The organism is uncultured Amaricoccus sp. (assembly GCF_937891315.1).
GTDB lineage: Bacteria > Pseudomonadota > Alphaproteobacteria > Rhodobacterales > Rhodobacteraceae > Amaricoccus.
In genome coordinates this window covers 1-57445 of sequence record NZ_CALAGI010000067.1, presented here as the reverse complement: position 1 = coordinate 57445, position 57445 = coordinate 1, and the positions used below count along the sequence as shown (strand labels likewise).

The window sequence follows — 57445 nt, the reverse complement described above, 5'->3', positions numbered from 1 at the left end:
CGTTGATCTGGCCCGCGAGGTAGAGCCCGGGAAGCGCCTTGACCGCGAGGCTGGAATCGAGCGCCCGCGGATCGACGTAATCGTACTCGATCGCATAGCCTGGACGCGAAATTGCCGCGTTCTCAAGGCCTTGCATGGACCGAACCAGCGCCAGCTGGACCTCCGCCGGAAGCGACGTCGAAATTCCGTTCGGATAGACGGTGTCGGAATCCAGCCCCTCCGGTTCGAGAAAGATCTGGTGCGACGACTTCTCCGCGAACCGGACAATCTTGTCCTCGATCGAAGGGCAGTATCGGGGCCCACTGCCGGCGATCCGCCCGCCATAGACCGGCGAGCGGTGGAGATTCGCCCGAATGATCTCGTGCACACGCTCGTTGGTGTGGGTGATGCCGCAAGTCACCTGTCGAACCTCGGGCCCGACCGAGAGAAACGACAGCATGGTCGCATCCTCGTCCCCGTGTTGAGCCTCGAGAACCGACCAATCGATTGAATCCCGCGCGAGCCGCGGCGGGGTCCCCGTCTTGAGGCGCCCGAGCGGAAGACCGAAATCCGCGATGCGACGCGCAAGGCGCTCCGCCGCCGGATCGCCCGCCCGACCAGCCGACCAGGACTCCTCACCCAGATGGATCTGGCCGCGCAGGAATGTTCCGGTCGTGATCACCACCGTGCGTGATCGCACTTCCAGGTCGCCGGAAGCACGAACCCCGCGAACCTGTCCGCATTCTTCAATCAGGTCCGTGACTTCGCATTCCATCACCTCCAGATTGATCGTCGCCCGCACGTACTCCTGGACCGCCCGACGATACAGCGCCCGGTCGGCCTGCGTTCTTGGTCCCTGAGCGGCCGGGCCCTTCTTTCTGTTCAGAAGGCGGAACTGGATCCCGGCCGCGTCCGCTGATCGACCCATTACTCCGTCAAGCGCGTCAATTTCCCGAACGATATGACCCTTCCCCAGCCCGCCAATGGCCGGATTGCACGACATTTCCCCAATCCGATCAAACCGATGCGTGACGAGCAGCGCGCGCGCCCCCATCCGGGCCGCGACGAGCGCCGCTTCGGTACCGGCGTGGCCACCACCAACGACGATCACGTCATAGTCGCCATGTTTCACGTGAAACAGCCCCTCACTTGCCCAGGCAGAAGTCGCGGAAGATCACATCAAGAATCGCTTCTACATCCACGCGGCCGACAAGAAAATCAAGGCTGCGCAGCGCCGACCGCAAATCCTCGGCGAGGAAATCGACCTCCGATCCCGCGAGTCTCGCCATCGCCGCTTCGATCGCGGTGGCGGCGGCCCCGATCGCCCCTTCCTGTCGAATATGCGATGTGGAACTCGCTCCCTCCGCGCGACGCCCAAGCTCCTCCGCCACGCGATCCAACAGATCGCTCACACCGGCGCCGGTCAGACCCGACACACCGTCCCCGCGCACGTCATCGAGATCCGCCTTGGCGCGGAGGACGATGTCCCCCGGAAGCCTCTCCACGCCGGGTGGAATGCTTCCGCCCTTCTCGACCAGAAAGATCCGCATGTCCGCCATCGTGGCGCGCCCAACTGCCCGATCGACGCCGATGCGCTCGATCTCATCATCGGCGGCGCGCATCCCCGCCATGTCCAGCATCGTCACCGGAAGGCCGCCAAGATCGAGGCGAACCTCAAGCACATCCCGTGTCGTCCCCGCGCGTTCCGAGGTGATCGCCACGTCTCTTCCGGCAATGGCGTTCAGAAGCGTGGACTTTCCCACATTCGGCGCGCCGACCAACGCGACCTCGAACCCTTCGCGGAGCCGCTTCGCCGCGGCCGTACCATTCAGTTCCGCCCGCAGATCCCGAAGCACGTCGCGGAGCATCGCCTCGGCCGGCTCCAACAGATCATCCGGGAGGTCTTCATCGGAGAAGTCGATCGACGCCTCGACCAGTGCCATGGCGCCGACCAAGGCATCCCGCCATCCCCCGGCGCGTCTGGAAAAGACACCGCTCATCAGCGTCGTCGCCTGGCGCATCTGGGCGGCGGTCTCCGCCGCCAGCAAGTCGCCGAGTCCCTCGACCTGCGCGAGATCGAGACGCGCGTTCATCAGCGCCCGCCGCGTGAATTCCCCCGGCTCCGCCGCCCGCACGTTGGGCAATCGCGCGAGCGCCCCCAACAGCGCGCGAACCACCGCCGGACTACCGTGGGTCTGCAGTTCGACCACGTCCTCGCCGGTGAAACTGCCCGGGCCGGGAAAGCAGAGGATCAACGCTTGATCGATCCGCGATCCATCCCGCGGATCGCGGATCCACCGGACGCTTGCCAGCCGATCCGGCGGCCGCGCGCCGGCGAGCAGCTCCAGCGCCGCGAAGGCGGAAACCCCGGAAATCCGGATGATCGCAACGGCCGACCGACCCGGCGCGCTGGCCTGAGCAAAGATCGTGTCAAGCATTCCGACAGTAATTCGAAATCTGGATCAGCTAGCTATTCATCGAGTCGAAGAACTCGGAGTTTGACTTGGTCTGCTTCAGCTTTCCGATCAAGAATTCGATGGCATCCGTTGTGCCCATCGGGTTCAGGATACGCCGCAAGATGAACATCTTGGTAAGATCGTTCTTCTCAACCAGAAGCTCTTCTTTCCGGGTTCCGGATTTCAGGATATCGATCGCCGGGAATACACGCTTGTCCGCGATCTTGCGGTCGAGCACGATCTCCGAATTGCCGGTGCCCTTGAACTCCTCGAAGATCACCTCGTCCATCCGGCTGCCGGTATCGATCAGCGCGGTGGCGATGATGGTCAGCGACCCGCCCTCCTCGATGTTGCGCGCGGCGCCGAAGAACCTTTTCGGCCGCTGCAGCGCGTTGGCATCGACGCCACCGGTCAGCACCTTGCCGGAAGACGGCACCACCGTATTGTATGCCCGCCCCAGACGGGTGATGGAATCGAGCAGGATCACAACGTCCCGCTTGTGCTCGACCAGGCGCTTTGCCTTCTCGATGACCATCTCGGCCACCGCCACGTGACGCGTCGCCGGTTCGTCGAAGGTCGAGGCGATCACCTCACCCTTCACCGAGCGCTGCATGTCGGTGACTTCTTCCGGCCGCTCGTCGACGAGCAGCACGATCAGGAAGCATTCGGGATGGTTCTTCTCGATCGACGCCGCGATGTTCTGCAGGATGACCGTCTTGCCCGACCGCGGTGGCGCCACGATCAGGCCGCGCTGACCCTTGCCGATCGGGGCGACCAGATCGATGATCCGCGCCGTGCGGTCCTTGATCGTCGGATCCTCGATCTCGAGCTTCAGACGCTCATCCGGATAGAGCGGGGTCAGATTGTCGAAATGGACCTTGTGCCTGGCCTTTTCCGGATCCTCGAAATTGATGCGGGAGACCTTCACCAGCCCGAAATAGCGCTCACCTTCCTTGGGTGCGCGGATCACGCCTTCGACAGTGTCGCCGGTGCGCAGGCTGAAGCGCCGGATCTGGTTCGGACTGACATAGATGTCGTCCGGGCCGGCGAGATAGTTGGCTTCCGGCGAGCGCAGGAAGCCGAAGCCGTCCTGCAGCACCTCGAGCACGCCGTCGCCGGAAATCTCGACGCCTTCCTCGGCCATGTCCTTCAGGATGGCGAACATCATGTCGCCCTTGCGCATGTTCGACGCATTCTCGATCTCGAGCTCCTCGGCGAGGGTCAGGAGATCGGCGGGGCTCTTGGCTTTCAGGTCGGCGAGCGAAAGCTGTTGGAAATCAGAAGATAAATCCATCGGAGTAATCAGACATTCCTCGGGGATGGGAAAAGATGGGGGGAGGGCGAGCACGCGAAAACGCGTCGCTTTCGGAATCCCTTGTCACAAGATTCGGGGGGAGTCAAATCTTCTTTACCTCTCAGAACGGCCTGACCACGACCATGGTGACGATCAGCAGGAGCGACAGGGTCGGAATTTCGTTCATCATGCGATAGTGCCGTCCCGACACCAGATTGCGATCCGCCTTGAAGTCCTTGCGTCGTCGCCCCAGCCAATGGTGGAACCAGGTGAGCAGGCCAACCGCCGACAGCTTCGGGTAAATCCAGAAATCGTGCCGCCAGTCTATGATGCCCGGAGTCAGGAGCAGCATGCCGCCGAAGATCCAGGTCCCGAACATCGCCGGATTCATGATCGCCCGCAGCAACCTGCGTTCCATGACCTTGAACAGCTCCGAAGTCTCGGTTCCCGGTGGCGCCTTCTCCGCGTGATAGACGAAGAGCCGCGGCAGATAGAAGAGCCCGGCCATCCAGGCGACCATCGAGACGATATGCAAGACCTTGGTCCAGGGATAAACGGCCGACAGAATCTCGCGCACCAGCCATCTCCATCAACTCGGGCTTGGAAGTTCGTAGCACGCGGGTCCTGTCGCGCAACCCCGGGCCCGGACCACTCTCAGACGGATCTGAATCTTTATAATTGGTGAAGAAGGATGGCCGGGGAATTACGGGGATTAACGAATGGAAGAATCTTCCCACATAGTTTTCCACAGGTTTTGAAAAATTCTACCCGCGCCCGCAACACAACCATTGGTTGAGAACATGAGAAATTTATATAGCAAAAACAATTGGCTATCTTGCGACTCGACGATGATTCACATGCGCGTCCTGCGCAGCGGCAAGCCTGAATCGGGGGTCTGTTTCGAGTTATCCCAAGCATCCGAATTCCTAACAACGCGGAGGCCCGGCCTGTGGATTGAAGAAGGGTAAAGGTCGCGGTTCAGGCGACGTTCCCGGTTCACGAAAGTCTCAAGCGTGATTTACCCGACTTATCCACCGATCCGTCCCGAGAAATCTGGCACGAACGCAGCGTCCGGAACCCTTGCGCCGCGGGTGAATGCGCGCGAAAACGGCGGCCCGTCTGGTTCGCGAGGCTTCTGGGTCTGAAATGACATCGCCGCTGATTCTCGCGTCGCGCTCCAGAAGCCGGGCGGACCTGTTGCGCCAGGCCGGTGTCGAGATCGAAATCGCGCCGGCCCTTGTCGACGAGACGGCGGTCAAGGCAGGGATGGCGGCGGAAGGCGCCGCGGCGCGCGACGTCGCCGACACATTGGCCGAATTCAAGGCGCGGCGCGTCTCGGCGCGGGAACCCGGTCGTGTCGTTCTGGGCGCGGATCAGGTGCTGGTCTGCGAAGGACGCATGCTCGACAAGCCGCAGGATCTCGCCGAGGCGCGTGAGCATCTGGCGTTTCTGCGGGGAAAGACCCACGAGCTCCTGTCGGCCGCCGTGATCTACGAACTGGGGGCACCGGTCTGGCGGCATGTCGGCAGGGCCCAGATGATGGCGCGACCGTTCAGCGACGGATTTCTCGACGACTATATCGCCGGGCAGGGCGACGCGCTGCTCGACACCGTCGGCGCCTATCGGCTCGAAGCGGGCGGCGCGCAGCTCTTCACGCGGGTTCAGGGGGATTATTTCTCGGTCCTCGGCCTGCCGCTGCTCGAGGTGCTTGGCTTCCTGCGCACCCGGGGCCTGTGCCGGGAATGAGCGTGGAGGGGAAACACGCGGGGCCGCCCCTGGCCGGGGTCATCGGCTGGCCGATCAGCCATTCGCGCTCGCCGATCCTGCATGGTCATTGGCTGCGGCGCTACGGGATCGGCGGGTTCTATGTCCCCGTCGCGTTGGCGCCGGAGACTTTCGCCGAAGGGCTGCGGGCGCTGCGCACGGTCGGTTTCGTCGGCGCGAACGTGACGGTCCCGCACAAGGAGGCGGCGCTGGCGCTGGCGAGCGAGATCACGCCGCGCGCCGCGCGGGTGGGGGCGGCGAATACGCTGACATTCCTGCCCGACGGGGGACTCCACGCCGACAATACCGACGTTCACGGGTTTCTGGCGAACCTGCGTCAGGGCGCCCCGGGCTGGTCCGCGACCGCGGGGCCGGCTCTGGTGCTTGGCGCCGGTGGCGCCGCGCGGGCGATCGTCGCCGGATTGATCGAGGAAGGCTGTCCCGAGGTCAGGATTGCCAACCGAACACGCGACCGCGCGGACCGGCTGGCCGATCATTTCGCCGGGCGGCTGACGGTGGTTGACTGGGGCTTCGCGAGCGCGGCGATGGATGGGGCGCGAACCATCGTGAACACGACGGTTCTCGGCATGGCGGGACAGGCGGATCTCGATGTCCAGCTCGACGCCGCGCCGGCCGACGCCGTGGTCAACGATATCGTCTATGTTCCGCTGGAAACGCCGCTGCTGCGCGCCGCCCGGCGGCGCGGGCTGACGGCGGTCGATGGGCTCGGGATGCTGCTGCATCAGGCGGCACCGGGCTTCGAGCGCTGGTTCGGGACGAAGCCGGCGGTGGACGAGGATCTGCGCCGCGCGGTGCTCGGCGCATGAGCGAACGGCCGTTCATTCTTGGCCTGACCGGTTCGATTGGCATGGGGAAATCGACCACGGCGAACCTGTTTCGCGAGGCCGGAATTCCTGTGTGGGACGCGGACCGGGCGGTTCACCAACTCTATGCCGAGGGCGGCGGCGCCGCCGACGCCCTGCGGGAGCTGGCACCCGGCGCCGTGATCGGCGGCCGCGTCGATCGCGATCGCCTGCGCGCGGCGATCCTGCGCGACGAGACCCTGCTGCCCCGGATCGAGGCGCGGGTCCATCCGCTGGTCACCGAGGACCGGGCGGCGTTTCTGGCCGAGCATGCCGGCGCGGCGCTGGTTCTCTGCGATATTCCCCTGCTGTATGAAACCGGGGCAGAAATCGGCGTCGACGCGGTTCTCGTGGTGACCGCCTCACCCGAGGTTCAGCGCGCCCGCGTCCTCGCCCGGCCGGGAATGACGACGGAAGCCTTCGAGCATATCCTTGCCCGGCAGGTACCGGACGCCGAGAAGCGGCGCCGTGCCGACCATATCCTCGACACCGGCGCCGGTATCGAGGCGGCGCGGACCAGGGTGACGGCCCTGATCGCGGAGCTGACGGAGATGCGCCATGCGTGAGATCGTGCTCGATACCGAGACGACGGGGTTCGATCCGCTGACCGGCGATCGCGTCGTCGAGATCGGCGCGGTCGAGCTTCTGAACCACCTGCCCACGGGGCGGGTGTTCCATGCCTATGTCAACCCGGAGCGGGCCATGCCGGCCGAAGCTTTCGCCATCCACGGCCTCGGCACGGAATTCCTTGCCGACAAGCCGGTGTTCGCGGCAATCGTCGATGAGTTCCTGGCGTTCGTCGGCGATGCGAAGCTCGTCATCCACAATGCCAGGTTCGACATGAAGTTCCTGAACGCCGAACTTGGCTGGGTCGGGCGAACACGGCTGGCGGAAACCCGGGCGGTCGATACGCTCGATCTGGCGAAACGGCGCTTCCCCGGAGCGCCGAGCACGCTCGACGCACTCTGCCGGCGGTTTGGCATCGACAATTCGTCGCGCGAGAAACACGGCGCGCTGCTCGATTCCGAGTTGCTGGCGGAAGTCTATCTGGAGCTGATCGGCGGGCGCCAGCCCGACCTGTCGCTCACCATGACGGCGACCGCGGACGCCGCGATCAGCCTCGATTGGGTGGCGCCGGCGCGCCCGCGCCCACTGCCGCCGCGGCTGACCGAAGCGGAGGCCGCGGCACACGCCGATCTCGTCGCCGACCTCGGCCCCGCGGCCCTGTGGGCGCGCGACTGACGCGCTCAGGCCTGCAGCGGGGGGCTCGCCGTTTCGGCCTGACGGCGGGCGATTTCGCTGCGATAGAGCCCGAGAAAGTCGATCACTTCGAGATTGATCGGCGGATAGCCACCATCTCGGGTCACGTCGCTGACGACGCGCCGCAGGAACGGGAAGATGAGCCGCGGGCATTCGATCATCAGCAGCGGATGGATCTGGTCCTGCGGCACGTTCTGGATCAGAAACAGGCCAGCGTAGTCGATCTCGAGAATGAAGACCGGCGCCACATCGATCTTGTTGTCGACCTTCAGCTTCAGGATGACCTCGTAGCGGTCCTCGCCGCGCAGCTGCGCGTCGATATTGACCTGGATGGTCAGCTCGGGCTTGCCCTCGGCGGCGACGCCCTTCTGGGCGGCGATGTTCTCGAACGACAGGTCGCGGATATATTGCGTCAGAATCTGCAACTTGGGCGCGGGAGCCGCGCCGTTCGCTTCGTCAACCATGGTTCGGCTCCTCGTCAGCGCCCCGGATGGATCGGGTCGCCGTCTAGCATGGCCGGCCGCGGGCCACAACGCGGCCGCGCGCTGCGGGATCGGCTCAGCCGTCCGGCCGGGTCCAGCCCGAGTTGCCGGGGCGGCGGGGCGCCGTGTCCTCGATCACCTCATACTCGGCGTCGATGGTTCCCGGCGGCTGGCGCGGTGGCGCCGTGCGTCCGAAGCGGGTGGCCTTGACCGTCATTCGCGCCGCGCCGCGGCCGATGACCCAGGCCCGTATCGGCGGGATCAGGAGCAGGATCGCGATCGCGTCGGTCAGAAAGCCGGGGATGAGCAGCAGGATCCCGGCGACCAGGATCAAGGCGCCATGCGCGAGCTGATCGCGCGGATCGCCGCCGGCTTCCATGTTCCGCCGCAGGCCCATCAGGGCCTGTGTGCCCTGGACGCGGATCACGCTCATCCCGCCGACGGCGGAGGCGATGACGAGGGCGAGCGTCGGCCACAATCCGATCCAGCCGCCAACGACGATGAAAAGCGCGATCTCGATCATCGGCAGAAGGATCAGTGTCGGAAGAATCCACATTTGTCGGGCCCCACGCAGCAGCGCGCCGCGCCTCCTTGCATGGACTTGGCGCGTCGCAGTCCTTACATAAGTGCATCACCCCCGCCGCGCCATCGCTCCGGGGCGCGAAAGTGAAAGGTTGGCCGATGGGCTCGCAGATGATCCAGATCATTGTCTTGGCGGGCATCGCGCTGTTCCTGATCCTGCGCCTGCGGAATGTGCTCGGGACCCGCGAAGGCTATGAGAAACCGACGGAAGTTCCCGGCACAGTCGCGCCGCGCCGCGGCGACCGGTCCTTCGAGGTGATCGACGGCGGCGGTCCCGATCTCGACATCGCCGATTTCGCCGATCCCGAGAGCGAAACGGGCAAGGCGCTGTCGGCGATGAAGCGGGCGGACCGGCGGTTCGGCGTCGCGGAATTCAGCCATGGCGCGCGGCAGGCCTATGAAATGATCGTGATGGCCTACGAGACCGGCGATCTCGATACCCTGCGCCAGTTCCTGTCGCCGGACGTTTTCGAGTCCTTCGCCGCCGCGATCACCGCGCGCGACCAGAAGGGCTACAAGGTCGAGGCGAGCTTCGCCGGCGTCCGCGAGGTGAAGCTGATCGAGGCGCGGTTCGATCCGGCGACGAGCGAGGCCGATGTCACCATGCGCTTCCTCGGCGAGCTTACTTCGGTGGTGCGCGACGCCGAGGGCCGGATCGTCGAAGGCTCACCGACCGAGCTGAAGCAGCAACGTGATGTCTGGACCTTTACCCGGACGATGACCTCGGACAATCCGAACTGGCAACTGACCGGGACCGGCGGCTGATCCGGCCGGTTCCGGCCCATGGCCGGACGAAGGCGGCGCGGTCTCTCCCCCGAGGAACGCGCGCTCTGGAATCAGGTCGCAGCCCGTACAACGCCGCTTCGTCCCCCCGACGCGCCGGTGGCGGCCGAGCTGGACGAAGTGCCCGCGGCGGGTCCGCCGGTGCCGGCGATCGCCAGACCCACCGCCGCGAACCGTCCCGTCGCCCCCCGGCTCCCCGAGCCGCCGCGCGTCACCTGTGATCTCGTTCCGGACCCGCGGGTTCTGCTCGAAAGGGCGCATCCGCATATGGACCGGCGGCGGTTCGACAGCCTGCGCCGCGGGCGCATGGAGCCGGAGGCGAGGCTCGATCTGCACGGCATGACCTCGGAACACGCACATGCGCGGCTGATCGGCTTCATCCAGTCGGCGCATGCCAGCGGGCTGCGGCTGGTGCTGGTCATTACCGGCAAGGGCCGCGCGGACGAAGACGCGATCCAGCCGCGCCGCCACGGCATCCTCCGCCACAGCCTGCCGCACTGGCTGGCGGCGCCGCCGCTGGCCGGTGCCGTGCTGCAGGTCGCGAGCGCGCATCAGAAGCATGGCGGCGGCGGCGCTTACTATGTCTATCTGCGGCGCCGGCGCGGGGGTTGACGTCGCGAGCGTGATGGCGAAGCTGCGGCGGAACCCCGAGGAGGCGCCATGCTCGATCCCGAAATCCTGGAGCGCTACGCTCAGGCGCAGGACATCGCCGGACGCGCGGGCGCGCTGGCTCTGGTCTATTGGCGCAGCCGCGAGACCCTGGCGATCGAATCGAAGGTCAGCGCCCAGGACATCGTCTCGGAAGCCGATCGCGCGGTGGAGCGCCAGATCCGGGCCGAGATCGCGGCGAACTTTCCCGGCGACGGTTTCATCGGCGAGGAATACGGCCGGACCGAGGGCACGACCGGCTTTACCTGGGTGATCGATCCGATCGACGGCACCTCGCCCTATCTGCACGGCATGCCGAACTGGTGCGTGGCGATCGCCGTGCTGCGCCGGTCCGAGACGGTGGCCGGCGTGATCTCGGTGCCAACCCATGGCGAGGAATTCGCCGCGATGCGCGGCGACGGCGCGATGCTGAACCGCGCGCCGCTGAGCCTTCCGCCCGGTGTCGGTGTCCGGAACGCGGTGACGGCGCTCGGCTGCAGCCAGCACACCAATCCGGTCCGCGCGGCGCGCATGGCCCGCGAGATCGTGGCCGGAGGCGGCGTGTTCTTCAACAACGGCTCGGGCGCGCTGATGCTCGCCTATGTCGCGGCGGGTCGGATGGCGGGCTGCCTGTCGGACCACATGATGGCCTGGGACTGCCTCGCCGGGCTGCTCATCGTGCGCGAGGCGGGCGGACGAACCGCGCCCTTCCGCCCCGATGGGGACTTCCGCCAGCCCGACAAGGTCCTCGCCACCGCGCCCGACGCCTGGCTGGACCTGCTGCGCATCATGCGGGACGACGAGGGCTAGAGCAATCTCCAACCAGACGGACTCGTCTGGTGGCCAAGATATTGCGTTAAATCAAGACTCTGGAACGAACGAGCCGGCTCTGCCGGGTCGGACTCCGCTCTGGATCGCGACCCGCGCCTCGGCGGCGGCGAAGCGGGTGGCAATCATCGCGTAGTCGCTCCGGGTCAGCGGCGCGAAGCCCCGAAGGCCCGCGGTTCCGTGGGCGAGTGTCGGAAGCACGGCGGCGGCCACCGCGCGATGCCGCGCGACGTCGGTCCCGGCGGCGGCGATCAGTGGCAAGCCGGGTGTCGGCTCGGTCAGCCCCGACACGCGCAGCGCGCCGGCCGTTGGTTCGAACCGCTCGGCGAGGCGCCAGGAGACGCAGTCGATCGCGGCGATATCGGCCTCGCCGGCCGCGACCGCGATCACCGAGGCGCGGTGCGATCCAGTCACCCGCGCCGCGCCGAAAAAGCCGGCCGCTTCGGCGTAGGGCGCGACCGCTGCCAGCAGCGCGCCATAGCCCGACTGGGAGTCCCGGCCGTTCACCGCCGCGCGGGCACCGCGAAACGCGGACAAGGTCTCGCGCGGATCATCGGCGCGAGTGACCAGGGCGCTGCGATAGAAGCCGGGCGGGCAGCCGGGAAGACCATAGTCGATCGCGCCGATCACCTCGACCTCGGTCAAGCCGCGCACCAGGGGCAACCCGCAGGTCTGGCCGAAGACCAGCGCCGGATCCCGCCACGCCGCCCAGAGATCGGCGTCGCGGGTCAGCGTCTCCGGCGCGGCGACGCCCTCGGCCCGCAATCCGTCGCGGATCGCCACCCATGCCGCGTCGGTCTCCGCGGCGACCTCGGGCCAGTCGTACATCGAAAGAAGGGCGATCATCACCGCCCCGCCGGCCCATGCCCCTCCGACTTGTGCCCCTCCGGCGGGGTCCAGATCGGATGCGCCACCGGGTCCTTGCGATGGAAGAGATAGCGCCCCAGCACCTCGATGTAGGAGCGATAGACATAGTGATCGTTGCGCCGCAGGAATTCCTCCCGCCGCCGGGCATATTCCGCTGGCAGCTGATACCAGGCGAGCCTTGGATGCGCGTGGTGCACGGCGTGGAAATTGTTGTTGAGAAACAGGAGGGCGAGCGGCCCCCGATCCTCGATGATGACGCTCCGCGCCCCGTGCCGCTCATGCGCGCGATGCTCGAGGAAGGTGCGGATCCTGAGCAGCGACAATGCGAGCCAGCAGCAGATGAGATAGGCCCAGAACGGGATCGTCCCGAGGAGCGCCAGCCAGGCCAGCACCGGAACCGCGCCGAGTGCGTGCAGCAGATAGGCCCGCGCCACTTCGCGGTCGCCCTTGCGCATCGCGACGATGTCCTTGCCCCAGAACCAGACGGTGCCGAGCACGGCGCCGATGGTGACGCGGCCGATCAGCGTGTTGTTCAGCGCGAGAATCGCCCGCGTCGGCCGTCGCAGCCGGTTCCAGACCGCCGGATCGAGATAGTTCGATTCCGGATCGTCATAGGGATCGGTCAGCAGCGGATCGAAATGATGCGCGAGATGGGTCGTCCGGAAGCGTTCGTAGGGGATGAGCAGCCCGATCGCCGGAAACACCAGCGCGTCGTTCAGGCGCTGGTCCCGGAATGGATGCCCGTGAATGATCTCATGCTGGAGCGAAGAATGGAATGCCAGGACCACGGCGAGGATTGGCAGCGCCAGCCAGGGATCGATCGCCGCGTAGAAGATTGTTACCGTCGCCCAGACACTATAGGTGAAAAACAGCAAGAGAAACGTGGGCCATTCGAAGCGGGTGCGTTCGCGGCGGCGGGGCGGGTTACCCGAACTCATTTCCACTGTTCCAATACGAGACTGTCACAACAGTATCGCGTCATTCGTCGCGCCGCAATCGGGCGTTCGCGCCGGCCGGGGCCATCGCACGTATTGTGATGGCGCGGCGCTTGCGGCGGTCGCGTGGCCCGGCTACGGCCGGGGGGCCCAACCTACGGTACTCATTTCATGCTTCGGTTCCTTCGGCGCGCCGTCACGGTCCTTCTGATCGCAGCGTTGGTCCTCATCCCGGTCGCCGGCGGGCTCGCCGTGCAGACGCGGCCCTCGGTCGTGCTCTCGGCGCCGCCCGACGCCACCGCCGCCGCGCGCGCCCGCGATGTGGCGCGAACGTTCCGCGGCGTCGTCGGGCGCGGCGCGACGCGGGGCGACGTCACGGTCAGCCTCGCGGAGATCAACGCCGTCCTCGCCTCGCTCAGTCGGGTCAGCCCCGGTCTCGGCGGCGCGGGGTCGATCGCCGGCGATCAACTGACGCTGGAACTTTCGGCGGCGCTCTGGCCGGAAACGCTGTGGGCGAACCTCGATCTCCGCCTCGCCAGCTCGGACGACGGCCCGCGGGTTGTATCGGCCCGGATCGGCCATCTGCCGATCCCGCCGGCGGTCGTGGTGCCGGCCCTGCGACTGGCGCTCGACGCCTATCTCGGCGCGGGCCTTGGCGGGCAGCTGATCGACGCGGTCAAGCGGGTGCGGATCGGCGACGGCGAGATCTCGGTCGCCTTCGCCCTGGACGAGGCGGACCGCGCGGCGGTCTATCGCCAGGTGAAGAACCAGGTGCGCGCCTTCGCCGGCGGCACCGACGCCGACCGGATCCACGCCCATCTGCGCGCCATCGACCGCGCCGGGGACGAGCGGCGCCTGCCGCGCGGCGGATCGGTGCTGCCCTATCTGCGCCACGTCGCCGGCGCGGCGAAGGGAGATGATCCCGAGGAGCTGAAGGCGGCGCTGCTCGCCCTGACACTCTATTGCGGCGAGGATGCCTTCGGTCCGGCGGTCGGTGCCAGCCTCGGCCCGGGGATGCGCGGCAAGCGCAACAATTGCGATGGCACGACGCTCGGCGGGCGGGATGATCTGAAGCGGCATTTCATCGTCTCAGCCGGGATCTACGCCGCCCGTACCGGCACCATCGCCTTCGGCATGGGCGAACTGAAGGAGCTGCTGGACAGCAACGCGGGCGGCAGCGGCTTCAGCTTCGACGACATGGCGGCCGATCTCGCCGGCGCGCGTTTCGCACAAGCCCTGATCGAAACGCCGGCCGGGGACTGGCCCGCGCTTCTGGCCGGGATCGGCACCGAGGCGGACCTCATGCCATCCCTCGACGACCTGCCGAGCGGGCTGACGGAGGCGGAGTTCATCGAGCGTTTCGGCGACGTGGACAGCCCCGCCTACGCCGCCGAAATCGCCGAGATCAACCGCCGCCTCGACGCGATGCCGCTCTACGCGCCGCGCTAGAGCAATATCCAACCAGACGGAATCGTCTGGTGGCTAAGATATTGCGCTAAATCAAGACTCTAGAGCGGACGAGCCGGCGCGGCGCTCCTCAATGCTCTTGCTGGGCCAGCCAGGTTTCCATCTTCGCGATCTCGGCGGTCTGGGCGGCGATGATCCCTTCCGCGAGGGCGCGGATCTCGGGGTCGGTGCCGTACTGGAGCTCGGCCTTGGCCATTTCGATGGCTCCCTTGTGATGGCCGATCATCCCGCGCACGAAATCGACATCCGGCTCGCCGGTGAAGTCGATGGCCATCGCTTCGTGCATCGTTGCGTTGGCCGCCTCGAAGGCCGCGGTCGAGGGCGCGTTGCCGGCTGTCGAATCGGCGGAATGATCCATGGTCATGCCGTCGGCCGAGGCCGCGCCGGCGACAAACGACAGGAGCAGGACAAGACAGGCGATTCTGCGCATTCTTCCTCTCCTCACGCGATCTTGGCGGCTGGATAGCCGGCGGCTTCGACGGCGGCGAGAAGGCGCGCGGCTTCCGTCGCGCTTTCGACGGTGACCCGACCGGCGCGGAGATCGACCGCGACCGTCGCGGCGGGATCGACGCCGGTCAACGCCTTGCGCACCGCCGCCTCGCAATGCGCGCAGGTCATGCCTTCGACCTTCAGGGTTAGCATTCGTCTTCTCCTTCCAGGCGCGCCGGGGGAAAGCCGCGCGCGCGGCTACATGGTGGACGCATGACATCGCGCCCGCTGACCGGTCCTGCCTGCGAGCTGCCCAGATGGGAAGGTCAAGCGGATTTTTCGCGTCCCGCGGTCTTGACCTTCCCATCATGGGAGGCCCCATATGACAGAGGCACCCCTGCTAGGAGCCATGTCATGAGCAACATCAAATCGCCGTCAGTCGACCTCCGGATCGAGGGAATGACCTGCGCCTCCTGCGTCGGGCGGGTCGAACGCGCGCTGCGCGCGGTACCGGGCGTCGGGGAGGCGCAGGTGAACCTCGCCACCGGTCGGGCGCGGGTGACGCTGGCCGCGGCGGGCACCGGAACGCAGGCGCTGACCGAAGCCGTCGCCGCCGCGGGCTACGACGCGACGCCGGTCGTCGCCGACGCGATCCAACCGCCCGATTCCGCCGATGCGGCGGCCGGCGGCGAACGATGGCGGGCGCTGATCCTCGCGGCGGCGCTGACGTCGCCGCTCCTTGTCGTCGAGATGGGGGGGCATATCGTTCCGGCCCTGCATCATCGACTGCTGATGACCTTCGGCGAGACACCGCTCCGCGTCTTCCAGTTCGCGCTGGCGAGCGCGGTTCTGTTCGGACCGGGCCGCGGCTTCTTCGCCAAGGGCTGGCCCGCGCTGCGCCGCGGGGCGCCGGACATGAATTCGCTGGTGATGCTCGGCGCCGGCGCGGCCTGGGCCTATTCCACCGTCGCGACCTTCCTGCCCGGAACCCTGCCCGCCGGCGCGGACCATGTGTATTTCGAAGCCGCGGCGGTGATCGTGACGCTGATCCTGCTCGGCCGCTATCTCGAGACGCGGGCGCGGGGTCGGGCCAGCGCGGCGATCACCCGCCTGCTCGGGCTGAACGCACGGACCGCGCGGTTGCTGCGCGACGGCGCCGAAACCGATGTGCCGGTCGAGTCGCTGGCCGTCGGCGACGTGCTGCGTGTGCGGCCCGGCGAGAAGGTGCCGGTCGATGGCGTCGTGCTCGACGGCGGCTCCTGGGTCGACGAGGCGATGATCACGGGTGAACCGGTTCCCGTCGAAAAGGGCGCGGGCGCCGAGGTGATCGGCGGCACGATCAACCGTTCGGGCAGCTTCACCTATCGCGCGACGCGGGTCGGGTCGGAAACCCTGCTCGCCCAGATCGTGCGCATGGTCGAGGAGGCGCAGGCCGACAAGCTGCCGATCCAGGCTCTGGTCGACCGGGTGACCCTGTGGTTCGTGCCGGCGGTGATGGCGGCGGCGGTGGCGACGTTCCTCATCTGGCTCGCCTTCGGCCCAAGCCCCGCGCTTGCCATCGTCAACGCGGTCGCGGTGCTGATCGTCGCCTGCCCCTGCGCCATGGGCCTTGCGACACCGGTCTCGATCCTCGTCGGCTCCGGCCGGGCGGCGGAACTCGGCGCCCTCTTTCGGCGCGGCGCCGCGCTGCAGGGATTGAGCGGCGTGTCGGTCGTCGCCTTCGACAAGACCGGAACCCTGACCGAGGGCCGGCCGGTGTTGACCGACCTCGCGCTCGCCCCCGGCTTCGATCGGGCCGAAGTGCTCGGCCTGATCGCCGCGGTGGAGGCGCGTTCTGAGCATCCCCTGGCCGAGGCGATCGTCACGGCGGCGAAAGCCGGGGACCTCGCCCTGCCCGAGGTGGTGGATTTCCGCGCCGAGCCGGGCATGGGCGTGATCGCCACCGCTGCGGGCCGCCGGGTGGCCGTCGGGGCCGACCGCTACATGCGGGCGCTGGGCGTGGATCTCGGCACCTTCGGCGATACGGCGAACCGGTTGGCGGCGCTGGGTCGAACGCCGATCTACGCGGCGGTGGATGGCCGGCCGGCGGCGGTGCTGGCCGCCGCGGACCGGATCAAGCGGACCGCGCCGGCGGCGATCGCCGCGCTGCGCGACCTCGGCCTCGGCGTCGCGATGGTGACCGGCGACAATGCGCGCGCCGCGCGGGCGATCGCGGGGGAACTGGGCATCGACCAGGTGGTGGCCGAGGTGCTGCCCGCCGACAAGGTGGCGGCGGTGCGCGACCTGCGCGCGGGCGGCGCCCGCGTCGCCTTCGTCGGCGACGGGATAAACGACGCGCCGGCGCTGGCCGAGGCCGATGTCGGCATCGCCATCGGCACCGGCACGGATATCGCCATCGAGGCGGCGGACGTGGTGCTGATCTCGGGCGATCCGCGCAACGTCGAGGCGGCGATCGGCATCAGCCGGGCGACCATGAAGAATATCCGGCAGAACCTGTTCTGGGCCTTCGCCTACAATGTCGGGCTGATCCCGGTGGCGGCCGGCGTACTTTATCCCGCGTTCGGCGTGCTGATGTCGCCGGTCCTCGCCGCCGCGGCCATGGCGCTGTCGAGCGTCTGCGTGGTCGGCAACGCGCTGCGGCTGCGGCGCTATCGGTCCGCCGCCGCCGCGCCGATGCCCGAAGCCGAGGAGGCACTGGCATGAATATCGGCGAGGCCGCCGCCGCCTCGGGCGTGTCGGCGAAGATGATCCGCTACTACGAGAGCGTCGGGCTCATCCCCGCCGCCGCGCGGGGCGAAAACGGCTACCGCGTCTATGGCCCACGCGATGTGAGCACGCTTTCCTTCATCCATCGCGCCCGCAGGCTCGGCTTCTCGATGGCCCGGATCGAGCGGCTGGTCGATCTCTGGCGGAACCAGGGCCGGGCCAGCGCCGAGGTCAAGGCGATCGCCGAGGATCATATCCTCGAGCTTCGAAGCCGTGCCGAGGAACTGGCCGCGATGGCGCGCACGCTCGAGCATCTCGCGCGCTCCTGCCACGGCGACGCCCGGCCCGACTGTCCGATCCTCGAGGATCTCGCCGGCGTCGAGATGGAGCGCCAGGTCACGGCGGGAAAACTCCCGGAACCGAACGCCGCCGGCCTTGTTCGCTGAGCATGGTTGCAAAGCCGGGTCGCGGGGCCGCATACCTCTCGCAATGACCGAGGAGGAAGACCCCGTGACCGACCAGCCCGCCGTGCCTCTGCGTTCTCGCGCCTGGTTCGACAATCCGGGAAACCCGGACATGACCGCGCTCTATCTGGAGCGCTATCTCAACTACGGCCTCAGCCGCGAGGAACTGCAATCGGGCAAGCCGATCATCGGCATCGCCCAGACCGGGTCCGACCTCTCACCCTGCAACCGCCACCATATCGAGCTGGCGAAACGCGTGCGGGACGGCATCCGCGACGCCGGCGGCATCGCCATGGAATTCCCCGTCCACCCGATTCAGGAAACCGGCAAGCGGCCGACCGCCGGGCTCGACCGCAACCTCACCTATCTCGGCCTCGTCGAGGTGCTCTACGGCTATCCGATCGACGGCGTGGTGCTGACCATCGGCTGCGACAAGACCACGCCCGCGCTCTTGATGGCGGCGGCGACGGTGAACATCCCGGCGATCGCGCTCAGCGTCGGGCCGATGCTGAACGGTTGGTTCCGCGGCGAGCGCACCGGCTCGGGCACCATCGTCTGGAAGGCGCGCGAGCTGATGGCCAAGGGCGAGATCGATTATGCCGGCTTTCTCGACCTCGTCGCCTCCTCCGCGCCCTCGACCGGCTATTGCAACACCATGGGCACGGCGACGACGATGAATTCGCTGGCCGAGGCGCTGGGCATGCAATTGCCCGGCGGCGCCGCGATCCCCGCCCCGTACCGGGACCGCGGCGAGATGGCATGGCGCACCGGCATGCGCGCGGTGGAGATGGTGCGCGAGGATCTGAAGCCGTCCGACATCATGACCCGCGCGGCCTTCATCAACGCGATCCGCGTCAATTCCGCGATCGGCGGCTCGTCGAACGCGCCGATCCATCTCAACGCTATTGCTCGCCACCTGGGCGTGGAGCTCAGCATCGAGGACTGGCAGACCTATGGCGAGGAGATCCCGCTGCTCGTCAATCTGCAGCCGGCCGGCGAGTATCTCGGCGAGGACTATTATCACGCGGGCGGTGTGCCGGCGGTCTTCGGCCAGCTGATCGGCCAGGGGCTGATCGACGAGAGCGTGATGACGGTCAGCGGCAAGACCGTCGGCGAGGTCTATCGCGGGGCGGTGACTCTCGACGAGAACGTCATCCGCCCCTTCGATCGGCCGCTGAAGGAGCACGCGGGCTTTCGCGTTCTGACCGGCAACGTGTTCCATTCCGCCGTGATGAAGATGAGCGTCATCAGCCCGGAATTCCGCGACCGCTATCTCAGTCATCCCGACCATCCGGGGCGGTTCGAAGGCCGCGCGGTGGTGTTCGACGGGCCCGAGGACTATCACGCGCGGATCGACGATCCGGCGCTCGCCATTGACGAGAACTGCCTGCTTTTCATGCGCGGCGCGGGGCCGAAGGGCTATCCCGGCGCGGCCGAGGTGGTGAACATGCGCGCGCCCGACTATCTGCTGCGTCGGGGCGTGGCGAGCCTCGTCTGCGTCGGCGACGGGCGGCAGTCCGGTACATCCGGCAGTCCCTCGATCCTGAACGCCAGCCCGGAGGCGGCGTCCGGCGGCGGGCTCGCGCTCATCCATACCGGCGATCGGGTCTTGCTGGACCTGAAGGCCGGGCGGCTCGACCTGCTGGTTGACGAGGTGGAGCTGGTGCGCCGACGCGCGGCGCTCGGGGCGGAAGGCGGCTATCGCTATCCCGCGCACCAGACCCCGTGGCAGGAAATCCAGCGCGGCCTTGTCGGCGAGCTCGAAACCGGCGCCGTGCTGGAACCGGCGGTGAAATACCAGCGCCTCGCCCAGACCAAGGGTATCCCCCGCGACAACCACTAGTTTTGCCGGCGGTCGGTCGGCCGGAATTTTCGCGAATCTGGTAGGACCAGACTTGCGCGCTGACCGCGGATGTCCGACAACTTGGGGAAAACACCCGGGAGGAAGACGTCCAAATGCAGACCATCAAGGGTCCCGCCCTGTTCCTTGGGCAGTTCGCGGGCGACGTCCCGCCGTTCAACAGCTGGGACGCGATCACCAGATGGGCCGCCGATCAGGGCTATGTCGGGGTGCAGGTGCCGGCCTGGGCGGGCCAGCTGATCGACCTCGGCAAGGCGGCGGCGTCCAAGACCTATTGCGACGAGTTCAAGGGCGTCGCGGCGGCGAACGGCGTCGAGGTGACGGAGCTTGCGACCCATCTTCAAGGCCAGCTCGTCGCGGTGCACCCGGCCTATGACGAGGCGTTCGACGGCTTCGCCGCGCCCGACGTGCGAGGCAATCCCAAGGCGCGGCAGGCCTGGGCGGTCGAGCAGGTGAAGGCCGCGCTGACCGCCTCGCGCAACATGGGGCTGAGCGCGATGGCGACCTTTTCCGGCTCGCTCGCCTGGCCCTATGCCTATCCCTGGCCGCAGCGGCCGGCGGGCCTGGTCGAGGCGGCGTTCGACGAGCTCGCCCGACGCTGGGCGCCGATCCTCGACCATGCCGAGGAGATGGGCGTCGATGTCTGCTACGAGATCCACCCGGGCGAGGATCTGTTCGACGGGACGACCTACGAGATGTTCCTCGACCGGGTCGGCGGCCACGCCCGCGCGAACATGCTTTACGACCCGTCGCATTACGTCCTGCAGTGCCTCGACTATCTCGACAATATCGACATCTATCACGAGCGGATCCGCATGTTCCATGTGAAGGACGCGGAGTTCAATCCGACCGGGCGGCAGGGTGTCTATTCCGGTTATGCCGGCTGGGTGAACCGGGCCGGGCGGTTCCGCAGCCCCGGCGACGGGCAGGTCGATTTCGGCGCCGTCTTCTCGAAACTGACCGCCCACGGCTTCAAGGGATGGGCGGTGGTCGAATGGGAATGCGCGCTGAAGCATCCCGAGGATGGCGCGCGCGAAGGCTCGGACTTCGTGCGCCAGCACATCATCCGCGTCACCGAGAAGGCCTTCGACGATTTCGCCGCCGGCGGCGCGGACGAGGCGGCGAACCGGCGCATGCTCGGCCTGAGCTGAGGGAGAACGAGAATGACGGACCAGAAACCGCCGCGCATCCGCCTCGGCATGGTGGGTGGCGGCAAGGACGCCTTCATCGGCGCCGTCCACCGGATCGCGGCGCGCATCGACGACCAATACGAACTGGTGGCCGGCGCTCTCTCCTCGACGCCGGAACGGGCGCGGGAGTCGGGGCGCGTGCTCGGCCTTGCCGACGACCGCGTCTATGACGATTTCGTCGCCATGGCCCAGCGCGAAGCGCGGCGCCGGAACGGCATCGAGGCGGTGGCGATCGTCACTCCGAACCACATGCACGCCCCGGCCGCGCGCGAATTTCTGAAGCGCGGCATCCATGTGATCTGCGACAAGCCCCTGACCGGGACGCTTGCCGAGGCGAAGAAGCTCGCCAAGGTCGCGGCGGCGTCGGACGCGCTCTTCATCCTCACCCACAATTACACCGGCTATCCGATGATCCGTCAGGCGCGGGCGATGGTGGCCGAGGGATTGCTCGGACCGGTCCGCGTGGCGCAGGTGGAATATGCCCAGGACTGGCTGGCGACCGCGCTGGAGGAAAGCGGCCAGAAGCAGGCGGGCTGGCGCACGGATCCCGCCCGGTCCGGGGCCGGCGGCTCGACCGGCGATATCGGCACCCATGCCTTCAATCTCGTGAGTTTCGTCACCGGCCTGACGCTCGATGCGCTCGCCGCCGATCTCCAGGCCTTCGTGCCGGGGCGCAAGCTCGACGACAACGGCCATGTTCTGCTGCGGTTCGAGGGTGGGGCGCGCGGCATGCTCTGGTGCAGCCAGGTGGCGCCCGGCTGCGAGAACGCGTTGCGCTTGCGGGTCTATGGCGAGAAGGGCGGCCTTGAATGGGCGCAGGAGGATCCGAACTACCTCTGGTACACGCCGCTCGGTGAGCCGAAGCGGCTGCTCACCCGCGGCGGCGCCGGGGCCGGGCCGGAGGCGGCGCGGGTCAGCCGGACGCCGGGCGGCCATCCCGAGGGCTATCTCGAAGGTTTTGCCAATATCTATGCCGAGGCCGCGCGCGCGATCCTCGCCCGCCGCGCGGGGGCGCCGATCCCGGCCGACGTGACCTATCCCACGATCGAGGATGGCGTCGCCGGCGTCGCTTTCGTCGAGGCCTGCGTCCGGTCCTCCGCCAGGAACAGCGCCTGGGTCCGGCTGTGACGCGAGGTCAGGGCCGTGATCGCGCCGCCTGAAGCGAAGTCCGATCCGGCCGAGCCGCTCCAGAGTTTTGAGTTTTCGCAATATCTTAAACACCGAACGATTCCGTCCGGTTGGATATTGCTCTAGACCGGCGCGACGGCGGCCGTTGCGAAATGGCTGGCCTGTGTCACCAGACGCAGCGGGATCAGGGCCGGGGGCGGGGTCCGGCGCGGGACTCCCCGTTCGGGCAGCACTGCGATCAGCCGTTCGGCGAGCGCGGCCCCCGCGGCGTCGAGATCGGTGTCGAAATGCGTCAGCCGCGGTGACAACATCCGGTTGTCGACGATCGGCGAGGTGCTGACCAGCGCCACGTCGCGGCCCACCCGCAAGCCGAGTTCCGCGAGGTCGCCATAGAGCCCGGCGGCGATGCCCTCATGCCCGGCGAGAACCGCCGTCGGCGCCGCGGCGTCGGTGAAGGCCGCGCGCCCCTCGGCGGTCAACCGGGCGCCGAGCGTGCGCAGCACCACCGCCGCCTCCGTCGGAACCCCTTGCCGCGCCAGTTCGCCCCGGAAGGCCTCGACCAGCAGATCCTCGTAGTTCATCCGCGGCTCGCTCAGCGCCAGCGCGAAGCGGCGATGTCCGGCGCGGAGGAAGAGACGGGCGGATTCAGCCGCCGCGAACTCGAAATCGAAATCGACCCAACTCTCGGGGGCGCAGCCGGCGCTGCGCCCGAGCGAGACATGCTCGACGCCGCTCGCGCGCAGATAGGCGAGCCGCGGATCGCAGGCCGTGGTGTGATTGATGATCACCGCGTCGGCGATGCGCCGCGACACGATGCGCCGCAGACATTCGAGCGCGTCTTCGTCGGGACCGCTGAACAGCACGACGAGATCGAGTTCGACCTCGCGCAGCCCGCGTCGGCAGCCTTCGAGCAAGGCGAAAAGGCCGCCGTCGGTCTGCGCGCCGGCTCCGGCGGTTGGAATCACCACTGCGACGATACCGGTGCGACCCTTGCGCAGGCTGCGGCCCGACTGGTCGGGCACGTAGCCCGTGCGCCGCGCCGCTTCCTTTACCCGCGCGCGGGTGTCGTCATTGACATCGGGGCGATTGTTGAGCGCCCGCGACACCGTGCCGATCGACAGATTCAGTTCCCGTGCGAGCAGACGGATTCCCATGCCTTCCTCCCTAGAACGCCGGTCTACGCCTTTTGTCTTGCTATGCGGCATTCGCGGCGTCTTGGCAATCCAAACTAATCGCATAGCGGAATCATCTGTCCGCTTCAGTCAACCGCTCATCAGTCACCGGCGGTGAGTCGCCGGACGCGCTATCCGTCGTGCGATCATTCTGTCACGCAAGCGTAACGCAGGGCGTGATTTCTTGACGACAAGCGCAGGGCCGGGGGAAAATCGATGACGCAGCCAGCGACGACCGATCAAAGGGACATTTTCGATTCGCCGGCAAAGGGCGAGCGGTTCGTCATGATCGGCGATCCCGAAGCCGCCGAGGGGCTGGCGATCCTGAAGGCGATCGCGAAGAAGATCGGCGACAAGCACGCTCCGCACAAACTGTCCGAGATCCCGTCCGGCACGACCTATCTCACCCAGTTCGCGGTGCATGACCTCGATTTCCTGACCCGCGAGGGCACCGCCGAGGAAAGCCTGCTCGACCTCGCGCTCATCTATGGCGACGGGCCGCGTCACGACGCCTTCTGCTATCAGGTGCCGACCGAGCCGGGCGGTACGCGCTACCTGCTGCGCCTCGGCCGGACCCGCCCGACCGCGACCTCGCCGGCCTGGGGCGCGGCGCGCGACCTGCCGCGCGAATCCTGCCCGCATCTCGATGCCAAGGGCGTCGATACCAAGAGCGAGGTGCTGGTCCCGAACAGCTTCTCGGACAACAACGCGCTCCTCGCGCAGATGCAGACCGTCTGGGCACTGGCACACAACGCCTTCGCCGGCTCGCTGGTCGAGATGATGGGCGCGCGTCAGGCATTCGAGATGGCCCGCGAGATCACCCGCGGCATCTATCGCGACGCGGTCCGCAACGACGTGCTCGGCGTCTGGCTGAAACCGGACCTTCGCGCGCGCTTCGTCGACGCGGGCGGCCCCGGCTTGCGTCGGCGCCGGGCGCCGCGCGAGTTCATGGCGGGCGTCGGCCGGCTGGGCCACGGCCTGATCCGCGAGATCTACCAGCTGAACGACCTCCGGCCAGTGACGGGTCTGCGCGACATCCTCCGCCACACCTCTTCGGGCCGCCCGAGCTACATGCCGCTGACCGAGGACTGGCTGGTCGATTTCTCGCGCTTCTTCGCCATCGGGCCGGACGCGCCGCAGTTCGCGCGCGCCCTCGGTCCGCACGTGGCGCGGCCGATCGCCACCGGCGCGGGGCTCGCGGCGGGCGATCCGCCGGGCGACAGCATCGTGCTGCGCGACCTGCTCGCCTGCTCGCGAGGGGATCTCTGCTCGGTGAAGACGCTGATCGCCCGGGCCGCCGAGCGGCATCCCGGCGCGTTCGCCGGCTGCTTCGCCGGGGACGAGGACCGATGGACCGGCGTGCTGCGCGGCTGGCTGACCGAGGCGCTGCGCGAGGCGAAGCTCGACGAAGGCATCGCCGAGGCGATGGCCCGGAATCCGCCGCTGACGCTGTTCCTGATGATCGAGGCGGACGCGGATACCGACGGCAAGACGCTCGGCGCGCTCGGCTCGATCATCATGGGCGAGACCTTGTCCGCCGCGCTGCCCGACAGGCGCGACGATCCCGCCGTCGAGGAGGCGCGCGCACAGCTCTTCCAGGGGCCCGCGCCGAGCACCATGGCCGAGCTCATCCGCTTTCTGCAGCGGCACTACAAGTTCGCGGAAGGCGCCAGACTGCATGCCAAGGACCCCAAGGCCCCGGCCGCGGCCGCGGCTGCGAAAACCAGAACCGGAGAGACCAGAATGTTCGATACGAATGCTCCGTCCAGTTCCGCGCCGAAGCTCATCTCCCGCATCGAGGTGGCGGATTTCATCGAAATGGGCCGGCTCATCGCACAATGGAGCGTCGATCCGGCGACCCGGCCGCGCGATGTCGCCGAACTCAAGGACCAGATGGAGGGCATCGCCACCGTGCCCGAGCGGATCAAAAATGTCGAGTTTGTCCAGAGCACGCTCGAAACCCTGGTGCTGCGGCTGCCGGTGAAGGAAATGCTCGAGGAAAGCCTCGATCGCATGTCCGATCCGGAGGCGCCGGCGGGCCAGTATCCCTTGCCGCAATTCTACGCGGATCACTATCGCCCGGGCTTCGGCCCGGTGATGTCGCCGCTCGACACCCTGCTCGCAAGGGTTGGCGACTACACGATCGCCCAGTGCCGCTAGTCGAAGCCGGGGTCGGGCAGAGGCTGGAGCGCCGCGGGGGGCCGGTATCCCCTCCCGCGCGCGGCCGTCGCCCGACCCCACCTTCGAGGCCGCGGAGGTGGGGACACCGTCCCGCCCACGGGCTCCGACGCAGACCGATCGCGTCCGGTTTGCTTTCTCCCTGACCAAGACTGGCGGCTGGTTATCCAGCCGCCTTTTTTGTCTCGATCACGGCCTGTTTCAGCCGCTTGCGCAACTCCGCCCGGATGTCGTCCGCCCGGATCGGGAAGCAGCCCATGAACCAGTCGATCACATCCTCGTCGCGCGGGTTCGGCGCGCCGACCCAGTCGCCCCGTGCGAGATTGAGGAAGGTCTTCATCGACCGGCCGGCGGCGGCGGGCTCGCCCAAGGCGATCTGGCTGGCGGCGGCCCAGGCCGGCAGGTTGATGATCGCGTCCCCTGCCACCTCGGCGGCGTCCACCGCCGCCTCGTATTCGCCGCAGAGATAGAGCGCGACCGCGATATAGCCCTGCGCGGCCCGGGAATAGCGCATGCCGAAGGCCCGTGCCTGCGCCACCAGCCCGCGGCTCTGGTCGAACTCCCCCGCGAAGGCGAAGCCGAGCGCGGCGGAGACGATGGTCCAGGGATCATTCTCGTTGAGGTCGAGCGCCAGGTCGAGATGGCTGAGCGCCGCCGAATGCGCCCGCGAGATCGCATGCGCCCAGGATCGCGAAAGATGCGTCCGGCTGTCGAGCGGATCGAGCATGACGGCGCGCGAGGTCAGTCGCAGCGATTCCTCGAGCACCTCGGCGCGCCGAAGCCGGCCGGGAAAGACGATCGGACCCGAATTCAGGATCTGCGCCAGCGCCACCATGGCGGGTGCGAAGGTCGGCGTCGTCTCGATCAGGTCGCGCAGGATGCGCTCGGCCCGGTTCTCGTCGTCCGACCGCCATTCGCCCATCAGCGCCTGGGCCTGCATCCAGAGCTCGTATTTGCGGCCCATCGGCGTCGAGAGCTCGCGCGTGCTCTGCAACCGCGCGACCGAGAGATGCACATTGAGCGCGACCGCGAGATTGCGCAGCGCCGTGCGGTGCAGCACCGCCATGCCGTCGAGCGTCGCGGTGTAGCGTTCGGCCCAGACGCAGCGGCTGTCGCTCTGGTCGACCAGCATCATGGCGACGACGATGCCGTCGTCCCGCACATGCAGGGTAATTCGCAGGAAATAGGCGCGATAGGTCGGCGGCGTCGGCCCGCCATGCTCGCCGTCGATGACCAGCCAGTCGCGGAACCGCGACAGCGCCGCGATCATCTCGTCGCGAAAGATCGAGCCGAAATAGGCGTAGTCGGCGGGCAGTTGCGCCTGCCCCTGGGTGCGGTCCACCACGATGGCGATCGGCGCCAGCAGATCCTCGGTCGCGACCGGCGCCGGCGCGGGCTGCGGATTGCCCTGCTTGATCGCGACATAGAGCGTCTGGGTCTGTTCCGAGGGCTCGACATCCAGCTCCTCGTCCAGCACCTGCCAGAGCCGCTCATAGACGCGCATCGCCTGCGCGGTATCGCCCTGGGCCATATGCGCCTGCATCGCGGCGCGGGCGGCGGCCTCGTGCGTCGGATCGGTCCGCAGAAGCGATTCCGCCAAGGCGAGGCGCCGGGCACCGTCGGTGGCGGCGATGAGCGCGGCTTCGAGCCGCGCGAGCAGCTGCGATCCCAGCCGCTCGCGCTGCACCGCGAGCCACAGGTTGAAGTCCGGGTCGAGATCGTCGAGATCGGCGAACAGCCGCCCGAGGTCGGGACCGTCGGCGTGCGACGTGGTGGGTGGGGCACCGGCTTCGGCCGCCTCGATCGCATCGAGAATATCGACCCGCACCGGCCGGGTCAGGCGCAGGCTGTTGCGGTCGGCCTCCACCAGATCCTCGGCCGGGCCGAGGTCGAGCTTCAGCCGGCGCAGCGTCTGGCGCAGCGCGGCGCGGCCGTGCTCGCCGCCGGAATCGCTCCAGAGCAGGGCGGCGATCCGTTCGCGGCTTTCCGAGCGGGTGGATTGCAGGGTGAGATAGGTGAGGATCGCCAGCGATTTGCGGCTGGAAAGCATCAGCTCGCGCCCATCCACCAGCAGTCGCATGGTGCCGGCGGTGGTCAGGAAGATCGCGCGGGGCGGGTTCTCGGCGTTCACATCAGGTCCGCCTCTGTCCCGGGCGCGCCGCGCGTCGCCCGCGCCGCGCCGCCCGGCATCGGCCGGAGGCCCGGCACGAAGACCTTCGCCACGTGCAGCGGCGCCGCGGCCGGACCTTCGAGATCGGCGACCGTGACCTCGTGCCCGAGTGTCGCGAGATGCGCGGTCAGATCGTCGAGCCCGGCGATCGACGGACCCTCGCCGGCCGCGGCCGGCAGCGGCGAGAAGGCGTCGAACGCGTCGGGATCGAGTGCTGCGCGGCGGAGCGGGCCTTCGTCGCTTCCGGTGTCGCGACCCTGGGCCAGCCGGTGCCGGGCCAGTTCCAGCGCCATCTCCATCTGCAGCAGCTCGATCATCGCGCCCTGGACCGCGAGGCGCGGGCAAAGCCCGGCCTTGAGGCCGAAGGCGAGGCCGTTGCCGCCCGGGTCGCGCGACAGCGCGCAGACGACGGTGATTCCGGTCGGCGAGGCCAGATCGAGAAAGGTGGTCGGCCGGCCGGGCGCGACCGCGCCGGCGCGCATGCGGGCGAGATCGGCGGCGGCGGGCGCGGTCGGTACGGCGTCGAGCGCCCTCGGCCGCCGGCCCTCCATCCACCAGGCGAAGGCCGCGTCCCGCTCGATCAGCTCGAGCAGTCCGGCGAGCCGCGCCGCCGCGCGATCCGGTCCCGCGCCGAGCCCGAGGCTGCGCGGCGGCGCCTCGGCCGCGCGGTTCGCGTCGAAGCCGGTGTCGAAATGGATCGCCGATGCCGGCACCACGACCTGACGGCCGCGGGTCAGATTGACCGCGGCGACGCGGGCCGAGCTCCCGGCGTCGGCCGTCCAGATGCGATCAATGGCCGGATCCGCCGGGCCGTCGGCGAGACAGGGTTCCGTGACCTGCGCCAGCACTTCCGCTGCCTCGCCGGCGAGGCGCGCCGCCGCCTCGGTCAGGTCGCGCCCGCCGCCACCGACCGGAACGCCGCGGCAGGCGCCGCCGAGATAGGCGAAGCCGGGCGCGGCGGCGTTCGGCAGGGTCATCACCCAGTCGAGTGCCCGCAGCGAGGGCAACAAGAGCGCGGCCTCCCGCGACGGGCCGAGCGCCTCGCACAGTCGGAGAACGCTCCGCGGAAATGCGACAGGGGATGGCGCTTCGAGCGTCATTGCGCGGTCCGAATAACTGCCCTGATGGCTCACGGACTTCTTAACGTGAATTAACCATCAAGCACAGGCCTTTTGTCCGCTTCCGGAAACAGCGTCGACCGGCACTCGTCTGATTTCAGTCTAGCCTGTCCTGGCTCAGCGTGTAAATCACCGACCCGACGAGCACCAGCGCGGCGAAGAAGAGAAAGATCGCCGCGTATCCCGAAGCGGGCACCGCCTCCGGCCGGCCCTCGGCGGCCGCGAAGAGCCGCCCGCTCGCGATCTGCAGCAAGCCGGCGCCGCCAATTCCCATCAGGTTGACCAGGGTCACGCCGCGCCCCGCGAGATGATGCGGAAAGAAGGCGCGCCCATGCGCCATGATCATCGGATAGGAGGCGCCGAAGAAGCCGACCCCGGCGAGGAGCAGCGCCGAGCGGCCGGGGCTCGCCGCCGGCCACAGGGCGAGCAGCCCGAGGCAGGAAGCGACGGCGAGATTGCCACCCACGATCACCCACTTGCGCGTGCCGAGCAGCCGGTCGAGCGGGCCATAGGCGAAGTTCCCGAGCACCATGGCGAGCGCCATCCACAGGGTCAGCACGCCGATCCGCGCATCGTCGAGCCCGAAGACATCGGCGAAATAGGGTCCGGCCCAGAGGCCGCGGATGCCCGCCGCCGGCCCGTAGCAGACCAGCATCAGCGGGACCATCACCCAGAGCGCCGGCTGGCGCAGCAGCGCTACGAACCCGGTCTGTTCAGCGTCGCTCGGCGGCGGGGGTCCGGGGTCATGGATGAGGGCGAGCAGCGCCGCGCCGACGACGAGCGTGGCGGCCGCGACGATCCAGATCGCCGCGCGCCAGCCGAACGCGTCCGCCGCCCAGGTCAGCGGCGCCGCGGCGGCGAGATTGCCGGCCGAGCCGATGCCGATGAGCAACCCGGCGAGGCTGGCGAACATCGCCGGCGGATAGACCCGTGCGAAGATATAGAGCGCCGCCATCAGCACGGGCGCGCAGCCGACGCCGATCAGCGCCATCGCGAGCACGATCCCTTGTGGCGAGGTCGCCGTGGCGAAGGCCGCCGCCCCGCCGGCGCCGCCGAGGATGAAGAGATAGCCCGCCGTTCGCCGCGGCCCGACCCGGTCGAGCAGCAGGCCGACCGGGATCTGCATCGCCGCGAAGACCGCGAACCAGAGACCGGAGGCGAGGGCCAGATCCTCCGGCGAGGCGCCGAGCTCGCGCTTCAGGGTCGGCGCGAGCACGGCGAGGAAGGCGCGGTAGAACTGGCTGAGCACATAGCCGAGAACAAGCGCTGCGAAGCCGGCGCGCATGCTGGCCGCCGCGCGCCCGGCAGGGCCTGCCATCGTGGCACGTGACATCGTCTTCCCCCCGGCCTTTCGCGCTCTATTCCGCCGCGACGCGGTAGTGGTAGGCGCCGGCTTCGGCCATGCCAAGGCGCTGATAGAGCGTCACGGCCGGCAGATTGGCCCGCCCGACGGCGAGGGCGAGGGTCGCGGCGCCCTCGGTCGCGGCCCAGCGGCCGGCGGCGCGAACCAGCCGCGCGCCGAGACCGCGGCGCCGGGAGGTGGGATCGATCACCACCGAATGGACCATCGCGATGGCACCCCCGGCATCGGCGTGGATATCGGCGAAGGCGCAGCCCGCCGGCCGATCGCCGTCGCGGACGAGCAGCCAGACCTTCGGCGCCGGCGCCCGGTCCATCACCGCGCGCCGGCCGGCGCCGATGCCGTTCGCCTGCCAGAGCTCGATCATCCGCGCGAGCGGCGCGGCGCAGCGCACCGTCCCCCAGTCCGGCCCGGCCCCGCCAAGCTCCGCCGCCGGCGCGGCGAGGATCAGGTTCGGCCCCTCGACCGCGTAGCCGCGCGCCGCGAGGGCGGCGTCGAGCGTCTCCTCGCCCGGCCGGATCATGAACCGCGGCGGCTGCCCCATGCCGCGCATTCCCGTCTCGGCCGCGTCGAACGCGTCGGCCAGATCGACGAGCGCGCCGTCGAGGGTCGCCGCCGAGGCGCGGCCGCCGCCGCCCCCGCCGCGGCGCAGGGTCCAGCAACCGAGCCGCTGGATCTCGACCGCCGGCCAGCAGGCGCCGAGCGCTTCGAACATCGCCGTCGGATCGGCGGGTCGCGGTCCGGGGGTGGCGGAACCGGGCATGGGCTACTCCCGCGGGGCGGCGGCGCGCATCGCGGACAAGGTCTGGCGCGGGGTCAGGCTCTCGGTATCGATCACCAGTTCCAGCACCGCGCCGCTCCGGCTTGCCTGTGCGCGGGCGAAGGCGTCGGGAAAATCGGCGGTACGGGTCACCCGCTCGGCATGGGCGCCATAGGCACGGGCGAGGGCGACGAAATCCGGGTTGACGATGTCGGTGAAACTGACCCGCCCCGGATAGGTCCGCTCCTGATGCATGCGGATCGTGCCATAGCTCGCGTTGTTGACGATGAGCACGATCGGCCAGGCGCCGGTCTGCAGCGCCGTGCCGAGTTCCTGCGACGTCATCTGGAAATCGCCGTCGCCGGCCAGCGCGACCACCATCCGCTCGGGGAAGGCGATCTTCGCGGCGATCGCCGCCGGTACGCCATAGCCCATGGCGCCCGACTGTGGTCCGATCAGCCGCCGGCGGCCGCGGAAGGGGAAATGCTTGTTGGTCCAGATCGCGAAATTGCCGGCGCCGTTGGTCAGGATCGCATCGTCGGGCAGGGTCGCGTCGAGATGCCGCGTGACCTCCCCCATGTCGAGCGCGCCGGGCTGTGGCGGGGTCGCGAGGCTCGTCTCCCAGGCGGCGTGCGCGGTCTCGGTCCGGCCGGCCCAGGCGCTCGCATCGACCCGGATCCCGGCGAGGAGCGGCATCAGCGCGTCGGGATGCGCCACGATCGGCAGATCGGCGGTATGGACACGGTTCAATTCGGTGTCCGAAGCATGGGCATGGACCAGTGTCGCCGGCATCCGCGGCACCGGGAAGAGCGCGAACCCGTCGGTCAGGATCTCGCCAAAGCGCGGTCCAAGTGCGAGGATCAGGTCGGCCTCGCGCATCAGCGCCCTGACCGCTGGCGTCTTGCCGAGGCCGGCGTCGCCGGCGTAGCTCGGGCTGGAATTGTCCAGCAGATCCTGCCGGCGGAAGGCCGTCAGCACCGGCAGGCGGTTCGCCTCCGCGAAGGCGCGCAGCCCCGCGCGCGCCGCCTCGCCCCAGCCGCCGCCGCCCGCCAGCACCAGCGGCGCCCGCGCACCGGCCAGCAGCCGCGCGATCTCGGCCAGGTCCGCGGTCGAGGGCGCGGGCGTCGGGATCCGCACGGCGGGTCCGGCGACGGCGTTGGTCGGCGCGGTCAGCACATTCTCGGGCAGGGCGACCACCACCGGCCCGGGCCGCCCGCTCCGGGCGGCGGCGAAGGCGCGGGAGACGATCTCGGGCACGCGGTCCGCCGCCTCGATCTCGGTCGCCCATTTGGCCAGCGGCCCGAAGGCGGCGCGATAGTCGATCTCCTGGAACGCCTCGCGCTCCTTCATGTCGGTGCCAACCTGGCCGACGAACAGGATCATCGGCGCCGAATCCTGCCGCGCGGTATGCACGCCGATCGCCGCGTTGGTCGCTCCCGGGCCGCGGGTGACAAAGCAGACGCCGGGCGCGCCGGTCAGCTTGCCCCAGGCCGCCGCCATGAAGGCCGCGCCGCCCTCCTGCCGGTTCGGCACCATGCGGATCGGCGTGTCGAGCAGCGCGTCGAGCACGGCGAGATAGCTCTCGCCCGGCACGCCGAACGCCGTCGTCACCCCCTGCGCCAGCAGGCAGTCGACCAGAAGACGCGCGCCGGTTGTCATCGCCTGTCCGCCTCCGTTTCGTCGAAGACCAATCACATTTCCCCGCGCTTGGGTAGGGAGCGCCCGCGCCCCTCCCGCGGGGTCCGCCGCCTAGCCGCTCGCGGCTTCGCGCAGCTCTTCGAGGCGCAGCCATTCCTCCTCGGCGGCGGCCAGCGCCTCCTGCCGGGCGACGAGCGCGGCGCTCGCCCTGGCGAACTTGTCGGGGTCGCGCGCGAAGAGGTTCGGGTCGGCGAGCAGGGTTTCGAGCTTGGCGATCTCGCCCGTGACGCGGTCGATCTCGGCCGGCAGCGCTTCCAGCCGATGCGCCTGGGTGAAGCTGAGCTTGGCGGCGGCCTTCGGCGCCGGCTTCTCCGCCGGTTTCGCCCGCGTCCGTTCCGCCGCGGCGGGCGCCTCCGGCTCCGACAATGCCCGCTGCGCGCGATAGTCGCTCCAGCCGCCGGCATAGACCACCGCCGCGCCGTCGCCCTCCATCGCGATGGTCGTCGTCGCCACCCGGTCGAGGAAGTCGCGGTCATGACTGACGAGAAGAACGGTGCCGCCGTAGTCGTCGATCAGCTCCTGCAGCAGATCGAGCGTCTCGACGTCGAGATCGTTGGTCGGCTCGTCGAGGATCAGCAGGTTCGAATCGCGTGCCATCAGCCGCGCGAGCAGCAGCCGCGCCCGCTCGCCGCCCGACAGCGCCGAGACCGGCCCGCGCGCCTGCGCCTCGGCGAACAGGAATTCCTTGAGATAGCCGACGACGTGCCGGGGCTTGCCGCGCACCATCACCTGATCGTTGCGGCCCGAGACGCCGAGCGTCGCGTCGCCGGTCAGCGTGTCCCAGAGGCTCGCCGCCGGATCGAGCGCCGCCCGGTTCTGGTCGAACACCGCCGGGATCAGATTGACGCCGAGCCGCACGGACCCCTCGTCGGGCGCGAGCTCCCCGGTCAGGAGATTGAGCAGCGTCGTCTTGCCGACCCCGTTCGGCCCGACCAGGGCCACGCGCTCGCCGCGCTGGACGCGCAGCGAGAAGTCGCGGACGATCTCCCGCCCGCCGAAGCGCTTCGCGACGCGTTCGGCCTCCACCACCAGCTTGCCGGAACGGGTCGCGCTTTCGAAATCCATCCGCGCCGCGCCCTGCCGCGCGATCTGTGCCCGGCGTTCGGCCCGCATGTCGGCCAGCCGCCGCACCCGGCCCTGGTTGCGCTTGCGCCGCGCCGAGATGCCCTCGACCGCCCAGCGGCCTTCGGCCTTGATCAGCCGGTCGAGCTTGTGCCGCGCCTGATCCTCCTCCTCGAAGGTCCGGTCGCGCCATTCCTCGAAGGCGGCGAAACCGCGGTCGAGGCGGCGGACCTCGCCGCGGTCGACCCAGAGCGTCCGGTCGGTCAGATGCCGCAGGAACGCCCGGTCGTGGCTGATGACGACGAAAGCCGTCCGCGTCTCGCGCAGCCAGTCCTCGAGCCAGGCGATCGCGGTGATGTCGAGATGGTTGGTCGGCTCGTCGAGCAGCATGAGATCCGGCGCCTCGGCGAGGATCCGTGCCAGCGCCGCGCGTCGCCGCTCGCCGCCCGAGGCCGCCGCCGGATCGAGGCCGGGGTCGAGCTTCACCCCCTCCATCGCCATGTCCACCCGCCAGGCCTCGGCGGGATCGACCGCCTGCCCGGCATAGGCGCCGAGCGTGGCGAAGCCGGCGAAGTCCGGATCCTGCGCCATATAACCGACCCGCAGCCCGGGCCGCAGGAACCGGCTGCCGCTGTCCGGCTCGATCAGCCCGGCCATCAGCTTCATCAGCGTCGACTTGCCCGAGCCATTGCGCCCGACAAGCGCGATCCGCTCGCCCGGATGCGCGGCGAGGGCGACATTCTCGAACAGGGGCGCCCCCCCGAAGGTGAGGCCGATGTCGGTCAGGGTCAGGATCGGAGGCTCGGCCATGATCGCCCCGCCTAAGGGCGCGTCCCGGCGCCGTCAAGCGGGCTTCGGGCCGGTCGCGGAGGTTTTGGCGGGCGGGTTCTGGCGCCTTTTCAGATAGATGCCACCGAAACACTGGCCGCGCCGGGGCAAGCCGCTTGCGCCCGCCGCGCCGCGGCGTCTAGGTTCGTGACGGACGTCATCGACCGGGGTTCGCCATGTCGCCTTTCAGCGCCCTCCTGCGTGCCACCGCGCCGCCGCCGGTGATGGAGGCGCGGCGCTGGGTCGCCGATACCCGCTTTCCGCCGGAGCGGCCGCTGCTCAACCTCAGCCAGGCCGCGCCGGTCGAACCGCCGCCCGAATCGCTGCGCGCCGCGATGGCCGGGATGGTGCTCTCCGAGCCCGACACGCATCTCTATGGCCCGGTGCTCGGCCTGCCGGAACTTCGCGCCGAGATCGCCGGCCGCTGGAGCATGCAATATGGCGGGGCGATCCACCCGGAGGACGTGGCGATCACGGCGGGCTGCAACATGGCCTTCTGCGCCGCGCTCGCCACCCTCGCTGTGCCGGGCGACGCCATCCTGCTGCCGGTGCCCTGGTACTTCAATCACAAGATGTGGTGCGATACCGTCGGCGTCGAGGCGATCCCGCTGCCCTGCCGCCCCGACATGACGCCCGATCCGGAGGCCGCGCGCCGGCTGATCGGGCCGCGGGTCAAGGCGATCGTGCTCATCAGCCCGAACAACCCGACCGGCGCGGAATACCCGGCCGGGCTCGTCGCCGAATTCGCCGGCATCGCCCGCTCCGCCGGCGCGGCGCTGATGCTCGACGAGACCTATCGCGACTTCGACTCGCGTGAGGGGCGCGCGCATGACCTCTTCACCGATCCCGACTGGCGGGACGTGCTGATCCATCTCTATTCCTTCTCCAAGGCCTTCCGCCTGACCGGCCATCGCACCGGCGCGATCATCGCCGCGCCCGACCGGCTGGCCGAGGTCGAGAAATTCCTCGATTCCGTCGCGATCTGCGCCCCGACACTCGGCCAGAAGGCGGCGACCTGGGGCCTGCGCCACCTCGGCCCCTGGGTCGCGGGCGAGCGCGCCGAGATCCTGCGCCGCCGCGCCGCGATCACCGCCGGCCTCGCCACGCTGCCCGGCTGGCGTCTGCTCGGCTGCGGCGCCTATTTCGCCTATGTCGAGCATCCGTTCGACCTGCCCTCCGACCGCCTCGCCAAGGCGATGGTCGAGAGCCAGTCGCTGCTGGTCCTGCCCGGAACCATGTTCGGCCCCGCGCCGGAGAAGGGCGGCTCGACCGGTTTCGGTCGCCAGTTGCGTCTCGCCTTCGCCAACATGGACGCCGATGGGCTCGCCACCGTGACCCGCCGCCTCGCCGCGCTGACCGCCGATCCGGCGTTGGCGAAGCGGGCCGAGGCGCCCCTTGCCACCCCGATGGCCAGCGCCTAAAACCGCGCCCTGATCCCACGCGGTCCCCGCGCGGGAGCGAGAGGGATGCCCGATCCGCCATGCTCGACTTCCTGCGCGCCAAACATTCGCGGGTCCTGGTCTGGACCCTGCTCGTGCTGCTGGTCATCGGCCTCGCCGGTTTCGGTATCGGCAACAGCGGCGCCTTGACCAGCGACGACGTGGCGGTGGTCGGCGACCGCTCGATCAGCGAGGCCGAGTATGCCCGCGCGCTTGACCGCGAGGTCCGGACGCTCTCGAATCGGCTCGGCCGCGCGCTGCCGATGTCGGAGGCGCGGCAATACGGCATGGACACCATGGTCCTCGCGCGCCTCGTCAACGACGCCGCGCTCGACGAGGAGGCGGACCGGCTCGGCCTTTCGGTCGGCGACGACGCGGTTGGCGCGCAGGTGATGACCGTCAACGCCTTCCGCGGCCCCGACGGCAAGTTCGACCGCCAGACCTACGAGATGACCCTGCGCAACAACGGCCTCGATCCCGCCGACTTCGAGGAGGATCTGCGCCGCGAGACCACCCGCGAGATGCTGGCGAACGGCGTGCAGTCCGCCGCCGCCGCGCCGGTTTCGGCGGCGGCGACCATCCTCGGCTATCTCGGCGAGCGCCGCGGCTTCGACTGGATCGAGATCGGGCCCGCCGCGCTGCCCGAGCCGGTGCCTGCCCCGACCGAGGAGCAACTGCGGGCCGAGTACGACGCGCATAACGACCGCTACACCCGGCCCGAAACCCGCCATGTCACCTATGTCAGCGTCGCCCCCGAGACGCTCGCCGCCAGCATCGAGGTGCCCGAGGCCGACCTGCGCGCCGCCTATGACGCGGAACCCGCCCGGTTCAACACGCCGGAGCGGCGCGCGCTCGACCGGATCGGCTTTGCCACCGACGCGGACGCGGCGGCGGCGAAGGCCCGGCTCGACGCCGGCGAGATCGATTTCGACGCGCTCGCCGTCGAGCGGGGCCTGACGTCCGACCAGATCGACCAGGGCGATGTCGCGGCCGCGTCGCTGACGCCGGCCGCCCGCGCGGCGGTGTTCGGCGCGACCGAGCCCGGTATCATCGGACCGGTGTCGAGCGCGCTTGGCCCGTCGCTCTACCGGATCAACGCGATTCTCGCCGCCACCAGCACCCCCTTCGAGGCGGCCCGCGACGAGCTCCGCCAGGAGCGCGCGCTGAAGCTCGCCGCCGACAGGATCGCCGCCGACACCGCCGCGATCGAGGATCTGGTCGCCGGTGGCGCGACGCTCGAAGAGATCGACACTGAGACCGAGATGACCCTCGGCACCATCGAGCTCACCGCCGCGACCACCGACGGCATCGCCGCCGACCCCGCCTTCCGCGACCTCGCGACCCAGTCCGAGGTCGGCGAGACGACAGACGTTGTCGAACTCGCCGGCGGCGGCCTCGTCGCGCTGCGGGTCGATTCGATCGACGCGCCAGCCTTGATCCCGCTGCCCGAGGTACGTGATCGGGTCGCCGCCGACTGGACCGCGGCCGAGACCGGCCGGCGCCTGACCGCCGTGGCGCAAGGCTTCGGGGACGAGGTGCGGGGCGGCCTTCCCTTCGCCGATCTCGCCCGGCGGCTCGGGCTCGCGCCGATCGCGGCCGCGCCCGGGACCCGCGACGCGGTGGCGCCGGGCGTGTCACCCGAGTTGATGACCGACATCTTCGCCACGGAGCAGGGCGCGCTCGTGACCGCGCCGGACGCGGGCGGCTCCGGGTTGGGCGTCGTGCTCGCTCAGCTGACAGCGATTCAGCCGTTCGATCCGGAGGCCGAAGCCAACAAGACGGCCGTGCTCAATGCCGAGACCCAGCTGCGCGGCCAGGTCGCCGAGGATCTGCTGGCGCTCTATACCGGCGCGCTGCGTGACGCGGCCGGCGTCACGCTGCACCAGAACCAGCTCGACGCCGTGCTGACCCGCTTCCCGTGAGCCGCCGCCCCATGAGTTTCCGCCCCGTGATTCTTCGCCGATGACCCTGTTCCCCGCGTTCGAAGCATTCGCCGAAGCCCATGCGCGCGGCGAGAACCAGCTGGTCTGGACCCGGCTCGTCGCCGATCTCGATACGCCGGTCAGCCTGATGCTGAAGCTGACCGAGGCGCGCAAGGACAGCTTCCTGCTCGAAAGCGTGACCGGCGGCGACGTGCGCGGCCGCTTCTCGATCATGGGGATGAAGCCGGATCTGATCTGGGAATGCCGCGGCGCCCGCGCCAGGATCAACCGCTCCGCGCGCTTCGATTCCGACGGATGGCAGGACGAAGCCGCCGCGCCGCTCGACAGCCTGCGCGCGCTGATCGCCGAGAGCCGGATCGACATTCCGGCCGAGTTGCCGCCAATGGCCGCCGGCCTGTTCGGCTTCCTCGGCTATGACATGGTGCGCCTGGTCGAGCATCTGCCGGACGTCAATCCCGACCCGCTCGGCCTGCCCGATGCGCTGATGCTGCGGCCGTCGGTGGTGCTGGTGGTCGATGGCGTGAAGGCCGAGGTGACGGTGATCAGCCCGGCCTGGGCCAATTCCGGCCTGTCGGCCCGCGCGGCCTACGCCCAGGCGGCGGAACGGGTGATGGACGCGGTGCGCGATCTCGACCGCGCGCCGGCGGCGGCGACCCGCGACCTCGGTGCCGCGCCTCCGCCCGCGGCGCCGGTCTCCAACACCAGCCATGCGCGCTATCTCGAGGTCGTCGCCCGGGCCAAACACTATATCGCCGCCGGCGACGTCTTTCAGGTGGTGCCGAGCCAGCGCTGGGCGCAGCGGTTCGACCTGCCGCCCTTCGCGCTCTATCGCGCGCTCCGGCGGACCAATCCCAGCCCCTACATGTTCTATTTCAACTTCGGCGCCTTCCAGGTGATCGGGGCGAGTCCGGAGATCCTCGTGCAGGTGAAGGGCGGCCGCGTCACCATCCGCCCGATCGCCGGCACCAGGCGCCGCGGCGCCACCCCGGCCGAGGACGCGGCGCTGGAGGCCGAGCTTCTCGCCGATCCCAAGGAGCGGGCCGAACATCTGATGCTGCTCGACCTCGGCCGCAACGATGTCGGCCGGGTGGCGAAGATCGGCAGCGTCGACCCGAACGAGCAGTTCATCATCGAGCGCTACAGCCACGTCATGCATATCGTCTCGAATGTCGACGGCGAGCTGGCCGAGGGCGAGGACGCGCTCTCGGCGCTGCTCGCCGGCCTGCCCGCCGGCACGGTCTCCGGCGCGCCGAAGGTGCGGGCGATGCAGATCATCGACGAACTCGAGAGCGAAAAGCGCGGAGTCTATGGCGGCGGCGTCGGCTATTTCTCGGCCGGCGGCGACATGGATATCTGCATCGCGCTGCGCACGGCGGTGGTCAAGGACGCGACGCTCTATATCCAGGCCGGCGGCGGCGTCGTCCACGACAGCGACCCCGAGGCCGAGTTCGAGGAAACGGTGAACAAGTCCAAGGCCCTGACCCAGGCCGCCCGCGACGCCGCGCTCTTCGTCGGCCCCGGCGGCGCCAACGGCTGACCGAACCCCTGGGACAAACGCCGCCTAACGGGCCCGCGCCGCGTTTTCCACGGTGCGGATGAAAACATCGTTGTCGGCGCAGAGCTGAAGAATCGATTTCGGCGGCGCGATGTCGGTGAAGAAACCGTCGAGATCGGCGAGGCTCGCGATCCTGACCGGCGCCGCCATCTTGAACTTGGTATGATCGGCGACGAGATAGCTCTTGCGGGCGTTCTTGATCAGCGCCTGCGCCACCCGGACCTCGCGGAAATCATAGTCGAGCAGCGAGCCGTCGGGATCGACCGCCGCCGAGCCGATGATCGCGTAATCCACCTTGAACTGGCCGATGAACTCCGCCGTCACGTCGCCGACCAGCGCACCGTCCGCCCGGCGCAGGATGCCGCCGGCGACGATCACCTCGGAGTTCGGGCTCGTCGCGAGGATGTTCGCCACGTTGAGGTTGTTGGTGATCACCATCAGGTTGCGATGCTTCAGCAGCGCGCGGGCGACGGCCTCGGTCGTGGTCCCGATGTTCATGAAGATCGAGACCCCGTCCGGGATCTGCCGGGCCACCATGCGGGCGATGGCGTCCTTCTCCTCGGAGGCGAGGCTGCGCCGATCCTCGTAGCCGAGGGCGATCACCCCCGACGGGATCATCGCGCCGCCATGCACCCGCGTCAGCTGGCCGACATCGCAAAGCTCGGCCAGATCGCGCCGTATCGTCTGGGCGGTGACATTGAAATGCGTGGCGAGCCCTTCGACCGTGACCTTGCCGGCGTCCCTCGCGATTGTCAGGATCTCGGAGTGACGGAAGTTCTGGGCCATGCTGCTCGCGACTGTTGCTGATTTCGTCATAGAACGCGCGTCGAAGGCGCGCAAGCGCGCGCAATAAACTTGCGGCGCGAATGGCGGGGGCGACACGGGCGGAAGGTACCCTCATATCTGGCGGCCCTCTCCCCGCGTGGCGCGCGGTCGCGGGACATGTTTCGCGGTGGATCGGAGAATGCGAGCACCGTGCCCGCCCCAAAGCCGCGCCTTGACAGAACGCGCCGCCGGATGCCCCCTGCGTTCCGGACGAAGCTCCATGCGAAACGGAGCACCGGGGAGGGACGCGATGGGTCACGTGCTCGCCATCGACCAGGGCACGACCTCGAGCCGTGCCATCGTTTTCGACGCCGATCTCAATGTCGTCGCCTCGGCGCAGGAGGAATTTCCGCAGATATTCCCCAATTCCGGCTGGGTCGAGCATGATCCGGCCGGAATCTGGTCGACGACCGCCGCCGTCTGCGGGGGCGCGATCGAGCGGGCGGGGCTTGCGCCGGCCGCCATCGCCGCGGTCGGCATCACCAACCAGCGCGAGACGACGCTGGTCTGGGACCGGCGCACCGGCGAGCCGATCCACAATGCCATCGTCTGGCAGGACCGCCGCACCGCCGGCCTCTGCGCCGAATTGCGCGCCGCGGGCCTTGAGCCGATGATCGCGCGGAAGACCGGCCTGCTGCTCGATCCCTATTTCTCGGGCACCAAGATCCGGTGGTTGCTCGACAATGTCGAGGGCGCACGGGCGCGGGCGGCGGCCGGCGAACTCCTGTTCGGCACGATCGATACCTTTCTCATCTGGAGGCTGACCGGCGGCGCGGTCCATGCGACCGACGCGACGAACGCGGCGCGCACACTGCTCTATGACATCCGCGAAGGTCGCTGGGACGCCGAGATCTGTGGGCTGCTCGGCGTACCGATGGCGATGCTGCCCGAGGTCCGCGACTGCGCCTCGGAATACGGGATGACGCGGGCCGATCTCTTCGGGCGCGAAATCCCGATCCTCGGCGTCGCCGGCGACCAGCAGGCCGCGACGGTCGGGCAGGCCTGCTTCCAGCCCGGCATGCTGAAATCGACCTACGGCACCGGTTGTTTCGCCCTGCTCAACACCGGCGAGCGGCTGGTGGAGAGCCGGAACCGGCTGCTCGGCACCATCGCCTATCAGCTGGACGGCAAGCCGACCTACGCGCTCGAAGGCTCGATCTTCGTCGCCGGCGCGGTGGTGCAGTGGCTGCGCGACGGGCTCGGCATCATTCGCGCCGCCGGGGAAACCCAAGGTCTCGCCGAACGCGCCGACCCGAACCAGCGGCTCTATCTGGTCCCGGCCTTCACCGGACTGGGCGCGCCCTACTGGGATGCCGAATGCCGCGGCGCGATCTTCGGCCTCACCCGCGGTTCCGGTCCCGCCGAATTCGCCCGCGCCGCGCTGGAGAGCGTCGCCTACCAGACCCGCGACCTCGCCGAGGCGATGCGCGCCGACTGGGGCGCGGGCGAGGACACCGTGCTGCGCGTCGATGGCGGGATGAGCGCCTCGGACTGGACCATGCAATGCCTCGCCGACATCCTCGGCGCGCCGGTCGACCGGCCGCGGGTGCGCGAAACCACCGCGCTCGGCGTGGCATGGCTGGCCGGAATGCGCGCCGGCCTCTATCCGGGGCCCGCCGAATTCGCGCGCTCCTGGGCGCTGGACCGCCGGTTCGAGCCGGCGATCGAAGCGGGCGCCCGGGAGAAAGCCTATGCCGGATGGAAGGACGCGGTCCGCCGCACGCTGACGCGCGGCTGATCAGGACGGGTCCGGCCGGGGCATGTCAAGAAACCATATCAAGCGGCATCCGGGGCTGTGAGCTTGTCTCATTTCGCGTGCCCGGCGCGGCGCCGGTGTTTTCTGTCCGCGCGGCTTGCGGGAATGCGCGCGGGCCTGTATCCGGGGCCTGCCGGATCTGCGCGCTTCCAGGCTCTTGACCGGCGGTTCGAGCCCGCGACGCGCGCCGGACGGCGCGAAGGAATACACGCGGGTCGGCGCGCGCTGACCTCACAGTCCTGAAGTAAGGGAAATCGAGAAATGACGGTCAAGGTTGCAATCAACGGCTTCGGGCGCATCGGGCGTAACGTGCTGCGCGCGATCATCGAGTCGGGCCGGACCGATATCGAGGTCGTGGCGATCAACGACCTCGGCCCGGTCGAGACCAATGCCCACCTCGTGCGCTATGACAGCGTCCACGGTCGTTTCCCCGGCACCGTCACCGTCTCCGGCGATACGATCGACGTCGGCCGCGGTCCGATCAAGGTGACGGCGGTCCGCAACCCGGCGGAACTGCCCTGGGGCGATGTCGATATCGCCATGGAATGCACCGGCATCTTCACCGACAAGGAAAAGGCGAAGATCCACCTTGAAAACGGTTCCAAGCGCGTTCTGGTGTCGGCCCCGTCGGGCGGCGCCGACAAGACCATCGTCTATGGCGTGAACGACAAGACCCTGACCAAGGACGATCTCGTCGTCTCCAACGCCTCCTGCACGACGAACTGCCTCTCGCCCGTCGCCTATGTCCTCGACAAGACCGTCGGCATCGAGAAGGGCTTCATGACGACGATCCACAGCTATACCGGCGATCAGCCGACGCTCGACACCATGCACAAGGATCTGTACCGCGCCCGCGCGGCCGCCCTCAGCATGATCCCGACCTCGACCGGCGCGGCGAAGGCGGTCGGCCTGGTGCTGCCCCAGCTCAACGGCAAGCTCGACGGTGTTGCGATCCGCGTGCCGACCCCGAATGTCTCGGTGGTCGATCTGGTGTTCATCGCCAGGAAGGCGACGAGCGTGGCCGAGATCAACGACGCGATCAAGGCGGCGGCGGACGGCGAGCTGAAGGGCATCCTCGGCTATACGCTGGAGCCGCTGGTATCGTCGGATTTCAACCACGACCCGCATTCGTCGGTGTTCCACATGGATCAGACCAAGGTCATGGACGGCACGATGGTCCGCATCCTGACCTGGTACGACAACGAATGGGGCTTCTCCATCCGCATGGGCGACACCGCCGTCGCCATGGGCAAGCTGATCTGAACAGACGCGGGGGACCGGTGAAATCCGGTCCCCCTTCCTTGGCGCCCGCGGCTCAGACGATGCCGCCCGAGCCCGCCTCCTTCGCCGGCCGCGCCGCGCTGACGCGGGCGCGGTAGCCGCTGGCACGATAGGCGGCGATCGGGTCGGCCGCGGCGCCCTTGTCGATTCGGACCTGCGCGAGGAGCGGCGAGACGTCGGTGCGGAAGGCGCGTTTCAGGGTCTCGGAGGCCATCAGCGCGTCGTTCGTCTCCTGACAGGCGTCGAGCGCCGCGCGATCGACGAGCAACGCCTGGGCATAGGCGCGCTGGATCTCCGTCGCGGAGCTGATCAGGCTCTCGATCGGATCGGTCACATTGTGGCTCTGGTCGATCATGTAGGCCGGCGCCGGCCCCTCGATCCCGACGAGTTCGTTGAAGATCAGGAACAGCCGATAGGGGTCGATCGACCCGGAATCGAGATCATCGTCGCCGTATTTCGAGTCGTTGAAATGGAAGCCGCCGAGCTTGCCGGCATGGACCAGCCGCGCGACGATCATCTCGATATTGGTATTCGGCGCGTGATGGCCGAGATCGACGAGGCACTTCGCCCGGTCGCCGAGCGTCTGGGCGATCATCAGGTTGCTGCCCCAGTCGGCGACCACGGTGGAATAGAACGCGGGCTCGTACATCTTGTGTTCGGTAAAGAGCGTCCAGTCCTCGGGCAGCGCGGCGTAGATCTCGGCCGTCGCGGCGAGGTAGCGCTCGAACTGCCGCCCGAAATGCGCCTGACCGGGGAAGTTCGACCCGTCGCCGATCCAGATGGTCAAGGCCTTGGCCCCGAGTTCCCGCCCGAGCTCCACGCAGGCGATGTTGTGCGCCACCGCCTGATCGCGCACCGCCTTGTCGGTATGCGACAGCGAGCCGAACTTGTAGCTGAGCGCCTGCCCCGGGCTGTCCGAGAAGGTGTTGGAATTCATCGCATCGAACCCGAGGCCCCATTCCGCCGCCTTGGCGCGGAGGTCGGCGGCCGGCGCCCTGTCCCAGGGGATATGCAGCGAGACGGTCGGCGTGGCGCCGGTCAGCTGCTGGATCACGCCGCAATCGTCCAGCTTGTCGAACACGTCGCGCGGCTCGCCGCCGCCGGGGAAGCGGGCGAAGCGGGTGCCGCCGCTGCCCACGCCCCAGCTCGGCACCGCGACGCCGAAAGCCGCGACCTTGCGCGCGATCTCGGCGATGGCGACGCCGCGGCGATCCAGCACCTCGCCGAGCCGGTCGTAGTCGGAGCGGACGGCGGCCTCGGCCGCGTCGTTCGCTTCCAGGATGATGCCGTTGTCGAGCATGGATTCCTCCCCGGCGTCCGCGCGCCGTATTGTTGTTGGGGCCGGCGTCAGCGGGTGAAGGACTGCACGTTGCCGGCATCGACATTGACGATGTTGCCGGTGGATTTGGCCGAGGCGTCGGACGCGAAGAAATAGTTCGCCTCGGCGATGTCCTCGGGCAGGACGGAGCGTTTCAGCAGGCTGCGCTGGCGGTACATCTCCTCCAGCCCCTCCTTGTCGGTGGCGTAGGTCGAGGAGCGCTGGTCCAGCCATTCGCCGGACCAGATCCGCGAGCCGCGCAGCACCGCGTCGGGGTTCACCACATTCACCCGGATCCCCTCCGGCGCCCCTTCGAGCGCGAGGCAGCGGGCGAGATGGATCTCCGCCGCCTTGGCCGTGCAATAGGCCGAGGCGTTGGGCGAGGCGGCGAGGCCGTTCTTGGAGGCGACATAGACCACCGACCCGCCGATGCCCTGCCTTTTCAGGAGCTTGAACGCTTCGCGGCTGACCAGGAAATAGCCGGTGGCGAGGATGGAGATATTGCGGTTCCAGAGGTCGAGCGTCGTCTCCTCGATCGGGGCGGAGGAGGCGATGCCGGCGTTCGAGACCACGATGTCGACACCGCCGAATTCCACCGCGAGCGCGTCATAGGCGGCCGCGACCGCCGCCTCGTCGGTGACATTCGCCACCACCGCGCGCACCATGTCGGCGCCATGGCGCTTCGCGAAGCCCGCGCGGACCTCCTCGACCGCGCCGGCGTCGATATCGGCCAGCATCACGCAGGCGCCCTCGGCCAGATAGCGCTCCGCCGTCGCCGCGCCAATGCCGCCGGCGGCGCCGGTGATGACGGCGACCCGCCCGGCGAGCGATTTCGGCTTCGGCATCCGCTGGAGCTTCGCCTCTTCGAGCAGCCAGTATTCGATATCGAAGGCTTCCTTCTCCGGCAGGCCCTGATATTCGGAAACCGCCGAGGCGCCGCGCATCACATTGATCGCGTTCACATAGAACTCGCCCGAGATCCGCGCCGTCGCCTTGTCGAGCGCGAAGGTCAGCATTCCGACCCCCGGCACCAGATAGACGACGGCGTTCGGGTCACGGATCGCCGGGCTGTCCGCCTCGCGGCAGCGCTGGTAATAGGCCGCGTAATCTTCCCGATAGGCCGCGACCGCCGCCGGCAGGCTGGCGAGCGTCGCTTCGATATCCGGGTTCGCCGGGTCGAAATCCAGCACCAGCGGCCGGATCTTCGTGCGCAGGAAATGGTCGGGGCAGGAGGTGCCGAGCGGCGCCAGATCGCCGAGCGCGTTCGAGCCGACGAAATCCAGCACCGCGCCCTGATCGTCGAAATGCCCGACCTTGTAGCGTTCCTTCGAGATCAGGCCGCGGATCACCGGCATCAACCGCGCGGCGACCGCCCGGCGTTCGGCGGCCGGCAGCGGCTGGACCCGGAGGCCGCCGAAGGCCGGCACATCGGCCGTCCGGTCCGCCAGCCATTCGGCGGCGGTATTGATGATCTCGAGCGTCGTCTCGTAGCAGTGCCTGGCGTCGTCGGCCCAGGTGAAGAGCCCGTGGCTCTCCAGCACCGCGCCGCGAAGTTCCGGGTTCTCGGTCGCCAGCTTCTCCAGCCACAGGCCGAGTTCATAGCCCGGCTTCTTCCACGGCAGCCAGCCGATGGTCCCGCCGAAGATCTCCCGCGTCAGCGCCTCCGAGTTCTTCGAGGCCGCGATCGCGATGATCGCGTCGGAATGGATGTGATCGACGTGGCGGCGCGGCACATAGGCGTGCAGCGGCGTGTCGATCGAGGCCGCGCGCGGATTGAGGTCGAAGGTGCAGTGCGGCAGATAGCCGACCATCTCGTCCTCATGCGCGACACCGCGGTACTTGCCCTTCAGCGCGCGGAGCTTGTCCATGTAGAGCGTGGAAAACCCGTCGAGCTTCATCGAGCCGATATCCCCGCCCGAGCCCTTGACCCACAGCACTTCCACCGTCTCGCCGGTCAGGGGATCGGTCTCCGCGACCTTGGCCGAGGTATTGCCGCCGCCATAGTTCGTCACGCGCTTGTCGGAGCCGAGCAGGTTCGAGCGATAGAGCAGCTTCTCCGGCTCGCTCATCGGCGCGGCGACCGCGTCGTCCCAGGCGTTGCGAATCCGGGGCTCCGGCGACTTGTCCAGCATCTGGCATCCTCCCTGCGCGTGCCCCGTTCGCTGATCGGGGCCTGCCTTTCTTTCGCGCGACTCGCGGCTCGAGTCAATCATAAACGATCAAAAACATTCATATTGCGACTGCGAACGATTGATTGTGATGTTTTTTGATTGACGATCGGCCGAATCGCCGTCAATGTCGGCGTCAGGGAGAACACGATGCACGAATCCGAACGCCACAGGGTCATTCTTTCCGCCGCTCAGGCGAAGCCCTTCGTTTCGGTTTCGGAACTGGTGGAACTGACCGACAGCTCGGAAGCCACTATCCGGCGCGACATCGCCACACTGCATCTGAAGAAGAAATTGCGCCGCGTTCGGGGCGGGGCCGAGGCCATGGCGCCGATGCCGGTGACGAGCCTGACCGGCCGACCCTTCGCGCTCAATGCTTCGATCAATATCGCGCAGAAACGCGCAATCGCCCGCTCGGCGGTCGAGCTTTGCGACGACGGCGATGCGATCATCATCAATGGCGGCACCACGACCTTCCAGATGGTGCATCCCTTGGCCACGCGGCGGTTGCAGGTCTTCACCAATTCCTTTCCGATCGCGGAGCATCTGCTGCACCATTCGCGCAACGTCGTGATGCTGTCGGGCGGCACGATCTATCGCGAGCAGAACATCGTGCTTTCGCCTTTCGAGAACGACGTCACCCGCAATTTCTACGCGCGGCGCATGTTCATGGGCGCGCAGGGCATCGCCCCCCTGGGGGTCATGGAAGCCGACCCGCTGATCATCCAGGCGGAGGAGAAACTGATCGGCCAGGCCGACGAGGTCGTCCTGCTGGTCGATTCGTCGAAATTCACCAAACGCTCGGCGCTGATCCTCTGCCCGCTGTCGCGGATCCAGACGGTCATCACGGACGAGAGGGTCGAGGACCGCCACGCCGCCATGCTGGAGGAGGCGGGCGTCCGGCTGATCGTCGCGCCCTCCGGCGCGGCGAGGGAAGAAGACGGGGCGGGATCCGCCAGCGCCTAGGCGCGAGAAGAATGAGCACCTGACAACCGGGTGCCCTGAACGACCAGAACAAATGGGAGGCTCTACGAAATGAACAGATTCTTCACCGGCGCGACGCTCCTCGCGGCGCTTCTCGCCTCGACGGCGGCGATGGCCGATCCGGTCAAGGTGGCGATCGTCGCCAAATCGCTCGGCAACGGCTTCTTCGAGGCGGCCGCGCGCGGCGCCGAGGAAGCGGCCAAGGAAATCGGCAATATGGAGATCATCTATACCGGTCCCACCTCGACCACCGCCGAGGGCCAGATCGAGGTGATCAACGCGCTGATCGCGCAGAAGGTCGATGCCATCGCCATTTCCGCCAACGACCCCGACGCCGTGGTCCCGGCGCTGAAGAAGGCGATGCAGCGCGGGATCACCGTCATCTCGTGGGATTCCGGCGTGGCGCCCGAGGGCCGCGAGATGCATCTGGCACCCTCGTCCTCGCCACTGATCGGCCAGACGATCATCAAGCTCGCCGCCGACGAACTGCCCGAGGGCGGCGAAGTGGCGGTCCTGTCGGCGACCTCGACCTCCACGAACCAGAACGCTTGGATCGAGGAGATGAACAAGGTGATGGGCGACTATCCGAACATCAAGGTGGTCGCGACGGTCTATGGCGACGACCTCGCCGACAAGTCCTATCGCGAGACGCAAGGGTTGCTGCAGACCTATCCCGACCTCGACGCGATCATCGCGCCGACCAGCGTGGGTATCGTCGCGGCGGCGCAGGCGGTGTCGGACGCCGGCAAGATCGGCAAGGTCAATGTGACCGGCCTCGGCCTGCCGTCGGAAATGGCGGGCGCGATCGCGAGCGGCGCGTCGAAATCCTTCGCGATCTGGAACCCGGTCGATCTCGGCTACGCGGCGGCGACGATCGCCTACGAGCTCGCGACCGACAAGGTCGAGGCGAAGCCGGGAGCCGAGATCCCGATGGGCCGGATCGGCACCGCGACACTCGACGCGAACAACGAGGCCGCGATGGCGACGCCGTTCAAGTACGACAAGTCCAATATCGATGAGTTCAAGTCGATCTTCTGAGCGACTGACCGAAAACTCCCGAGGTCCGGCCTGTCCCGGACCCCGGCGCCGGAAGCGGCGCTTTCGAGAGGCGCGTCCCGGGTGAAGGCCCGGGGCGGCGACTCCATCAGAGGATTTTTCCATGCAAGCGTTCCAACCGCCGCGCGGCCCGGCCGCGCACCCGGCCATCACGGCGCCGGCGCTGTCGCTCCGGGGCATTTCCAAGGCCTTTCCCGGCGTGCAGGCGCTCGGTGGCGTCGATCTCGACCTCTATCCGGGTGAGGTGACCGCGCTGATCGGCGAGAACGGCGCGGGCAAGTCGACCATCGTCAAGATCCTGACCGGCATCTACCAGCCCGACGAGGGCGAGATCACGGTCGCCGGCGCCCCGACCCGCTTTCCCGCGGCGATCGACGCGGCGCGGGCCGGCGTCACCGCCATCCATCAGGAGACGGTGCTTTTCGACGACCTGACCGTCGCCGAGAACATCTTCCTCGGCCATGCGCCCCGCGGGCGCTTCGGCCTCATCGACTGGGGCCGGATGAATGACGAGGCGGCGGCGCTTCTCGCCCGCGTCGGCGCGTCGGTCGATCCGAAGGCGCCGCTCCGCGACCTCGGCATCGCCTCGAAGCATCTCGTCGCCATTTCGCGCGCGCTCTCGATCGACGCGCGGGTGGTGATCATGGACGAGCCCACCGCGGCGCTCAGCCAGAAGGAGATCGAGGAACTCTACGACCTGATCGAGCGGCTGCGGGCCGACGGCAAGGCGATCCTGTTCATCAGCCACAAGTTCGACGAAATCTTTCGCATCGCCGACCGCTACACGGTGTTTCGCGATGGCCGCCTCGTCGGCGCCGGCCTGATGGCGGACGCGACCGAGAGATCGCTGGTCGCGATGATGGTCGGGCGTGAAATGGACCGGATCTTCCCCGCGCGCCAGCCGGTGATCGGCGAGGAGGTGTTGCGGGTCACCGGCTATTCGCATCCGACCGAATTCGCCGACATCAATTTCACGCTGCGCCAGGGCGAGATCCTCGGCTTCTACGGCCTGGTCGGCGCCGGGCGGTCGGAATTCATGCAATCCTTGTTCGGCGTCACGCGACCCGCCAGGGGCGCCTGCCGGATCGACGACAAGGTCGCCGTGATCCGCTCCCCCGCCGAGGCGATCCGCCGCGGAATCGTCTATGTCCCGGAGGATCGCGGGCTTCAGGGCGCGATCCGCTCGATGCCGATCTTCGAGAACCTCACCCTGCCCTCGCTGGCCCAGGTATCGCGCCACGGCTTCTTGCGGATGGCCGAGGAATTCGCCCTGACCCGCCTCTATGCCGAACGGCTGGAGCTGCGCGCGGCCAGTCTCGACCAGCCGCTGGGCCTGCTCTCGGGCGGCAACCAGCAGAAGGTGGTGATCGGCAAGTGGCTTGCGACCAGACCCAAGGTCATCATCCTCGACGAGCCGACCAAGGGCATCGACGTCGGTTCCAAGGCCGCGGTGCATGAGTTCATGGCCGAGCTCGCCGCGCAGGGGCTGGCGGTCATCATGGTCTCGTCGGAAATCCCGGAGATCCTCGGCATGTCCGACCGCGTGATCGTGATGCGCGAGGGGCGAATGGTCGGAACCTACGACCGCGCGGGCCTGACACCGGAGCGCCTCGTCCGCGCCGCCGCCGGCCTCGCCCATGAGGAGGCCGCATGACCCGCTTCATCCGCTCGCGCGAGGCGATCCTCGCCGCCGCCATTGTCGCGCTGATCCTGCTGGTGGAGACGCGGTTCCGCGGCTTCGCCGGTCCCGGGAACCTCGCCGCGATCTTCAACGACAGCTCGATCCTGATCATCCTGGCGCTCGGCCAGATGGCGGTGATCCTGACGAAATGCATCGATCTCTCGGTCGCCGCCAATGTCGCGCTGACCGGCATGGTCGTCGCCATGCTGAACGCCGCCGCCCCCGGCCTGCCGGTGCCGCTGCTGATCGCCCTCGCGGTGCTGCTCGGCACCTGCCTCGGCGCGGTGAACGGGCTGCTGGTCTGGAAGCTCGGCCTGCCGCCGATCGTCGTCACGCTCGGCACCATGACGATCTTCCGGGGCACGATCTTCCTCTTCGCCAGCGGCGCCTGGGTCAATGCCCACCAGATGAGCGCGGCCTTCAAGGGCTTCCCCCGCGCCTCGCTGCTCGGCCTGCCGATGTTGTCCTGGATCGCGATCCTGACCGTGGTCCTCGCCGCCGTCCTGCTCACCCGCACCCCGCTCGGCCGCGCCTTCTACGCCGTCGGCGGCAACGAGCACGCGGCGGTCTATGCCGGCATCTCGCCCGGCCGGACACGGTTCCTGGCCTTCACCCTGATCGGCGGGCTGGCCGGACTCTGTGGCTATCTCTGGGTCAGCCGCTACGCCGTGGCCTATGTCGAGGTCGCGTCGGGCTTCGAACTCGACGTGATCGCCGCCTGCGTGATCGGCGGCGTCTCGATCGCCGGCGGCATCGGCTCGGTCGGCGGCGCGGTGCTTGGCGCCCTGTTCCTCGGTGTCATCAAGAACGCTCTGCCGGTCGCCGGCATCTCGCCCTTCTGGCAGATGGCGATTTCCGGCCTCGCGATCCTGCTCGCCGTCGCCTTCAACGCCCGGGCCGAACGCCGGCGGGGGCGCGTCATCCTCAAGTCCGCCGAAGGAGCCAGCGCATGACCACCGCGACCCTCGGACCCCGCGCCGTCCGGTTGATCCCCGACCGGCTCACCACGACGCGCCAGCGGGTCCTGCGATCCTGGGAGACGCTGCTGGTCGTGGTGGCGGTGCTCATCTTCACCGCCAACGCCTTCGCCTCGCCCTATTTCCTCGATCCCTGGAACCTCTCGGACGCGAGTTTCAACTTCACGGAAAAGGCGATGATCGCCTTTGCCATGGCGCTGCTCATCATCTCGGGCGAGATCGACCTTTCGGTCGCGGCCATCGTCGCCCTCGCCTCGACCGCGATGGGCTACGCCGCGCAGGCCGGGGCGGGCACCCCGGCGCTGGTGGCGATCGGCCTCGGCACCGGGCTCATCTGCGGGCTGTTCAACGGCACGCTGGTCACCCGCTTCGGCCTGCCTTCGATCGTGGTGACGATCGGCACCATGAGCCTCTTTCGCGGCATCTCCTACATCGTGCTCGGCGACCGGGCGTTCAGCGGCTATCCCGATGGTTTCGCCTTCTTCGGCCAGGGCTATGTCGGCTGGGTCATCACCTTCGAGCTGGCGCTGTTCGCCGTGCTGGCACTCGGCTTCGGCATCCTTCTCGGCCGGACCACCTTCGGGCGGCGGGTCTATGCGATCGGCAACAATGCCACCGCGGCCCGCTTCTCCGGGGTCAAGGTCGAGCGGATCAAGATGACCCTGTTCCTGCTGACCGGCCTGCTCTCCGGCATCGCGTCGATCTGCCTGACCTCGCGTCTCGGCTCCACCCGTCCCTCGATCGGCGCGGGAATGGAGCTTGAGGTCGTGACCATGGTCGTGCTCGGCGGGGTCTCGATCCTCGGCGGTTCCGGCACGATCTTCGGCGTGGTCATGGCGGCGCTAATCATGGGGATGGTCACCTTCGGCCTCGGCCTGCTGAACGTGCCCGGCATCGTCATGTCGATCTTCATCGGCCTGCTGCTGATCGCCGTGATCGCCGCCCCGCGCCTCGTCGCCATGGCCCGGCGATGACCGAGCGCATCGCCTTTCGCATGCGCCTGCATCCTGGGCGCGAGGCGGAGTACCGCCGCCGCCATGATGCGATCTGGCCCGAACTCACCATCCTGCTGAAGGCCGCCGGAATCTCGGACTATTCGATCTGGCTCGACCGCGAGACCGGCGCGCTCTTCGCCACCCTGCTGCGGACGGAGGGTCACGGCATGGACAGCCTGCCGCTCGAGCCGGTGATGCGGCGCTGGTGGGAACATATGGCCGACATCATGGCGACCGAGCCCGACGGTGCCCCCACCGTCGCCGCGCTCGAGCCGATGTTTCAACTGGATTGAGACCTTGGACCCGTCCCACGTCGCCGTCATCGACTTCGGCAAGACCAATGTGAAGCTCGCCATCGTCGATCTCGCCGCCGAGCGCGAGGTCGCCGAGCGGCGCATGCCGAACGAGGTTCGTCAGGACGGCCCCTTCCCGCATTACGATACCGAGCGGCATTGGCGCTTCCTGCTCGATTCCCTGGGCAAGCTTGGCGCCGACTGGCCGATCGGGGCGATCGCGATCACCACGCACGGCGCCACGGCCGCGCTGGTCGACGCGGGCGGCGCGCCGGTCCTGCCGATCCTCGACTACGAGCATCCGCTGCCGACCGGCGCCTATGACGCGCTCCGCCCGGATTTCGCGCGGACCGGCTCGCCCCGCCTCGGCGCCGGGCTGAACCTCGGCGCGCAACTTCACTGGCTGTTCACCACCTTTCGGGCGGAGACCGCGCGGACCGCGCATATCCTCACCTATCCGGAATATTGGGCGATGCGGCTTTCCGGCGTCGCGGCGGTCGAGGCGACCTCGCTCGGCTGTCATACCGATCTCTGGAACCCCCGGACCGGCGATTTCTCCACCCTCGTCGATGCGATGGGCTGGCGCCGGCTCCTGCCACCGCTCCGTCGCGCGGGCGAGGTGCTCGGGCCGCTCCTTCCCGAGATCGCCGCGCGCACAGGGCTGGCGCCCGGCGTGCCGGTGCTTTGCGGCATCCATGACAGCAACGCCTCGCTTCTCGCACATCTCAACCGCTGGCCCGCGCCCTTCGCGGTCGTCTCCACCGGCACCTGGGTCGTCGCGATGGCGGTCGGCGCCGCGCCGAAGGCGCTCGATCCGGCGCGCGACCTGCTCGTCAATGTCAATGCGTTGGGCGAGCCCACCCCCTCGGCGCGCTTCATGGGCGGCCGGGAGTACGAGATCATCCGCGCGGGCCGCGACTTCGCCCCGGACGCGGCGGCCCGGGCGCGCGTTCTCGGCCGCGGCCTGATGCTGTTGCCGGCCGTGGAGCCTGACTACGGTCCCTTTCGCGGTCGCCGGGGCGGCTGGACCGCGCGCCCGGGCGACGCCGGCGAGGAGGCGGTCGCGCTCGCCTTCTATCTCGCGCTGACCACCGCCGAGGCGCTCGATCTGCTTGGCGCAGCCGGGCCGGCGCTGGTGGAGGGGCCGTTCGCGCGCAACGCGGACTATCTCGACATGCTGGAGGCGGCCATCGGCCGTCCCGCGCTCGCCGCCGCCGGCGGCGCGACCGGGACCGCGGTCGGGGCGGCCCTGCTCGCGCACGGCATCCGGTCCGCGGCCGGCCGCGAGACGCCTCCGCCACGCCGGACGGATGATCTCGGAGCCTACGCCGCCGAATGGCGACGCCGCGTCCGCGCCGGGGAACCGCCGAACTTCGGGCTCCACGCATCCGCCGGAATGGCGGGATAGGATCCCGCTCCGCCGCGGTCCCTTGCATCATGCGATTGTCGCTTGATCCGCTCGGGGGTGGCCTTGCTGTTTCCTGCCTGATTTGGGGTACACAAATCAGGCCGCGCCTGACTGCCCCCGGCAGGCGCGATACCGCGCCAGCCCAGTCAGGCGCGGCCTGATTGCCGGCGTGCGAGGAAATCCGATGGCCCCTTGGCCTTCGACTGGTCGAAGGCCAACGACCCGGGCCGACAGTCCACTGGACTGTCGCCTGATCCGGTCCGAAGTGCCTTTCGGGACAGGGGACCGAGCCGATCCGCGGGAGGCCGTACTAAGCCCCCATCAGGAACAGGAGCCAGCCGGCGCCGAGCAGCATGCAGAGGATGGTGACCGGAATGCCGGCCTTCGAGAATTCGCCGAGCGAGATGGTCACGCCATGTTTCTGCGCCGTCTGGACGACGATCATGCCGGCGAGGCTGCCGAAGATCACCACGTTGCTGGAAAAGCCGCTGCCGAGGGCGAGGGCCGCGCCGGTCAGTTCCGGGTCGGTGCGCGGCAGATAGGGGGTCAGCAACAGCGCGGCGGGATTGTTGCCGACGATGTCGCTGAGCACCCCCATGGTGAGGAAGCTGGTCATCGGATGGGCGAGATCCACGCCATGGTCGCGCAGCGCCGCGATCATCTCCTGCGGCAGGCCGGTCGCCGCCATCGCCGCGTTGACGATGAAAAGGCTGCCGAGCAGCAGCAGGACCTCGCCATCGACATGCGCCAGCATGTCGGTCGAGGAGAAGCGCCGGTTGAGAAGCAGCACGGCGGCCGCGCCGAGCGCCACGTTCTCGCGCGGCCAGTCCGTCGCCATGAAGGCTATCACCACGACGAGGGTCACCAGCGCGGCTTTCGCGGTTTCCAGCCGCTCGAACGGAATGAAGCTCGGCGCCGCGGCGCCCGCGACCGGCGCCTGAAGCCACTTGCCGCGATAGACGAGCGCCAGCACGCCCCAGATCAGCCCGAGCGACAGCATCGAGGGCAAGAGCGCCGCCGCCATGAAGCCGGTGAAGGACAGGTTCAGCCCCTGGGCGATGATCATGTTCTGCGGGCTGCCGATCACCGTGCCGGCCGCGCCGGTATTCGCCGCGAAGCAGAAGCCGAGCAGCAGCGGCACCGGATTGAGCCCGCGCGCCAGCGCCAGCTGCAGGATCAGCGGCACCATCGCCACCGCGACCACGTCGTTGGTGAGGATCGAGGAGAGCACCGCCGCCACGCCGATCAAGAGGGCGAGCAACCCGCGCGGCCCGAGCGGCAGGCCCGCGACCCACCGCGCCACCCAGTCATAGAAGCCCGAGACGATGAAGGCCGAGGAGACCACCATCAGCCCGAAAAGCAGGGCCACGGTCGGAAAGCTGACCGCCATCCAGGCCGCTTCGGGCGCGATACGGTCGCTGACCAGCAGCGCGATGGCGCCGAGCAGCGCGACCCCGGTCCGGTCGACGCGAAACCCGGGAATGCGCCCCAGCGCCATGCCGGCGTAGGTGAGGAGAAAGATGGTCAGGGTCATGCGGGCGCAAGGTGCACAGCGGCGACGGTCTTGTCGAGACTTGTCGCCGCGGTCGGGCGGGGCGATCGCGCCTGGTTCTTCCGGGCGCCTCCCTTGCGCCTCGCCGGCTTTGTGGTCACCATGCCGCCCCGGCCCTGACGTGGGAGATACGCCGATGCTCGACCATACCGATCTGAAGTCCCTCCTGAAGGATCCGGATCTGCTGCGCGACCAGGCTTTCGTCGCCGGTGCCTGGGTGGGCGCCGACGATGGCGCGGTCTTCGCGGTGACCAACCCGGCGCGTGGCGACGTGATCGCCTCCGTGCCGGACCTGTCCGAAGCCGAGACCGAGCGGGCGATCGAGGCGGCCTACGCGGCGCAGAAGGCCTGGGCCGCGCGCACCGGCAAGGAGCGGGCGTCGGTGCTGCGGAAATGGGCGGATTTGATGATCGGCAACGCCGACGATCTCGCCGCGATCCTCACCGCCGAGATGGGCAAGCCGCTGGCCGAGGCCAGGGGCGAGATCCTCTACGGCGCCAGCTTCATCGAATGGTTCGGCGAGGAGGCCAAGCGCGTCGGCGGCGAGACCATCCCGGGGCATCAGCCCGACAAGAGGATCCTCGTCCTGAAGCAGCCGATCGGCGTCGCCACCTCGATCACGCCGTGGAATTTCCCGAATGCGATGATCGCCCGCAAGGTCGCGCCCGCGCTCGCCGCCGGATGCGGCTTCGTGGCGAAGCCCGCCGCCGAGACGCCGCTCTCCGCCCTCGCCATCGCCGTGCTCGCCGAGCGAGCCGGCGTGCCGAAAGGGCTGTTGAGCGTCATCACCTCGAAATCGAGCGCGCGCATCGGCAAGGTGTTCTGTTCCCATCCGAAGGTCCGCAAGCTCACCTTCACCGGCTCGACCGAGGTCGGGCGGATCCTGCTCGCCCAGGGTGCGCGGCAGGTGCTGAAGATGTCGATGGAACTCGGCGGCAACGCGCCCTTCATCGTCTTCGACGACGCCGATCTCGACGCCGCCGTCGAAGGCGCGATGATCTCGAAATATCGCAACAACGGCCAGACCTGCGTCTGTGCCAACCGCATCTATGTGCAGGCCGGCGTCTATGACGCCTTTGCCCAGAAGCTCGCCGACAAGGTCGGCCAGACGCATGTCGGCGACGGTTTCGACGCCGGCGTCACCCTTGGGCCGCTGATCACTCCGGCCGCGGTCGCCAAGGTCGAGGAACATATCGCCGACGCCACCGCGAAGGGCGCCGAGATCAAGATGGGGGGGCACCGGCATTCGCTCGGAGGCACCTTCTTCGAGCCGACCATCCTGACCGGGGTTACCCGCGAGATGATGGTCGCCCATGACGAGACCTTCGGCCCGGTGGCGCCGCTGTTCCGGTTCGAGACCGAGGCGGATGTGATCGAGCAGGCCAACGACACGATCTTCGGCCTCGCCTCCTATTTCTACGCCCGCGACCTGTCCCGCGTCTGGCGCGTCGCCGAGGCGCTGGAATACGGCATGGTCGGCGTCAATACCGGCCTCATCTCGACCGAGGTCGCGCCGTTCGGCGGCGTCAAGCAATCCGGCCTCGGCCGCGAGGGCTCGCACCACGGCATCGAGGATTATCTCGAGATGAAATATGTCTGCGTCGCGGTCGAACCGGCGCCGTCCTGAGGCTGAATAGAACTCGACCTCGCGAAGGTCATCGGTCAGGGTCCGCGAAGTTGGTGGCAACAAATACCAAATCCGTCTGATTGCTTCGCCTTTGCCCTTCCCCGCCCGGACCTCGCGCAGCCGCCCAAGGCGGCGCCCCGGTCGATGTCCCCGCCGCGCCGCCTGCGACGTCCGAGAGATGCGCGACGTCCGAGCCTCCGCTGCGCGATTTCGAGGTTACGCGAAATCGTGACGGGCGTGCCCTGCCGGGGCTCG

48 protein-coding genes (1 of these 48 cut by a window edge) are annotated in these 57445 nt (G+C 68.7%); 27 read left to right on the top strand and 21 right to left on the bottom strand.

The window, feature by feature from the left end:
• The 4 genes from mnmG to hemJ form a co-directional block, all read right to left on the bottom strand.
• Positions 1-1120, bottom strand: the 5' portion of a protein-coding gene (gene mnmG, locus Q0480_RS06065) for a tRNA uridine-5-carboxymethylaminomethyl(34) synthesis enzyme MnmG (RefSeq protein ID WP_299131505.1). The gene continues 761 nt to the left of window position 1, outside the view; only the first 1120 of its 1881 coding nucleotides appear in the window; the start codon lies at positions 1118-1120; its stop codon lies off the left edge, out of view.
• A gap of 4 nt (positions 1121-1124) precedes the next feature.
• On the bottom strand, positions 1125-2417 hold the full coding sequence (gene mnmE, locus Q0480_RS06060) for a tRNA uridine-5-carboxymethylaminomethyl(34) synthesis GTPase MnmE (protein ID WP_299131489.1): 1293 nt from the start codon (positions 2415-2417) through the stop codon (positions 1125-1127).
• 28 nt (positions 2418-2445) lie between these two features.
• Complete coding sequence (gene rho, locus Q0480_RS06055) at positions 2446-3729, bottom strand: transcription termination factor Rho (RefSeq protein ID WP_299131487.1); 1284 nt, start codon at positions 3727-3729, stop codon at positions 2446-2448.
• Between the two features lie 121 nt (positions 3730-3850).
• Positions 3851-4306 (bottom strand): protoporphyrinogen oxidase HemJ, encoded by a 456-nt coding sequence (gene hemJ / locus Q0480_RS06050; protein ID WP_299131486.1) that lies wholly within the window; start codon positions 4304-4306, stop codon positions 3851-3853.
• Positions 4307-4824: 518 nt separating this feature from the next.
• Between hemJ and Q0480_RS06045 the strand changes: the two genes are divergently transcribed.
• From Q0480_RS06045 to dnaQ, 4 genes are read left to right on the top strand one after another with little or no spacing between them, the layout of a single operon-like run.
• Positions 4825-5475 (top strand): Maf family protein, encoded by a 651-nt coding sequence (locus Q0480_RS06045; protein WP_366940825.1) that lies wholly within the window; start codon positions 4825-4827, stop codon positions 5473-5475.
• Between the two features lie 2 nt (positions 5476-5477).
• Positions 5478-6320 (top strand): shikimate dehydrogenase, encoded by an 843-nt coding sequence (locus Q0480_RS06040; RefSeq protein ID WP_299131484.1) that lies wholly within the window; start codon positions 5478-5480, stop codon positions 6318-6320.
• Positions 6317-6922, top strand: a complete 606-nt coding sequence (coaE, locus tag Q0480_RS06035) for a dephospho-CoA kinase (RefSeq protein ID WP_299131483.1) — start codon at positions 6317-6319, stop codon at positions 6920-6922. Before Q0480_RS06040 ends, coaE begins: the two co-directional genes overlap by 4 nt.
• Positions 6915-7598 (top strand): DNA polymerase III subunit epsilon, encoded by a 684-nt coding sequence (gene dnaQ, locus Q0480_RS06030; RefSeq protein ID WP_299131482.1) that lies wholly within the window; start codon positions 6915-6917, stop codon positions 7596-7598. The genes coaE and dnaQ overlap by 8 nt, the downstream gene beginning before the upstream one ends.
• A gap of 5 nt (positions 7599-7603) precedes the next feature.
• Here dnaQ and secB read toward each other — a convergent pair whose 3' ends face one another.
• A complete protein-coding gene (gene secB / locus Q0480_RS06025) occupies positions 7604-8080 on the bottom strand; it encodes a protein-export chaperone SecB (RefSeq protein ID WP_299131481.1) in 477 nt (158 codons plus the stop codon).
• Positions 8081-8174: 94 nt separating this feature from the next.
• Positions 8175-8654 carry an FxsA family protein gene (locus tag Q0480_RS06020; protein WP_299131480.1) on the bottom strand — a complete coding sequence of 160 codons (480 nt, stop codon included), beginning with the start codon at positions 8652-8654 and terminating at the stop codon, positions 8175-8177.
• Between the two features lie 125 nt (positions 8655-8779).
• Here Q0480_RS06020 and Q0480_RS06015 point away from each other — a divergent pair, with 125 nt between their 5' ends.
• The 3 genes from Q0480_RS06015 (at position 8780) to Q0480_RS06005 (ending at position 10921) form a co-directional block, all read left to right on the top strand.
• A complete protein-coding gene (locus Q0480_RS06015; RefSeq protein WP_299131479.1) occupies positions 8780-9445 on the top strand; it encodes a Tim44/TimA family putative adaptor protein in 666 nt (221 codons plus the stop codon).
• A gap of 117 nt (positions 9446-9562) precedes the next feature.
• Entirely contained in the window at positions 9563-10075 is a 513-nt protein-coding gene (locus Q0480_RS06010; RefSeq protein ID WP_366940824.1) for a Smr/MutS family protein, read from the top strand.
• Between the two features lie 48 nt (positions 10076-10123).
• Positions 10124-10921 (top strand): inositol monophosphatase family protein, encoded by a 798-nt coding sequence (locus Q0480_RS06005; RefSeq protein ID WP_299131477.1) that lies wholly within the window; start codon positions 10124-10126, stop codon positions 10919-10921.
• A 51-nt stretch (positions 10922-10972) separates the two neighbouring features.
• Here Q0480_RS06005 and Q0480_RS06000 read toward each other — a convergent pair whose 3' ends face one another.
• Together Q0480_RS06000 and Q0480_RS05995 are read right to left on the bottom strand one after the other, a co-directional pair.
• A complete protein-coding gene (locus Q0480_RS06000; protein ID WP_299131476.1) occupies positions 10973-11785 on the bottom strand; it encodes a PhnD/SsuA/transferrin family substrate-binding protein in 813 nt (270 codons plus the stop codon).
• Complete coding sequence (locus Q0480_RS05995) at positions 11785-12744, bottom strand: fatty acid desaturase (RefSeq protein WP_299131475.1); 960 nt, start codon at positions 12742-12744, stop codon at positions 11785-11787. Before Q0480_RS05995 ends, Q0480_RS06000 begins: the two co-directional genes overlap by 1 nt.
• A gap of 168 nt (positions 12745-12912) precedes the next feature.
• On the opposite strand from Q0480_RS05995, the gene Q0480_RS05990 reads away from it, so the two are divergent.
• Complete coding sequence (locus tag Q0480_RS05990; protein WP_299131474.1) at positions 12913-14190, top strand: hypothetical protein; 1278 nt, start codon at positions 12913-12915, stop codon at positions 14188-14190.
• Positions 14191-14278: 88 nt separating this feature from the next.
• Here Q0480_RS05990 and Q0480_RS05985 read toward each other — a convergent pair whose 3' ends face one another.
• Entirely contained in the window at positions 14279-14638 is a 360-nt protein-coding gene (locus Q0480_RS05985; RefSeq protein WP_299131473.1) for a DUF305 domain-containing protein, read from the bottom strand.
• 11 nt (positions 14639-14649) lie between these two features.
• Complete coding sequence (locus tag Q0480_RS05980; protein WP_299131472.1) at positions 14650-14850, bottom strand: heavy-metal-associated domain-containing protein; 201 nt, start codon at positions 14848-14850, stop codon at positions 14650-14652.
• Between the two features lie 201 nt (positions 14851-15051).
• Between Q0480_RS05980 and Q0480_RS05975 the strand changes: the two genes are divergently transcribed.
• From Q0480_RS05975 to Q0480_RS05955, 5 genes are all read left to right on the top strand, one after another.
• Positions 15052-17340: a heavy metal translocating P-type ATPase gene (locus Q0480_RS05975; RefSeq protein ID WP_299131471.1), complete on the top strand. Its 2289-nt coding sequence runs from the start codon at positions 15052-15054 to the stop codon at positions 17338-17340.
• A complete protein-coding gene (cueR, locus tag Q0480_RS05970) occupies positions 17337-17789 on the top strand; it encodes a Cu(I)-responsive transcriptional regulator (RefSeq protein WP_299131470.1) in 453 nt (150 codons plus the stop codon). Before Q0480_RS05975 ends, cueR begins: the two co-directional genes overlap by 4 nt.
• A 64-nt stretch (positions 17790-17853) precedes the next feature.
• Entirely contained in the window at positions 17854-19650 is a 1797-nt protein-coding gene (locus Q0480_RS05965) for an IlvD/Edd family dehydratase (RefSeq protein WP_299131469.1), read from the top strand.
• Positions 19651-19763: 113 nt separating this feature from the next.
• Positions 19764-20819, top strand: a complete 1056-nt coding sequence (locus Q0480_RS05960) for a sugar phosphate isomerase/epimerase (RefSeq protein WP_299131468.1) — start codon at positions 19764-19766, stop codon at positions 20817-20819.
• 12 nt (positions 20820-20831) lie between these two features.
• Complete coding sequence (locus Q0480_RS05955; RefSeq protein WP_299131467.1) at positions 20832-21986, top strand: Gfo/Idh/MocA family oxidoreductase; 1155 nt, start codon at positions 20832-20834, stop codon at positions 21984-21986.
• Between the two features lie 122 nt (positions 21987-22108).
• Here the strand turns inward: Q0480_RS05955 and Q0480_RS05950 are convergent, their stop codons facing one another.
• On the bottom strand, positions 22109-23140 hold the full coding sequence (locus Q0480_RS05950; protein WP_299131466.1) for a LacI family DNA-binding transcriptional regulator: 1032 nt from the start codon (positions 23138-23140) through the stop codon (positions 22109-22111).
• A gap of 234 nt (positions 23141-23374) precedes the next feature.
• Here Q0480_RS05950 and Q0480_RS05945 point away from each other — a divergent pair, with 234 nt between their 5' ends.
• The gene (locus tag Q0480_RS05945) at positions 23375-25318 is read left to right on the top strand and encodes a hypothetical protein (RefSeq protein WP_299131465.1); all 1944 of its coding nucleotides are present in this window, start codon (positions 23375-23377) and stop codon (positions 25316-25318) included.
• A gap of 181 nt (positions 25319-25499) precedes the next feature.
• On the opposite strand, the gene Q0480_RS05940 is transcribed toward Q0480_RS05945, so the two are convergent.
• The 6 genes from Q0480_RS05940 to Q0480_RS05915 all read right to left on the bottom strand — a co-directional run bounded on the left by Q0480_RS05940 (position 25500) and on the right by Q0480_RS05915 (position 34314).
• Entirely contained in the window at positions 25500-27467 is a 1968-nt protein-coding gene (locus Q0480_RS05940; protein ID WP_299131464.1) for a BTAD domain-containing putative transcriptional regulator, read from the bottom strand.
• Positions 27464-28516, bottom strand: a complete 1053-nt coding sequence (locus Q0480_RS05935; protein ID WP_299131463.1) for a YcaO-like family protein — start codon at positions 28514-28516, stop codon at positions 27464-27466. Before Q0480_RS05935 ends, Q0480_RS05940 begins: the two co-directional genes overlap by 4 nt.
• A gap of 205 nt (positions 28517-28721) precedes the next feature.
• Positions 28722-29909: an MFS transporter gene (locus Q0480_RS05930; protein WP_299131504.1), complete on the bottom strand. Its 1188-nt coding sequence runs from the start codon at positions 29907-29909 to the stop codon at positions 28722-28724.
• Between the two features lie 73 nt (positions 29910-29982).
• The gene (locus Q0480_RS05925) at positions 29983-30747 is read right to left on the bottom strand and encodes an N-acetyltransferase (protein ID WP_299131462.1); all 765 of its coding nucleotides are present in this window, start codon (positions 30745-30747) and stop codon (positions 29983-29985) included.
• Between the two features lie 3 nt (positions 30748-30750).
• Positions 30751-32403, bottom strand: a complete 1653-nt coding sequence (locus Q0480_RS05920; RefSeq protein ID WP_299131461.1) for a thiamine pyrophosphate-dependent enzyme — start codon at positions 32401-32403, stop codon at positions 30751-30753.
• A 90-nt stretch (positions 32404-32493) separates the two neighbouring features.
• Complete coding sequence (locus Q0480_RS05915; protein WP_299131460.1) at positions 32494-34314, bottom strand: ATP-binding cassette domain-containing protein; 1821 nt, start codon at positions 34312-34314, stop codon at positions 32494-32496.
• A 194-nt stretch (positions 34315-34508) separates the two neighbouring features.
• On the opposite strand from Q0480_RS05915, the gene Q0480_RS05910 reads away from it, so the two are divergent.
• From Q0480_RS05910 to trpE, 3 genes are read left to right on the top strand one after another with little or no spacing between them, the layout of a single operon-like run.
• Entirely contained in the window at positions 34509-35753 is a 1245-nt protein-coding gene (locus Q0480_RS05910; protein ID WP_299131459.1) for an aminotransferase, read from the top strand.
• Positions 35754-35812: 59 nt separating this feature from the next.
• The gene (locus tag Q0480_RS05905; RefSeq protein WP_299131458.1) at positions 35813-37693 is read left to right on the top strand and encodes a peptidylprolyl isomerase; all 1881 of its coding nucleotides are present in this window, start codon (positions 35813-35815) and stop codon (positions 37691-37693) included.
• Between the two features lie 40 nt (positions 37694-37733).
• Positions 37734-39251 (top strand): anthranilate synthase component I, encoded by a 1518-nt coding sequence (gene trpE, locus Q0480_RS05900; protein ID WP_299131457.1) that lies wholly within the window; start codon positions 37734-37736, stop codon positions 39249-39251.
• 24 nt (positions 39252-39275) lie between these two features.
• On the opposite strand, the gene Q0480_RS05895 is transcribed toward trpE, so the two are convergent.
• Positions 39276-40055, bottom strand: a complete 780-nt coding sequence (locus Q0480_RS05895; protein ID WP_299131456.1) for a DeoR/GlpR family DNA-binding transcription regulator — start codon at positions 40053-40055, stop codon at positions 39276-39278.
• 289 nt (positions 40056-40344) lie between these two features.
• On the opposite strand from Q0480_RS05895, the gene glpK reads away from it, so the two are divergent.
• Complete coding sequence (glpK, locus tag Q0480_RS05890; protein WP_299131455.1) at positions 40345-41832, top strand: glycerol kinase GlpK; 1488 nt, start codon at positions 40345-40347, stop codon at positions 41830-41832.
• Between the two features lie 279 nt (positions 41833-42111).
• Positions 42112-43113 (top strand): type I glyceraldehyde-3-phosphate dehydrogenase, encoded by a 1002-nt coding sequence (gene gap / locus Q0480_RS05885; protein WP_299131454.1) that lies wholly within the window; start codon positions 42112-42114, stop codon positions 43111-43113.
• 52 nt (positions 43114-43165) lie between these two features.
• Here the strand turns inward: gap and rhaI are convergent, their stop codons facing one another.
• Both rhaI and Q0480_RS05875 read right to left on the bottom strand, forming a co-directional pair.
• Positions 43166-44431, bottom strand: a complete 1266-nt coding sequence (gene rhaI / locus Q0480_RS05880) for an L-rhamnose catabolism isomerase (protein WP_299131453.1) — start codon at positions 44429-44431, stop codon at positions 43166-43168.
• Positions 44432-44478: 47 nt separating this feature from the next.
• The gene (locus Q0480_RS05875) at positions 44479-46581 is read right to left on the bottom strand and encodes a bifunctional rhamnulose-1-phosphate aldolase/short-chain dehydrogenase (RefSeq protein ID WP_299131452.1); all 2103 of its coding nucleotides are present in this window, start codon (positions 46579-46581) and stop codon (positions 44479-44481) included.
• 186 nt (positions 46582-46767) lie between these two features.
• On the opposite strand from Q0480_RS05875, the gene Q0480_RS05870 reads away from it, so the two are divergent.
• The 7 genes from Q0480_RS05870 to Q0480_RS05840 all read left to right on the top strand — a co-directional run bounded on the left by Q0480_RS05870 (position 46768) and on the right by Q0480_RS05840 (position 54011).
• Positions 46768-47583, top strand: a complete 816-nt coding sequence (locus Q0480_RS05870) for a DeoR/GlpR family DNA-binding transcription regulator (protein ID WP_299131451.1) — start codon at positions 46768-46770, stop codon at positions 47581-47583.
• Positions 47584-47652: 69 nt separating this feature from the next.
• Positions 47653-48639 (top strand): rhamnose ABC transporter substrate-binding protein, encoded by a 987-nt coding sequence (gene rhaS, locus Q0480_RS05865; RefSeq protein ID WP_299131450.1) that lies wholly within the window; start codon positions 47653-47655, stop codon positions 48637-48639.
• A gap of 121 nt (positions 48640-48760) precedes the next feature.
• Positions 48761-50311, top strand: coding sequence for a sugar ABC transporter ATP-binding protein (locus tag Q0480_RS05860; RefSeq protein ID WP_299131449.1), 1551 nt, complete (start codon positions 48761-48763; stop codon positions 50309-50311).
• The gene (locus Q0480_RS05855; RefSeq protein WP_299131448.1) at positions 50308-51291 is read left to right on the top strand and encodes an ABC transporter permease; all 984 of its coding nucleotides are present in this window, start codon (positions 50308-50310) and stop codon (positions 51289-51291) included. Before Q0480_RS05860 ends, Q0480_RS05855 begins: the two co-directional genes overlap by 4 nt.
• Positions 51288-52289 carry an ABC transporter permease gene (locus Q0480_RS05850; protein WP_299131447.1) on the top strand — a complete coding sequence of 334 codons (1002 nt, stop codon included), beginning with the start codon at positions 51288-51290 and terminating at the stop codon, positions 52287-52289. Before Q0480_RS05855 ends, Q0480_RS05850 begins: the two co-directional genes overlap by 4 nt.
• Complete coding sequence (locus tag Q0480_RS05845; protein ID WP_299131446.1) at positions 52286-52603, top strand: L-rhamnose mutarotase; 318 nt, start codon at positions 52286-52288, stop codon at positions 52601-52603. Before Q0480_RS05850 ends, Q0480_RS05845 begins: the two co-directional genes overlap by 4 nt.
• A 4-nt stretch (positions 52604-52607) precedes the next feature.
• The gene (locus Q0480_RS05840; RefSeq protein ID WP_299131445.1) at positions 52608-54011 is read left to right on the top strand and encodes an FGGY family carbohydrate kinase; all 1404 of its coding nucleotides are present in this window, start codon (positions 52608-52610) and stop codon (positions 54009-54011) included.
• Positions 54012-54321: 310 nt separating this feature from the next.
• Here the strand turns inward: Q0480_RS05840 and Q0480_RS05835 are convergent, their stop codons facing one another.
• Complete coding sequence (locus tag Q0480_RS05835) at positions 54322-55545, bottom strand: SLC13 family permease (protein ID WP_299131444.1); 1224 nt, start codon at positions 55543-55545, stop codon at positions 54322-54324.
• A gap of 154 nt (positions 55546-55699) precedes the next feature.
• On the opposite strand from Q0480_RS05835, the gene Q0480_RS05830 reads away from it, so the two are divergent.
• On the top strand, positions 55700-57190 hold the full coding sequence (locus Q0480_RS05830) for an NAD-dependent succinate-semialdehyde dehydrogenase (protein WP_299131443.1): 1491 nt from the start codon (positions 55700-55702) through the stop codon (positions 57188-57190).
• The last annotated feature ends 255 nt before the right edge of the window (positions 57191-57445 follow it).

Excerpts from the sequence above, each read along its gene's own strand:
- mnmE (WP_299131489.1), bottom strand. The coding sequence starts at position 2,417 with ATGCTTGACACGATCTTTGCTCAGGCCAGCGCGCCGGGTCGGTCGGCC.
- rho (WP_299131487.1), bottom strand. The coding sequence starts at position 3,729 with ATGGATTTATCTTCTGATTTCCAACAGCTTTCGCTCGCCGACCTGAAA.
- Q0480_RS06045 (WP_366940825.1), top strand. The coding sequence starts at position 4,825 with ATGCGCGCGAAAACGGCGGCCCGTCTGGTTCGCGAGGCTTCTGGGTCT.
- coaE (WP_299131483.1), top strand. The coding sequence starts at position 6,317 with ATGAGCGAACGGCCGTTCATTCTTGGCCTGACCGGTTCGATTGGCATG.
- dnaQ (WP_299131482.1), top strand. The coding sequence starts at position 6,915 with ATGCGTGAGATCGTGCTCGATACCGAGACGACGGGGTTCGATCCGCTG.
- secB (WP_299131481.1), bottom strand. The coding sequence starts at position 8,080 with ATGGTTGACGAAGCGAACGGCGCGGCTCCCGCGCCCAAGTTGCAGATT.
- Q0480_RS06020 (WP_299131480.1), bottom strand. The coding sequence starts at position 8,654 with ATGTGGATTCTTCCGACACTGATCCTTCTGCCGATGATCGAGATCGCG.
- Q0480_RS06015 (WP_299131479.1), top strand. The coding sequence starts at position 8,780 with ATGGGCTCGCAGATGATCCAGATCATTGTCTTGGCGGGCATCGCGCTG.
- Q0480_RS06005 (WP_299131477.1), top strand. The coding sequence starts at position 10,124 with ATGCTCGATCCCGAAATCCTGGAGCGCTACGCTCAGGCGCAGGACATC.
- Q0480_RS06000 (WP_299131476.1), bottom strand. The coding sequence starts at position 11,785 with ATGATCGCCCTTCTTTCGATGTACGACTGGCCCGAGGTCGCCGCGGAG.
- Q0480_RS05995 (WP_299131475.1), bottom strand. The coding sequence starts at position 12,744 with ATGAGTTCGGGTAACCCGCCCCGCCGCCGCGAACGCACCCGCTTCGAA.
- Q0480_RS05990 (WP_299131474.1), top strand. The coding sequence starts at position 12,913 with ATGCTTCGGTTCCTTCGGCGCGCCGTCACGGTCCTTCTGATCGCAGCG.
- Q0480_RS05985 (WP_299131473.1), bottom strand. The coding sequence starts at position 14,638 with ATGCGCAGAATCGCCTGTCTTGTCCTGCTCCTGTCGTTTGTCGCCGGC.
- Q0480_RS05980 (WP_299131472.1), bottom strand. The coding sequence starts at position 14,850 with ATGCTAACCCTGAAGGTCGAAGGCATGACCTGCGCGCATTGCGAGGCG.
- Q0480_RS05975 (WP_299131471.1), top strand. The coding sequence starts at position 15,052 with ATGAGCAACATCAAATCGCCGTCAGTCGACCTCCGGATCGAGGGAATG.
- cueR (WP_299131470.1), top strand. The coding sequence starts at position 17,337 with ATGAATATCGGCGAGGCCGCCGCCGCCTCGGGCGTGTCGGCGAAGATG.
- Q0480_RS05960 (WP_299131468.1), top strand. The coding sequence starts at position 19,764 with ATGCAGACCATCAAGGGTCCCGCCCTGTTCCTTGGGCAGTTCGCGGGC.
- Q0480_RS05955 (WP_299131467.1), top strand. The coding sequence starts at position 20,832 with ATGACGGACCAGAAACCGCCGCGCATCCGCCTCGGCATGGTGGGTGGC.
- Q0480_RS05950 (WP_299131466.1), bottom strand. The coding sequence starts at position 23,140 with ATGGGAATCCGTCTGCTCGCACGGGAACTGAATCTGTCGATCGGCACG.
- Q0480_RS05945 (WP_299131465.1), top strand. The coding sequence starts at position 23,375 with ATGACGCAGCCAGCGACGACCGATCAAAGGGACATTTTCGATTCGCCG.
- Q0480_RS05930 (WP_299131504.1), bottom strand. The coding sequence starts at position 29,909 with ATGCGCGCCGGCTTCGCAGCGCTTGTTCTCGGCTATGTGCTCAGCCAG.
- Q0480_RS05925 (WP_299131462.1), bottom strand. The coding sequence starts at position 30,747 with ATGCCCGGTTCCGCCACCCCCGGACCGCGACCCGCCGATCCGACGGCG.
- Q0480_RS05920 (WP_299131461.1), bottom strand. The coding sequence starts at position 32,403 with ATGACAACCGGCGCGCGTCTTCTGGTCGACTGCCTGCTGGCGCAGGGG.
- Q0480_RS05915 (WP_299131460.1), bottom strand. The coding sequence starts at position 34,314 with ATGGCCGAGCCTCCGATCCTGACCCTGACCGACATCGGCCTCACCTTC.
- Q0480_RS05910 (WP_299131459.1), top strand. The coding sequence starts at position 34,509 with ATGTCGCCTTTCAGCGCCCTCCTGCGTGCCACCGCGCCGCCGCCGGTG.
- Q0480_RS05905 (WP_299131458.1), top strand. The coding sequence starts at position 35,813 with ATGCTCGACTTCCTGCGCGCCAAACATTCGCGGGTCCTGGTCTGGACC.
- trpE (WP_299131457.1), top strand. The coding sequence starts at position 37,734 with ATGACCCTGTTCCCCGCGTTCGAAGCATTCGCCGAAGCCCATGCGCGC.
- Q0480_RS05895 (WP_299131456.1), bottom strand. The coding sequence starts at position 40,055 with ATGGCCCAGAACTTCCGTCACTCCGAGATCCTGACAATCGCGAGGGAC.
- glpK (WP_299131455.1), top strand. The coding sequence starts at position 40,345 with ATGGGTCACGTGCTCGCCATCGACCAGGGCACGACCTCGAGCCGTGCC.
- gap (WP_299131454.1), top strand. The coding sequence starts at position 42,112 with ATGACGGTCAAGGTTGCAATCAACGGCTTCGGGCGCATCGGGCGTAAC.
- rhaI (WP_299131453.1), bottom strand. The coding sequence starts at position 44,431 with ATGCTCGACAACGGCATCATCCTGGAAGCGAACGACGCGGCCGAGGCC.
- Q0480_RS05875 (WP_299131452.1), bottom strand. The coding sequence starts at position 46,581 with ATGCTGGACAAGTCGCCGGAGCCCCGGATTCGCAACGCCTGGGACGAC.
- Q0480_RS05870 (WP_299131451.1), top strand. The coding sequence starts at position 46,768 with ATGCACGAATCCGAACGCCACAGGGTCATTCTTTCCGCCGCTCAGGCG.
- rhaS (WP_299131450.1), top strand. The coding sequence starts at position 47,653 with ATGAACAGATTCTTCACCGGCGCGACGCTCCTCGCGGCGCTTCTCGCC.
- Q0480_RS05860 (WP_299131449.1), top strand. The coding sequence starts at position 48,761 with ATGCAAGCGTTCCAACCGCCGCGCGGCCCGGCCGCGCACCCGGCCATC.
- Q0480_RS05855 (WP_299131448.1), top strand. The coding sequence starts at position 50,308 with ATGACCCGCTTCATCCGCTCGCGCGAGGCGATCCTCGCCGCCGCCATT.
- Q0480_RS05850 (WP_299131447.1), top strand. The coding sequence starts at position 51,288 with ATGACCACCGCGACCCTCGGACCCCGCGCCGTCCGGTTGATCCCCGAC.
- Q0480_RS05845 (WP_299131446.1), top strand. The coding sequence starts at position 52,286 with ATGACCGAGCGCATCGCCTTTCGCATGCGCCTGCATCCTGGGCGCGAG.
- Q0480_RS05835 (WP_299131444.1), bottom strand. The coding sequence starts at position 55,545 with ATGACCCTGACCATCTTTCTCCTCACCTACGCCGGCATGGCGCTGGGG.
- Q0480_RS05830 (WP_299131443.1), top strand. The coding sequence starts at position 55,700 with ATGCTCGACCATACCGATCTGAAGTCCCTCCTGAAGGATCCGGATCTG.